At 46.0% G+C, this 57671-nt stretch carries 42 protein-coding genes and 1 pseudogene (2 of these 43 cut by a window edge); 17 read left to right on the top strand and 26 right to left on the bottom strand.

Annotation, left to right across the window (positions count from 1 at the left end; genetic code table 11):
• Positions 1–701: the 5' portion of an RES family NAD+ phosphorylase gene (locus tag IYN85_RS21390; protein WP_230390896.1), read on the bottom strand. It extends 7 nt beyond the left edge of the window; the window shows 701 of its 708 coding nt (coding positions 1–701); its start codon is at positions 699–701; the stop codon falls past the left edge of the window.
• Entirely contained in the window at positions 698–1057 is a 360-nt protein-coding gene (locus tag IYN85_RS21385; RefSeq protein WP_196160995.1) for an XRE family transcriptional regulator, read from the bottom strand. The genes IYN85_RS21390 and IYN85_RS21385 overlap by 4 nt, the downstream gene beginning before the upstream one ends.
• Positions 1058–1956: 899 nt before the next feature.
• On the opposite strand from IYN85_RS21385, the gene IYN85_RS21380 reads away from it, so the two are divergent.
• The 6 genes from IYN85_RS21380 (at position 1957) to IYN85_RS21355 (ending at position 9865) form a co-directional block, all read left to right on the top strand.
• Entirely contained in the window at positions 1957–3741 is a 1785-nt protein-coding gene (locus IYN85_RS21380) for a P-loop NTPase fold protein (RefSeq protein WP_196160994.1), read from the top strand.
• A gap of 230 nt (positions 3742–3971) precedes the next feature.
• Complete coding sequence (locus IYN85_RS21375; RefSeq protein WP_230390895.1) at positions 3972–4493, top strand: hypothetical protein; 522 nt, start codon at positions 3972–3974, stop codon at positions 4491–4493.
• Positions 4490–5794, top strand: a complete 1305-nt coding sequence (gene qatC / locus IYN85_RS21370) for a Qat anti-phage system QueC-like protein QatC (RefSeq protein WP_196160992.1) — start codon at positions 4490–4492, stop codon at positions 5792–5794. The genes IYN85_RS21375 and qatC overlap by 4 nt, the downstream gene beginning before the upstream one ends.
• Before the next feature lie 8 nt (positions 5795–5802).
• On the top strand, positions 5803–6531 hold the full coding sequence (gene qatD, locus IYN85_RS21365) for a Qat anti-phage system TatD family nuclease QatD (protein WP_196161010.1): 729 nt from the start codon (positions 5803–5805) through the stop codon (positions 6529–6531).
• An 865-nt stretch (positions 6532–7396) separates the two neighbouring features.
• Positions 7397–8524, top strand: coding sequence for a UDP-N-acetylglucosamine O-acyltransferase (locus tag IYN85_RS21360; protein ID WP_196160991.1), 1128 nt, complete (start codon positions 7397–7399; stop codon positions 8522–8524).
• A 657-nt stretch (positions 8525–9181) separates the two neighbouring features.
• Complete coding sequence (locus IYN85_RS21355; protein ID WP_196160990.1) at positions 9182–9865, top strand: restriction endonuclease; 684 nt, start codon at positions 9182–9184, stop codon at positions 9863–9865.
• A gap of 110 nt (positions 9866–9975) precedes the next feature.
• Here IYN85_RS21355 and IYN85_RS21350 read toward each other — a convergent pair whose 3' ends face one another.
• On the bottom strand, positions 9976–10554 hold the full coding sequence (locus IYN85_RS21350; RefSeq protein ID WP_196160989.1) for a hypothetical protein: 579 nt from the start codon (positions 10552–10554) through the stop codon (positions 9976–9978).
• 185 nt (positions 10555–10739) lie between these two features.
• Here IYN85_RS21350 and IYN85_RS21345 point away from each other — a divergent pair, with 185 nt between their 5' ends.
• The gene (locus IYN85_RS21345; RefSeq protein ID WP_196160988.1) at positions 10740–12302 is read left to right on the top strand and encodes an aldehyde dehydrogenase family protein; all 1563 of its coding nucleotides are present in this window, start codon (positions 10740–10742) and stop codon (positions 12300–12302) included.
• Between the two features lie 64 nt (positions 12303–12366).
• Here the strand turns inward: IYN85_RS21345 and IYN85_RS21340 are convergent, their stop codons facing one another.
• The 3 genes from IYN85_RS21340 to IYN85_RS21330 form a co-directional block, all read right to left on the bottom strand.
• On the bottom strand, positions 12367–16398 hold the full coding sequence (locus IYN85_RS21340) for an NACHT domain-containing NTPase (RefSeq protein ID WP_196160987.1): 4032 nt from the start codon (positions 16396–16398) through the stop codon (positions 12367–12369).
• Positions 16399–16556: 158 nt separating this feature from the next.
• Positions 16557–17660, bottom strand: coding sequence for a hypothetical protein (locus IYN85_RS21335; protein WP_196160986.1), 1104 nt, complete (start codon positions 17658–17660; stop codon positions 16557–16559).
• Between the two features lie 36 nt (positions 17661–17696).
• A complete protein-coding gene (locus IYN85_RS21330; RefSeq protein WP_196160985.1) occupies positions 17697–19724 on the bottom strand; it encodes a hypothetical protein in 2028 nt (675 codons plus the stop codon).
• Between the two features lie 291 nt (positions 19725–20015).
• Here IYN85_RS21330 and IYN85_RS21325 point away from each other — a divergent pair, with 291 nt between their 5' ends.
• The gene (locus IYN85_RS21325; protein WP_196160984.1) at positions 20016–21299 is read left to right on the top strand and encodes a tyrosine-type recombinase/integrase; all 1284 of its coding nucleotides are present in this window, start codon (positions 20016–20018) and stop codon (positions 21297–21299) included.
• A 336-nt stretch (positions 21300–21635) separates the two neighbouring features.
• On the opposite strand, the gene IYN85_RS21320 is transcribed toward IYN85_RS21325, so the two are convergent.
• Complete coding sequence (locus IYN85_RS21320; protein ID WP_196160983.1) at positions 21636–22565, bottom strand: hypothetical protein; 930 nt, start codon at positions 22563–22565, stop codon at positions 21636–21638.
• Between the two features lie 135 nt (positions 22566–22700).
• Between IYN85_RS21320 and IYN85_RS21315 the strand changes: the two genes are divergently transcribed.
• A complete protein-coding gene (locus IYN85_RS21315; RefSeq protein ID WP_196160982.1) occupies positions 22701–23957 on the top strand; it encodes a hypothetical protein in 1257 nt (418 codons plus the stop codon).
• Between the two features lie 191 nt (positions 23958–24148).
• On the opposite strand, the pseudogene IYN85_RS21310 reads toward IYN85_RS21315, so the two are convergent.
• Positions 24149–25215: pseudogene (locus tag IYN85_RS21310) on the bottom strand (IS3 family transposase); the annotation flags it as partial.
• Between the two features lie 224 nt (positions 25216–25439).
• Between IYN85_RS21310 and IYN85_RS21305 the strand changes: the two are divergent.
• A complete protein-coding gene (locus IYN85_RS21305) occupies positions 25440–26045 on the top strand; it encodes a hypothetical protein (RefSeq protein ID WP_196160981.1) in 606 nt (201 codons plus the stop codon).
• 374 nt (positions 26046–26419) lie between these two features.
• On the opposite strand, the gene IYN85_RS21300 is transcribed toward IYN85_RS21305, so the two are convergent.
• On the bottom strand, positions 26420–27571 hold the full coding sequence (locus IYN85_RS21300; protein ID WP_196160980.1) for a hypothetical protein: 1152 nt from the start codon (positions 27569–27571) through the stop codon (positions 26420–26422).
• A 1061-nt stretch (positions 27572–28632) separates the two neighbouring features.
• Here IYN85_RS21300 and IYN85_RS21295 point away from each other — a divergent pair.
• A complete protein-coding gene (locus IYN85_RS21295) occupies positions 28633–29061 on the top strand; it encodes a fibronectin type III domain-containing protein (RefSeq protein WP_196160979.1) in 429 nt (142 codons plus the stop codon).
• Between the two features lie 504 nt (positions 29062–29565).
• Here the strand turns inward: IYN85_RS21295 and IYN85_RS21290 are convergent.
• The 7 genes from IYN85_RS21290 to IYN85_RS21260 all read right to left on the bottom strand — a co-directional run bounded on the left by IYN85_RS21290 (position 29566) and on the right by IYN85_RS21260 (position 37532).
• Positions 29566–30402 (bottom strand): hypothetical protein, encoded by an 837-nt coding sequence (locus tag IYN85_RS21290; RefSeq protein WP_196160978.1) that lies wholly within the window; start codon positions 30400–30402, stop codon positions 29566–29568.
• 170 nt (positions 30403–30572) lie between these two features.
• Positions 30573–31901: a cytochrome P450 gene (locus IYN85_RS21285; protein WP_196160977.1), complete on the bottom strand. Its 1329-nt coding sequence runs from the start codon at positions 31899–31901 to the stop codon at positions 30573–30575.
• Between the two features lie 89 nt (positions 31902–31990).
• The gene (locus IYN85_RS21280) at positions 31991–32800 is read right to left on the bottom strand and encodes a hypothetical protein (RefSeq protein ID WP_196160976.1); all 810 of its coding nucleotides are present in this window, start codon (positions 32798–32800) and stop codon (positions 31991–31993) included.
• A gap of 50 nt (positions 32801–32850) precedes the next feature.
• Positions 32851–33738 (bottom strand): recombination-associated protein RdgC, encoded by an 888-nt coding sequence (locus IYN85_RS21275; protein ID WP_196160975.1) that lies wholly within the window; start codon positions 33736–33738, stop codon positions 32851–32853.
• A 452-nt stretch (positions 33739–34190) separates the two neighbouring features.
• On the bottom strand, positions 34191–35312 hold the full coding sequence (locus IYN85_RS21270; RefSeq protein WP_196160974.1) for a hypothetical protein: 1122 nt from the start codon (positions 35310–35312) through the stop codon (positions 34191–34193).
• A gap of 244 nt (positions 35313–35556) precedes the next feature.
• Positions 35557–36480, bottom strand: a complete 924-nt coding sequence (locus tag IYN85_RS21265; RefSeq protein WP_196160973.1) for a DegV family protein — start codon at positions 36478–36480, stop codon at positions 35557–35559.
• A gap of 413 nt (positions 36481–36893) precedes the next feature.
• Positions 36894–37532 carry a hypothetical protein gene (locus tag IYN85_RS21260; RefSeq protein ID WP_196160972.1) on the bottom strand — a complete coding sequence of 213 codons (639 nt, stop codon included), beginning with the start codon at positions 37530–37532 and terminating at the stop codon, positions 36894–36896.
• A gap of 133 nt (positions 37533–37665) precedes the next feature.
• Between IYN85_RS21260 and IYN85_RS21255 the strand changes: the two genes are divergently transcribed.
• Both IYN85_RS21255 and IYN85_RS21250 read left to right on the top strand, forming a co-directional pair.
• Positions 37666–38658 (top strand): hypothetical protein, encoded by a 993-nt coding sequence (locus IYN85_RS21255; RefSeq protein ID WP_196160971.1) that lies wholly within the window; start codon positions 37666–37668, stop codon positions 38656–38658.
• A gap of 284 nt (positions 38659–38942) precedes the next feature.
• Positions 38943–39329, top strand: a complete 387-nt coding sequence (locus IYN85_RS21250) for a hypothetical protein (RefSeq protein ID WP_196160970.1) — start codon at positions 38943–38945, stop codon at positions 39327–39329.
• 332 nt (positions 39330–39661) lie between these two features.
• Here the strand turns inward: IYN85_RS21250 and IYN85_RS21245 are convergent, their stop codons facing one another.
• The 6 genes from IYN85_RS21245 to IYN85_RS21220 are packed head-to-tail and all read right to left on the bottom strand — an operon-like array spanning position 39662 to position 43596.
• On the bottom strand, positions 39662–40123 hold the full coding sequence (locus tag IYN85_RS21245) for a hypothetical protein (RefSeq protein WP_196160969.1): 462 nt from the start codon (positions 40121–40123) through the stop codon (positions 39662–39664).
• A complete protein-coding gene (locus IYN85_RS21240) occupies positions 40120–40644 on the bottom strand; it encodes a hypothetical protein (protein ID WP_196160968.1) in 525 nt (174 codons plus the stop codon). Before IYN85_RS21240 ends, IYN85_RS21245 begins: the two co-directional genes overlap by 4 nt.
• Positions 40641–41594: a hypothetical protein gene (locus IYN85_RS21235; protein ID WP_196160967.1), complete on the bottom strand. Its 954-nt coding sequence runs from the start codon at positions 41592–41594 to the stop codon at positions 40641–40643. The genes IYN85_RS21240 and IYN85_RS21235 overlap by 4 nt, the downstream gene beginning before the upstream one ends.
• Positions 41595–41615: 21 nt before the next feature.
• Positions 41616–42497 (bottom strand): hypothetical protein, encoded by an 882-nt coding sequence (locus tag IYN85_RS21230; protein ID WP_196160966.1) that lies wholly within the window; start codon positions 42495–42497, stop codon positions 41616–41618.
• Complete coding sequence (locus tag IYN85_RS21225) at positions 42494–43258, bottom strand: hypothetical protein (RefSeq protein ID WP_196160965.1); 765 nt, start codon at positions 43256–43258, stop codon at positions 42494–42496. Before IYN85_RS21225 ends, IYN85_RS21230 begins: the two co-directional genes overlap by 4 nt.
• Complete coding sequence (locus IYN85_RS21220) at positions 43258–43596, bottom strand: hypothetical protein (RefSeq protein WP_196160964.1); 339 nt, start codon at positions 43594–43596, stop codon at positions 43258–43260. The genes IYN85_RS21225 and IYN85_RS21220 overlap by 1 nt, the downstream gene beginning before the upstream one ends.
• Before the next feature lie 1363 nt (positions 43597–44959).
• On the opposite strand from IYN85_RS21220, the gene IYN85_RS21215 reads away from it, so the two are divergent.
• Genes IYN85_RS21215 through IYN85_RS21200 form a run of 4 tightly spaced genes read left to right on the top strand, consistent with a single transcriptional unit; the run spans position 44960 to position 47251 of the window.
• Complete coding sequence (locus IYN85_RS21215) at positions 44960–45670, top strand: hypothetical protein (protein WP_196160963.1); 711 nt, start codon at positions 44960–44962, stop codon at positions 45668–45670.
• A 20-nt stretch (positions 45671–45690) separates the two neighbouring features.
• Positions 45691–46164, top strand: a complete 474-nt coding sequence (locus IYN85_RS21210) for a hypothetical protein (RefSeq protein ID WP_196160962.1) — start codon at positions 45691–45693, stop codon at positions 46162–46164.
• On the top strand, positions 46161–46730 hold the full coding sequence (locus IYN85_RS21205) for a hypothetical protein (protein WP_196160961.1): 570 nt from the start codon (positions 46161–46163) through the stop codon (positions 46728–46730). The genes IYN85_RS21210 and IYN85_RS21205 overlap by 4 nt, the downstream gene beginning before the upstream one ends.
• Positions 46727–47251: a hypothetical protein gene (locus IYN85_RS21200; RefSeq protein ID WP_196160960.1), complete on the top strand. Its 525-nt coding sequence runs from the start codon at positions 46727–46729 to the stop codon at positions 47249–47251. Before IYN85_RS21205 ends, IYN85_RS21200 begins: the two co-directional genes overlap by 4 nt.
• Before the next feature lie 497 nt (positions 47252–47748).
• Here the strand turns inward: IYN85_RS21200 and IYN85_RS21195 are convergent, their stop codons facing one another.
• The 4 genes from IYN85_RS21195 to IYN85_RS21180 form a co-directional block, all read right to left on the bottom strand.
• Positions 47749–48252 (bottom strand): JAB domain-containing protein, encoded by a 504-nt coding sequence (locus tag IYN85_RS21195; protein WP_196160959.1) that lies wholly within the window; start codon positions 48250–48252, stop codon positions 47749–47751.
• Positions 48253–48359: 107 nt separating this feature from the next.
• The gene (locus tag IYN85_RS21190) at positions 48360–48908 is read right to left on the bottom strand and encodes a hypothetical protein (protein ID WP_196160958.1); all 549 of its coding nucleotides are present in this window, start codon (positions 48906–48908) and stop codon (positions 48360–48362) included.
• The gene (locus tag IYN85_RS21185; protein WP_196160957.1) at positions 48898–49704 is read right to left on the bottom strand and encodes a hypothetical protein; all 807 of its coding nucleotides are present in this window, start codon (positions 49702–49704) and stop codon (positions 48898–48900) included. Before IYN85_RS21185 ends, IYN85_RS21190 begins: the two co-directional genes overlap by 11 nt.
• Positions 49705–49709: 5 nt before the next feature.
• Positions 49710–57671 carry the 3' portion of a strawberry notch C-terminal domain-containing protein gene (locus tag IYN85_RS21180; RefSeq protein WP_196160956.1) on the bottom strand. Its footprint extends 1278 nt past the window's final position, so 7962 of the gene's 9240 nt are visible here — the last part of the coding sequence; its start codon lies beyond the right edge, outside the window; it ends in the stop codon at positions 49710–49712.

The raw sequence follows: 57671 nt of genomic DNA, 5'->3' as shown, positions 1-57671 counted from the left end.
TGAAAAGAAGACTGGTCTTTCGGTAGACGTCCATGAGTATCTTCTACACGGACGGTGTCTCCACCCCAGACCCATAAAACCAAGTTTTTATGATCGTCAGTCGCGCCCGAGGCAAAAGAAGGAACGATTATCCCGTGGGCGCCGCTATTAATAAGTTTGTCCGCTATCGCCCAGGTAGGAGGGACATTTGGTAAGGCGACGGTTTTCTTTCCAGGCCTCGTCTTATGATGAAGAACGGGACTTGGAGGACGAATAATGAATGACTCCTCTGCTTTATTTGGGGGCGCGCTGGTATCTCCCAACACCAATATAGGTGGACCTATTCCTTTCTTCGAAATTCGACCTTTCTTAAAGATTGGCTCGGAGGCCTTAGAACGCTGGTATTCAGCTAGGGCGTAGGCCCATGGTTTTCCCAAGTCAGCTGGATCGATATTAAAGTCTGACAGTGCCCGACTGTCCGTCAAATCGACGATATTCGTTAGGTTTACTTCATAGCAGCAGATGGTTAGCGGCTGAATCTTGTGCCCCATCCCTTGTGATGCTTCGCAAATTGCCGACTCAAGCGACATTCCCAGATAAAGCGCGCCAACACCGATTCGGTTAAATCGCCCCCCATTTATTTTGGCTCCCTCTCCCGAGATTGGCTCAAACACCCACCTCGGGTCATGAGCCCTGTAGCAAATTCCTTGATATCCAATCAAGCAAAGCCACCGACTGCGATTCCATTCAGAAAAGCTTTAAGTGCTTTCGTATGTCCGCTTCGTACTAAAGACTCCGCGGTAACATTGCCAAACGCAGGTAAAGGCTCTGATCGATACCATGCCCATGCAGCTTGGCTGTTACCTGTCCATGGTTCAACTTGATTAATAATCTCGAGAACTTCCCGCATCCTGGTTTGATTACTCACTGAATAAATGCGCGCGCGTTTTGATGCAGCACTTTCAGGAACGCCAGTAATCTCTAGCACTTCTGCAAGTTCAGTGTGGAAGTATTTTGCAATATTCTTTGGAGTGAGTCGGCCATTCTCATCTAAAACAGCGGTAATGAGGGTTTCCATAATTAAATGCCTCTATATTTGCCCACTAATAATGGCATTTTTAAGGTCATAATGCAAGAAAGGCACTTTAGTATCAGAAACTCTGAATTATTGTGAGTTATTAAAGTGGAACCGCCGCCCTGAGTTCATTCGCCAAGATGACCGGTAATAGGCTACGCTAAAACGATGCTAGAACATTTGGATGCATCGTTAGGATTGCGTGCTTTTCAGTTAGTATCACCTTTTCTCGGGGAAATAGATTATATGCCCCACCCTTTAACAAAATTATTCTTCAGAATGATTTTGCTGTTGAAAGTTTTTCACTTCGCACTATTTGAAACATTGAACCGATGATTGAACGACAATCGGTTTAAAAAAATCCCAATAATTTAGTGAGTTAACGAAAATGATATTCAATGAAGTACATTATCGCCCCTTGAGTGAAGGTGAATCTAGCAGTTTCGCAAACAGCTTTGGGCTAGCGATAGGAATAAGCGACGATCACAAGGTTCTCATTATTAATCCCGACAGTGACGTTTGTCATATTATGAGCGTTGATGAGATTCGGACCGAACGCAGGATAATGTTAGGGGCGGCGAAATCCGGTTTCCTAGTCTCGGGTGTTCCGGTAGAGGGTACTAATGAGCCTGAAACTGATTTTTTCTACGTATTCGCAGGGAAACACCGGGGTCGGTACGTAAAAGAGTCGAACAGTGGGGATTTTGTGATAACAACCGAGGCAGATATTTTATGATTGGTGTGGGGGTATAGAAGTATGCGCCCACCACTTAATCGGTAAATTTCACACTGATGAAGTGCGTTGATGGTCATTTGTTGAAGCGTAAGAAATTTGACTTCATGGATAAGTTGTCAATGTGGTAGGTTTGTAGATATTAACCTCCATCACACGTGGGTCAACAATGTGGTCAGATACAGAATCCAATAAGGACTACCTTAATTTCGGAGAAGTTTCACAGCTCGCGGTCGACATTCTAACCACAGATAACATGTTGCCTGTCTCCGTTGGCGTTTTCGGCAACTGGGGTGCCGGCAAATCCTCGCTGTTGAAGCTTATCGAACAGAAGCTGGAACAGGATGATAAAGAGTGGATCGTCATCAAGTTCGATGCCTGGCTATATCAGGGATATGACGATGCTCGGGCCGCGCTTCTTGAGATAATTGCTATCGCGTTGACTGAGGCAGCGGACGGTAACGCGAGTTTGGTCACGAAAACCAAGAAACTTCTGGCTAGGGTTGATGGGTTCAGGGCTATGGGGCTATTGGCCGAGGGGGCAGCCCTGCTGGCAGGGGTCCCAACAGGTGGATTGATAGCCAGAAGTGTTGGCGCCCTGGGAGGTGCCGCTGACGGCATTCAAGATCAGGAGGAATATGAGACCCTGGGAAAAACCGCTAAAGAAGCCAAGGAGCAGGCTGGTGGGTTACTGAGACCCGAGACAAAGAAAAGTCCACCCCAACAGATCGATGCATTCCGGAAGGAATACGGGGATATCCTGGAAGAGCTCGGTAAACCGCTGGTGGTCGTTATTGATAACCTCGATCGCTGCCTGCCAACTAACGCTATCCATACCCTTGAGGCGATCCGGCTATTCCTGTTCCTGACCAATACAGCCTTCATTATCGCGGCCGACGAAGAAATGATCCGCTCATCGGTGGCAGATTACTTCAAGGGGGCGTCAGACCGTCACCAGATCGACTATCTGGATAAGCTGATTCAAGTCCCCATACGTGTCCCCAAGGCTGGTGTTCGGGAGATCCGCTCTTATCTCTTTATGCTCTACGCTATTGATCACCACCTGCCTGCGGAAAAGCTCGAAACGCTCCGCGAAGGTTTGGAGAAAGCGTTGCAGCAATCCTGGAAGGATGACCCAATTAGTCGCCAAGATGCCCTGGATCTGACTGGAGAGTCAGAAGATGGGGACTTAGCGCTGGCGTTTGCCAGGGCCGACCGTATTGCTCCGGTACTCGCCAACTCCCCTATCATTCACGGAAATCCACGGATCGTGAAACGGTTGCTAAATGTCGTTAAGATGCGCTCACAGATTGCCCGGCGCCGATCAATGCCGTTGGATGAAGCCATTATCACCAAGCTGGTGATCTTCGAGCGATGCGTTGGCGTGAAAGCAACGGCTGATTTCTATCGCTTGATTGATGCTGAACAGGGAGTGCCCGCACTGCTCAAGCGGCTGGAGGAAGGGGGTGGCCAGATACCCGATGAAGCCCCAAAGACATGGACGGACAATCCGACCACCAAATCCTTCATTAGTGATTGGGTCCAGCTGGAACCCCGTCTGAGCGAGGTAGACCTGAGGGCCGCCATTTACTTGTCCCGGGAAACCATGCCGATCGGCGCTTATGTGGTAGGGTTGTCTCCAGCGGGTCGAGAAATACTGGATGTGCTGGTAGACACGAAGAATACCAGCTCGCCGACAGCGGAAAAGTTATTGGATACCCTCCCCTTGGAGGAGCAAATTCCGGTGATGGAGGGGGTTATCAGCCATCTAAGGCAGATTTCCGATTGGTCTCGGAAGCCCAAAGGATTTGCAGGCGCTTGCCTACTGGCCCGACACTCGTTGGATGCGGCCAAGGTCCTTGTACGGTATCTGCAGGAATTGGATTTGGGGGGGAAACGCCCCCCATGGTTGGCAGCAGCGCTCAAAGAAGAGCAATGGCATAAGGACGTTTAATGGGGACTTCACAATCAAGTACCGGCCCGGGGGGCGGTTCACCACTGGTACCGCCATGGGCGGATGACCAACCACAACAACCTCAAGCAACACCCCAGCCGGCAAGGTTTATGGCCTTCCGGCAGTCGCTGGGAAGATTTGTATCTGGAGGCGATCGCAACGATCTCAAGAGTGCTATTGGCCACTATGCGCGCAAATCCAGCGGGGGTGGGGGCAGTGCTGCCAGGCGCATGGGGAGCGTCACCCAGGCTGGCGCCGGGCTCTTCGGAGCGCTGGCCGGTGTGCCCGCTGCTCCGGGTGAGTCTAGTGTCGATCTCGGCAGTTTAGCAGGCCTACCCTGCGAGCTGGCGATTTCCGCAATTACACAGGCTCTGACCACTGAAGACGGGGATTCAGATAAGATCCGCGCTGCGATGAATCACGCCTTGGTTGAAGCGTTGGACGGCGTAGAGACCTTCGACCCTCAGTGCATCACTGATGATGTCATCGTTGACACCATGATTGGCTACCTGGCTGAGAGCATCTTCCTGCAGATGGTGATGGACTCTGATAAAGCTTGGAACAAGGCCGATACCCCTGCCCAGGCGATGCGGGCAGAAACCGAGTTACGGGAGCTCATTAAAGTTGTTGTGGACAAGCATATGGCCCCCAAACTAGCCGGGAACGTGAGGAGCGTTAGCCGTCAGCAAATGGCACAGATTGAGCGCCAGGCCATCATTGATGCATGGAAAGAATGGGAGGCCTATCAATGACACAGTTAGTATTTCACCACAATCACCAGCTTTTGCCCCCGGCCAAAGAAGGTTTGTTGCCGGTTCAATTGTACGGTTTAAGCGGCCAAGGTCGAGGCGATATCTCTTTCATTGGGAATCCGGTCATCGATAAGGTGAGACGTTTGGGGGTGCGCATCCCCAGCCAGGTTATGGACTTCCTGACGATCGCGCTCGCAGTAACAGCAGCTGATACCTTTGTTCGACGTTCCGATAGTGAGGATGGCTGGACCCGTCAGTTCGCCATGCAGCTACCACTACATGAACCTTATCGATGGGTGCCTTTGAAAAAGGAGCTGGAAAGAGTATTGCACTTTCTCAGCGGCGACATGTGGGACTTCGAATTCCTGGATGGTGGTCACCCTCCCCCGGTACCTTATCGCAGGAGTGATCGTTTTCAATTGGTACGGCTCAGAGGCCTTGATTCAGTCTGCTTGTTCTCGGGTGGTTTAGACTCTGCTATTGGTACGATCGATTTATTGTCGCGGGGCCGCGCTCCATTATTGGTGAGTCATGCCTACAAGGGGGATAAGACTCATCAAGACCAGATTGCACAAGCGCTTACAGGGCTATACTCCCGTTTCAAGGTCAATGCTGATCCGCATTTGCACACTGGAGAGACCGACATCACAATGCGGACGCGTAGTCTTAACTTCCTTGCATTTGCTGCGGTCGGTGCATGTGCCGTCCAGGCTGTATCTCAGCAAGAGGAAGTTGACCTGTTCGTACCTGAAAACGGCTTTATTTCATTAAACGCACCGTTGACGCCCAGACGTGTTGGGACCTTGAGTACACGAACTACTCATCCGTACTTCATCGAGAGCATCCAAAGGATTTTTGAATCGGCTCAAATTCCCTGTCGAATTATCAATCCCTATCAGTTTATGACCAAAGGACAGATGGTGGTGGGCTGTCATGACAGGCAGTTGCTTGAGGGTGTTGTGGACAGTACGGTTTCATGCAGCCACTGGAAGCGGTCAAATCAGCAATGCGGAATATGTGTGCCATGCATTATTCGTCGTGCGGCACTGCATGCAGGTGGCATCAGCGAAGATGTTGGATACGCCTTTGACACAGTGACTGATGTCCTGAATGAGACAGATCGTCGAGATGATCTCCTAGCCCTTCGAATAGCGGTTGTACAGAAAGCAACTCGGAAAACGGGACCGTGGATTGCGGACAGCGGGCCTCTACCAGCAGCAGACTTCCAGAATTTTCAAAAGGTCTTTATCGATGGGTTGGATGAAGTCAAAGCCTTTCTGATATTTGAGGGTGCGCTGTGAGTATTGACATGCATTGTCACCTAGATTTGTACCCAGAGCCGTTTAAAGTCGCCGAGGAGTGCAAAAGACGAGGGACTTACGTGTTGTCTGTGACAACGACGCCGAAGGCTTGGGAGGGTACGTGTAGGCTGTCCGAAGATAGTCAGCGGATACGAACGGCGCTAGGGCTACATCCACAGATTGCACACCAAAGATACCAAGAGTTGGAATTATTCGATGCCCTGCTCCCGGAAGCTAAATATGTGGGTGAGATTGGTCTCGATGGAGGCAGTGGGTTCAAGAACCATTGGGATGTCCAGTTGACAGTATTTCGACACATACTTAAAACCGTAAATCATGCTGGTGGGAGAATCATGTCAATACACAGTCGCGCGAGTGCTGCAGCTGTACTTGATGAGCTCAAAGGAATTGACGGTACTCCCGTGCTTCATTGGTTTACGGGAACCAAGAGTCAACTGAAGAGAGCGATTGATATGGGTTGCTGGTTCTCAGTAGGTCCAGCGATGCTTAGCACTAAAAAAGGGGTGGAGCTGATTTCTATGATGCCCAAGGAGCGTGTTCTGACCGAGACGGATGCCCCTTTTGCAAAATACCGGGGACAAGCTTTGATGCCCTGGGAAAGCGAGATCGCTCAAAGTCAGCTATCCGGAATTTGGAAACAAAGCATCAGCGAAGTGAAACAAATACTTGCTAATAATTTTAAAATGCTTCTGATACTAAATAAATCCAAACCATGAAAATGGAACCTCACGTCACACGGCAAAATAATCGAATAGTTAAGATGCTTTCTGGTGTTTGATAAGACTTTAACACCCCAACAAACACTCCTCGAAATGAGTACTATATTGCGAAATAGGAAATTGGGGATTTACTCTCTACAAAAGGCACGAGGCTATGAAAGCATTGAGCTGTAAGGGCTTTAAAATAGTATTACATTAGGTCAAAATTGAGTATCACTTAATGTAATACTATCTTGTAATCCATTAGTTTCGGAATCTTTGGTAGCCTATGGTATAAACAGGCTAAAAATCCTTAGAGCCCCCGAATAGCCCGGTCTTTCCATAAAATCAGTGTGTTTGTAACGATTTTACTCTTTAGAGCCAGATTTCATCAAATAGATGATAAACCTCAAATAGTATTGTGACACAGGTCTAAATAAAAGTTTTGGGCATTGCTTTCATCCGTGTATCATAAGTAATTCAGATTGCTATCGATTTGTTCATCCAGGGATAGATGATGCTTTCCTCTTTGTGATGCAAGGAACACTCATGCCAAATAACCGCATAATTATTAATTCATATGCTCAGGTACAGTTTAGCTTGAGAGGCAGGCCGGGTCTAAACAAAGGTCTGCGAAAGTTGATCAGTGCGGGTTGTTTATGTGTCGAGATTTCGGACCAAGACCTTCCCATCATTATGATTGACAAGCGAACTGCTGGGAAGGAAGTTTCTGCGTACGATCCAGACTATACGTACATCGAAGGTTTACCTGCTTATGAGCAGCAGTACTTGTTGGTAGAAATGATAAAGGTTTGCGCTCTGAGTTATGTTCGGATAGATAAGGTCTCCCCGAGGAACAACATTGGCGCCAATAGAGTTGTGAATGTGCTTGAAGCTCCCTTACCAATTGAGAAAGCGTTTGCTCGCTCAATTCTCTCTGAGCATGAAAAACATGTTATTCGAAGGTGGATTTCGCAACGTTCTGCCGCAACACCTCTCGAATCAATCGCAAGTTAACCCGTATTCCCGTATTGCAATGGAAGGAAAAATGATGTCAATACAACCTGTATCAAAAGCAAATAACATACATCCCTCTGCGGTAGTTCACCCCAAAGCAGTTATCTCACCGACGGCCACAATTGGTCCATATTGCGTTGTGTCTGAGAATGTAGTTATTGGTGACTATGCTGAGCTTGAGGCGCACGTTTGCATTAAAACTTCAGGGAAACAAGATCAAGTGGTGATTGGCGCAGGGACAATAGTACATCCACATGTCTCAATTAGGGGTAATGTTGAATTCGGGGAAAAATGCTTATTGAAGAGCTTTGGATATTTTGCTGGTCAGTTAGTTGTTGGGCGAAGCAATGAATTTGGAGCTCATGTATCCATCGGTGATGTAAATCAGGATAAAAAACATGTCGGACCAGCATTAAAAACTGTAATTGGTGATAACAATCGGTTTTTCGACGGCGTTGTTGTTCACAGTGGATCCAGTGGCGACCGGCAAATAACGAGCATTGGAAGCCGGTGTCATTTAATGGACGGTTCACATGTTGCGCACGATTGCAATGTGTTGGATGACGTGACCATTGGAAATGACGTTAATCTAGGTGGTCATGTTACCGTCGAACAATTCGCGTGGGTTGGGGCTGGTACTGGTGTACATCAATTTTGTCACATTGGGCAGCATGCATTTGTTGCTGGGTATACAAGGGTAGTACATGATGTCCCGCCTTTCGTGGTCTTCCTTGACAGCTTAGGAAGCATTAACACTATCGGATTGAAGCGGAAAGACTTTTTGCAAGCAGACATAGTCGCATTAAACAAAGCATTTAAGCACCTTTTTCAGCCAAATGAAGATCAGGAAAGACTATTCGCGCAACGCTTGATAAACGTTAGAGATGGAGCGAGTAATAAATCAGTAATTGAAATGGTCGACTTCATCCAGAAATCTCTAGAAGATAAAAACCGTCGAGGCTGTTACACTACCGCAGCAAAACGCGCCAGATAATTACAACGTTCTGAACGGGATAGCAGAACTAAATCTCGTAATACAAAATTAATGTAATCTACGGACAGCCCCCATGTTGGTGTCAACCTAATATTCAGTGGACACCCTCATGGATCACTTAAGCGCCAACTTCCCTGCTTATTCCACTATTCTCCAGAGCCATATAGATTCACCCTAATGTTGCGATAAGATCCTTTCGCGGTCGCGACATCCTGGTTTCATAAATGGCAGACGCAACTCTGCAACGTTACCTGCGACTACGAAGCTTCCTATTTGTGCGCGCTGGGTATTGGCAAAGACTGATCTAGCGATCCCTTGCTGGCTTTTGTGGTATCGGTCTGTGGCTGGTCCTTTAGGGTGAACTGGTCGAATTTCGACGAATCAATTAATCTTGATTGCAATGAGCAAGGATGATTATAATAATGTCTTTGCAAGTCAGTGCCGCAGTCAATAATGGTAGGTATTTGCGGGGTAACCATGAGTGAATACTGGGAACATGACATCATTGGCCACGACAAGGGAAACTATACGGAAGCGTTAACCTCCGGTCGTTTGCCAGATTCCATTGACACCTCCACTCCGTAAAAAGCCTACCTTCCCTACACCAATACTCATAATGCCTTAAATGAACTCAATCTATTAGAACGGTGAACGAAGTTGCGTAACCTATTTGACATCCCAACAATTGAAATCCTCATAACGAAAATTGCTAAATCGATGCCTCTTGAACTTAGTTTGGCGGCATGTATGTTGGTCACTGTCACCACACTATGGGTTATCGCATCCAAGAAAGCACGAAAGCCGCCGTTCAAAATAAGACAGCATAAAAAGAAAATCAACTACTCCTATTTGGCTCTCAACAGGCTGAAAGAAATCGGTGCCATGTATGGTCCAGGTGCACAGTTCACGTATTTGCGCTCCAAAAAAATAGATTGCTACACATTCGAAGAAATGATTCTTAGCGCCCTATCATTGCGTGGTATTCGCGTCAAAAGGAATACTTCATATTCAGGTGATGGTGGGCTTGATGGGCAATTTTGGGTTGGCAATCTACATTTTCTCATACAAGCAAAGTGCTATAGCGGCTATGTGAAAGCAAGAGACATACGAGAGTTTTCTCATGTTTGCAGGCAGAAGCAATGTTATGGGCTGTTTGTCCATACCGGTAAAACCGGGTTGTTGAGCCGGAATGTAGTCGACGCTGCAGTTGAAATTGTCAGTGGCGGAAAAATGCTATCCCTATTAACCGGCGGCAATCTCACCATTTTGATAGATAACACTATGGTAGCATTACCAGGGGATGGTGCGGTTCAAATACGAACGTATCAACAGAATTTATAGAGGCGTAATCGTCGGCCAACTTGATGCATTTGACGTCATTAAATTTTAGCCCTTAACTATTCGCACTTGCCCGGCTTTAGAGAAGGCTAAAGCCGGAAATTTTAGGTTAGTCACGCTGTTTCAAGCAATGGCGCTAAGACATTTCGTAATGGTTCCCACTCTTCAGCAAATTCTTTTGCTGGCGCAACATAATCGATCACACTTGCAAGTAGCGTTCTCGCGTGGTGCTCACCATGTAATTGGGTCAGAACATCAAATAGACTTTCTGTCAGATTGTGAGCTTGGTCCACATCAAGGGTTGACCGTTCGCCACAATTGGGACAACGAACTATCGTTTCGACGAAATCATCATTGTTTCGGACACCGACAATAACCACATTGCCTCGCGAATTGCAGCTTTTGCAGCTTACAGATTCAGGGTTCTTTACATCATAGCAGCATAAACTTCGTTGATTGATATGACTCCCTTTCCGACGAGCTCTAATGCGGGCTTCAACATCGTCAAGGTTTTCGGGAATGGCGCTTTCGAGTGAAAGTGGGAAGCAAAACAGCGCCCCACCAAAGATCGCACTTTCAAGTTGATTCGACTGCATATGCTGATTTTCAACTAAGTAAAGCGCCTCCGAAAGCGTGAGATATGGACAGTGCTCTGTTGTACCGACACTTACATTGTTCTTCGTTAAGATCATACGACCTCCTTTCGGGCGGAATATTAATTCCACTCTAAATTTCGATTTATACTCGCTGCAATGTGACTATCTCATTATAATAATGCTAGGATATGAAAATAATGATAAAAAACAATAGAAATGATGTGATTATTCAATAATATGATAAAACTGCTCACTTCCGAGCATGCTTAATGGAGAAACAGATGACAAACGTATTATCAGAATTTCAGGTGAAGCTTGACCAAGGCAAGTCCCACTTCATTCAAAAACAAGGGTTGTTTATCGGTGGAGAATGGGTTCAACCAAAAGAAGGTAATTTCCTTGTCAACACGTCACCTCTTGATGGTTCCAAAATCAATGAATTTGCAGTGGCATCAGCGTCAGACGTCGCTGCCGCTGTAGCCGCTGCTCGCGAAGCACAGCCCGGATGGGCATCAAAGTCCGCTGCTGAGCGTGCAATGATCTTTCTTAAAATCGCCGATAAAATCGAAAAAAACCAAGAGCTACTTGCCCTGGTAGAAACCATCGAAAACGGAAAGCCGATTCGTGAAACCACTGCAGCCGATCTACCCTTGGTAATCGAGCATTTTCGGTTAGCCGCACTGGATATTCGCGGCGCGGTAGACGGTGATCACGGTAAGTTAGAGAACGGTATGGGGTTTGAGCACCACAAAGAGCCCTATGGCGTTGTGGGGGCGTGCTCGCCATTTAACTTCCCGTTGTTGATGCCCACCTGGATGCTGGTACCCGCCCTTCTAACCGGCAATACCATGGTCATAAAGATTGCAGAACAGACACCTGCCAGTTTTATGGTCATGGTCAATATCATTAAAGATCTGTTGCCGGCAGGCGTTCTCAATGTGCTTACTGGTGAAGCCGAGACTGGCCAAGCGCTTATCGACCACCCGGATATCGACAAGCTAATTTTCACCGGTTCTACCGAAGTTGGCAAAATCTTCATGCATGCCGCTGCTGAGAAAATCATTCCTGTCACAGTTGAGCTTGGCGGAAAGAGCCCTGTAATCATCTGCGAAGATGCATGGTTGAACGGTGATGATGCGCGAAAAGCACAGTTGGTCGAAGGTGCACTACTGGCCTTTTTCAATCAGGGCGAAGTCTGTACCTGCGGTTCGCGACTCCTGGTGCAAAACTCAATTAAAGAAGAATTTTTGGCAGCGGTACTCGACACATACGCCAACGGCGCCGTTGTTCGGGGCAATCCTTTTGATCCATCCACTACTGTGGGTGCTCAGGTTGACATCAATCAATACAAACGGGTGCAGTCGTATTTGGAACTGGCTAAAAAAGAAGGTGGTAAAATTTTGGCTGGTGGTCGTGTACATCAGTTTGAAGGCGAGTTTTCTGAACTGAACTCAGGTTTTTACATTGAGCCTACGTTGATTGACTGGGAAGACAACTCATCACGCTGTATGCAGGAAGAAATCTTCGGTCCTGTGGTCGGTGTTGTCGGTTTTGACGATATGGATGAGGCATTGGCGATTGCAAATGATTCTGCGTACGGCTTGGGTGCTTCGATATGGACTGATGATATGGTTGCTTTGAATCGCGCGAAACGCGAAATTCAGGCAGGCCGAATCTGGGTGAACACTCACCACAACTATAACTACGGTGCTAAGTTTGGTGGTTATAAGCAGTCTGGTGTGGGTGGCGATACTTACAAAGGCGCTTTTGATGAGTTCCTTCAAGTCAAAGCAATTGTAAGTAATGATTCGCGCGAGCCTTTGGGCTTCTTTGTTAAGAGCTAACCAAAGGTAGTTTGGTATGCTAGGGAGCATCAAGCTCCCTTTTTAGTTCGACAAATACTAAACTTTACCGGATTTTATCTGATCCATTCGGGATGGTTAGCACCACAACGGAAATCAATTTCCTATGGGAATCGGGTATTCGAGCCTCTACTTCTTCTTTCAATTCTTTTGCTGTCAGAAATGAATGATTTTTCCTATTTGCAACATCCTGCGATTTTCCGAACCAGTACACCAAAAAAATACCCTGAGAATCGGAGTTGGGGTGAATAAGGTATTGGGCATCAAGCTGACCTTGCGCCGCGGAAAATAGGTCTGGATGCATCTGCCGTTTGGCCTCCATGGGTAGGAGAAAACTTGTTTGGCCGCGTTGTCGCTCTACGCTGATATCAGCACGTTTTTCATTCGCGTAATACTTTTCTGTCACTGCCGTACAGCCCAAGTGACGGAGTCTTTGTCGCAGTCGCTCTGCGACCACCTGGTTGCATTCATTTTCTATTCTTGGTTTGTATGTGGTTACATGGCCTTCTTTAATCGAATTGTAGAACTGATGCCAAAGATCCAAATCACCTCCTTCCAGATCACCTTGCAGTGCTGCGAGTTCTTCTAAAACGATTTCCCGCAGTGCGGACACGGAAGGAATCGATTGATTTCGAAAATAATCGGATACTTCTACCGCGGTTAATTCAGCAGAGTCAACTGAACAGAGCGAACGTCGGGCGTTGTATAGAATTGAACGTAGGTCAGCAGAATAATCGTGCATTAATGGGCTTTGCAGTAGCTCTTCGCAGGCTCGTATTCGATCCATAGGTTCGTGCTCGTTGAGTTTCCATGTTAAATCTCTTAGAAAACGATAGGCTGTTTGTTCTTTCGGGCTATCGGTACCCCAATGGCTTGGCAGATGTACTTTCGGCCATAAAGGTGCAAAACCTAACAGCAACTCTTTTACTGAGTTTGCCGACAGCTTGGGCCATCCGCTAATGTCTAATCGGTGTAATCGATTATATATGGAATGGTAAAAGAACAAATTTTCAGGTTGAGATGTAACCAACTGCCATATTGTTTGAGATGGATGTTCCGTTAGTAAACTTGCTCGGAGTAACCAGAACTGATTCTGCGGGTTCTGGGTGCATACCGCCTCTGTTAACTCCCGCAACCGGTCCCGGTTGGCATACTTCAGGGCAGCTTCGAATAGTTGCGATACGGGTTCAATGGCACCTAAAGCATGGTTTTCAAGCCAAGTTAGCAGTTGGTGAGACATGATGGGCTGAAGCAATTGTTGCTGACAAAGCCAGTCCAGATCAGGCAGCCAAGTATTATTGTCCTTGCTATTCGAAAGTTGGGGCTGGATTACATCAACGACGAGCTGAACAAGATCACACCCTTTTTTATTTAATACTGCTAGGCATTTGGTTGTTAAAACAGTTTGATCTTCCGGGTCGACATCGTCCATGTAGGTCCTACTGGTCCGCCACAAGACTTTTAGGGTATTCTCACTTAACGAAGATGGATCCGGCAAAAACTCTGGGTACCTAAGAGCACAAAGCTGCAATAAATAAACCGAGACTAACCGGTTAGAATTGCGCAGACCCTTTAGGTAGCTGCTCCAGTCAGGTAGTCGGCTGATAATCTCATCGATACCGTACTGCAGAGTAGTGTTTACCAGGTCCGATGAAATGTCGAAATGCTCCTGCTTGGATTCACGCCAAAGCTCATACCTGGCAATCAAGACCAGTATGTCCCAATGTTCACCACGCGGATTTTCCCGGATCTTGTCTTCAAAGCGCTGTTTTAGCTTCGCATTGTTTTCCAATAATTTTGTTTCGAGCTTCTTATGGTGCCGCCGGTACCTACGTTCCCTTTTCTGGAAGGGGTCGGTTTTTCTCCAACGTTTCCATTGGCGCTGATGTGTCACCCATGCCGCCATGAACGCTTCTTTTTGAAGAGCGTGGCTGCGCTGGCTTCGCCGGAGAAAAGTTTCGTTGTTATTTAGTTCGCGCCCTGGTGAGTATAAAAAGAGCTTCCAGATATCGGTGCGATTATCCTCAAAAGATAGCTGACAGAGCGCCAGTTGATCAAGTGATGTTAGTGTCAAACCCTTGTGAATGTGCCCTTGGTGTAGTCGTCGTTTGTTCTTCCATAAGTGTTCTTCATCTTTGGCATCGACTAATATTTGGTACTGTATGGACTGCCTTTGCTGGTTGTTCTCTCTAAAATACTCAACTGTTCGATTGTGTAGACCGCTGTCCTGGTACCCAAACTCCGTAAATTGCAGCCAACGCGTCAGTTCGGCCTGGTCCGGCTTCTCGTGCTCGAATAACTGGTCAACGTATAGGCTCACTATTCGACTCGTCGCATTGACGTTTGAATCAGTCGCTGGAATGCCTTGTAGAACAGACTGTTCCAGTGTCTCGGACAATCGATCCAGTTCTCGTTTCATGGCGTCCACTGGGATCAGTTCCACACATTTTGTTAGCCAGTATTTGGACACAAACTCTACTTTCATCTTCTCGTGCTGTAGAGGAATTATTTCAAACACTAATTGTTGGAGTTCTGGAACCTGCAGAAGATCGGAATTGTCACTTAACCAAACATAGGTAAGGAAAAATGTTGGGTCTACATTTTCCTTAAAAAGTTTCTTTGTTAGGTCAATTCGCGCATCGAGCGGATTTCTATGGAGTAATTCTAAAGCCAATTCACGCGTTTGACGGGCGGATTGAGAGTCCAGTGCTAAAGCGGAAAGTACCTTGCACGTCTGATCGTCAACTATGCTAGAGGTCAACCCTTCAAGCATAAACTGTTTCAACCCGTCATTTACTTCAGTAGATTGCAACAACGGTGTCACGTGCGGTAAATTTTGAGCGTCTAACCATGGGTAAATCAGCACATCGCGAAAGTCCTGTCCATACCGAAAATACGGATCGGCCACAGTCAGGGTTTGAAGTGCGTTCAACAAAGCTGCTTTTTGAGTCTGGGCAAGCCCGCTGGCATCAGCGTTAGAGAGAATGGCTACCGGGTCCAACTGGATCAACACATTTTGATCTTCCGGTGACGCAAGGGCAGTCATCCAGCCTGCCAGTCCTCGTAAATCAGTTCGGAGGATGTCGTTAGGGGCAATTAGCGCCATGATTCGTTTTAGGCTAATCGGCGACGCTGCATCATTTATTACGTTGACTAAGTACTTTGCGGCTAAATACTCGGCAAAGGTCCGATGGCTGAATACGACCTTACTTTGGTAAGGTCGGTGGTCAAACAACGCCACAGAAAAAACCCTGTCCCAAGTCAGCTCGGCGTTGGCCAAGGGAAACGTCTGAATGTAAGGGTAATCGGTTGTCGAGTGTCGTTCTTCTAGGACCACGCCGCTGGCACCGGCAATCAACAAACAGGCAGCGAGTTGTCCCATAGCCAGCTGAAACTGTTCTGCAGGTGCCTGATAGCGGCTGGTACCGTCATCTCCGCGTCCAAGGCTTCGTTTATTAATAGCAGTCTGAAAAATTTCCAGTTTGCTGTTAAAAGATTCTGGCTTTTCTTGAAAAGCCTCGCAAATCAAATCCAAGTATAATGGATTGCCCAGCATGGGGCCTATTCCGGATAGTTTCGCCAATTCAAAGAACTGCGCCGTATCAATATTAGGGTGACTGGTCCTAACCCAATGATGCTGTTCCTCATCAGACAAAGGTTGTAAAGAAAATTGATTGACTTCGGTATTGAACATTTGTTCTGTGTGTTTAGACAAACCTTGATGCCAAACGTTGGCGCGGCAGGTAAATATGATAGTTTTAGCGCCTATCTCTGATGCCTTTGCGATTAAATTTTTCAGTTCAGTACTGTTTTCTTGACCTAACTCGTCGAGACCGTCTATCACAACCCAGTCTCCATGGGTAGGAGTAGGCTTATAATACAATTGTGTTGCAGTAAAATATGAGGCGCCCTGTGATTTCCACTGAAGGGCCAAGGCTGACTTGCCGGCGCCGGGTTCAGACAATATCAGGCAAGGACCCAAAAAATGCCTTACTTCAGACTCAGGAATCTCTGAATTATCCTGTTTCCGAAGAGTTCGAGGAAGATATAGAGTGTCAGCAATTGGCTGTATATTCATTAGTTTGTCGCAACTTCAACACATAGTTCGAATTAGTAGGTATGCACTCGTAGTCGCCAGTAACCATTTTTTAACCCATATGTAATTTTGTAAGTTCATTCGACTCTTTATTCACTACCATAAAACGTTGTCAATTGGAAACTTGTCTTGCAATGGTCTTATTTTTTTGAGCGGTTTTGTTCAGCCAGTTGATCTAAGCGCTGTTGCAAGACGGCATTTGTTCGTTCTAATTCGCTATTTCGGCGCTGTATGCGGTCCAACTGTTTTTGAACCTGACTACCCTGCTCTTTCATTTGAGCCTCTATTACAGTGGCCTGAATTTTAGCCGTATCGGCCACTTTCTCCAGCTCATTGTACGAGGCTTGCATTCTGGCTACTTCCGCGTTCTGATCTTTTAGCTCGGCTTCGAGGTGGCTGATTTTTTCTTTAGCATCTTCAAGTTGCTGCATCCTGCGGGTTAATTGACCTCCGCTTTCTTTCGTTTCGTTCATTAATTTCTCAATCGTCGACAGATGACCGGCCTCCCGTTCAGCGTAACTGTGTTCCTGGGTTTTCAGCCGGTCTGCCATCTTATTTTTTTCAGTCTCTAAGTGCTGAACCTGATCAGCTAACTCTTTTTGTGCCAGCTCACAGTCAGTGTAACGATCGTTCAACTCTCGCAGTGTTTTCTGTTCTGTTTGGAGTTTATTCGTTTGTGAACTCAATTCGGCTTGAGTCACCACGTGTTTAGCTTCGGATTGATTCGCCCGCTGAGTTTGCTCTTCCAATTGAGTCTCTAAAAGAGTGACCTTTTTGCCCTTTTCTTCCAATTCATCGGTCAGATCTTTGATTCTCTGCTCGCGGTTTGTCAGGCGCTCTGTCAGCGTTGATATCTCTTGTAGAAATGCGTCCCGCTCTTTGCTGACGGCCTTCTCGCGCTCTTCAAGTAACGCAGCCCTTCGGTCCAATGCTTTATTCTGATCGTGAAGCGTTGCCTTGGCAATCGACATAAAGTAGTCGCTCAACGCTCTTAAGCCTTCTGCGGGGAATTCTGGTGCACTCTCGCTGGCCGCTTCGAACAAGAACATCTGTTTCTCGACGAACGCTTCCTTAGCTGGCTTCATCAACTCCTGCACTTTTGCCCGGGTGGTGTTGCGCAGGTAATAGAGAATGTTGTCGTAGGTGAGGTTCTCCCCCGCCTTGGTCAATTCCCACATGGCCTCCTGCATTGTATCGATGGTGATGGGCAGGCGGTTGGCCGCGCGAGGCAAATCATTACTCATAAGACGTTCCTTAGGTTAATGGATAAGATTGTACCCTTAGTTACCATTAATTAGTTCCTTCAGTTTCTTGATCGTCAGTTTTTCTAAGCCCAGTTTGGTTCTCTGTTCATTCAGTCCTTTCATGGACATCGGGACGCAAATTTTAAAGCTGGTTCTGTCATATTTAGTCTTAATTGACTCGACAGGGTCCAAGCGGTCAAGAATATTATTTCCCGTATACCCAACCATGGCAATATGTCTTAAGCGCACTGGGAGATCATCAATAGATACACCCGTCAATGCAGCAATTAGAATTGGATTATTCACTGAAATCCGCGCAAAGACTCGTGCTTCTTCCCCGGTAAAGAAGCATGGAACGTCATCGTTCTGACTGTTGTGACGGGTTAATTTTTCAAAGTCAGGTATGTGGTAATGACCGTCGCGCTTGGTTTTGAAGTGCCAGTAAGGTGTCAGTTTCTCATCCGCTGACCCCCACATTTCTGCAAAACCCGCATTCGCACCTGCGTACTGCTCCAACCACTGGATGTCCTCGGCGCTATAACATGCCCATGCTTGGCCTGGGTCGACCAAGGCTTTGAGCATTTGAGGATTTGACTCTGATTTTAGAATTTGGCCGGCTCGGTCACGGATCCATGTTCGCATTTCGTCAATGTTTTCGAGATAGTCCAAATTTGCGATGTATTCTAATGTTTGGGCAAAGTTGTATCGAGCCAGCCAAGCCGCATCAGCCGCTACTTGCTTATGGGTCGCGAGTCGATCATTCGGAAGCGTAGCAAAGCGAAGGGTGCTTCTCTTCCGATCAAAAGGTGTGAACTCATCTGTTGACGGGTAAGGCGTGTCAAGCGTTAGGACGTCGTGGGTACTGCTGCGCAAATATTCGTTGCCGGTATAGGCATGAACGCGGTCTGATAGGAGATCTTCAAGCCACTGTCGGTAATTCGTGCCCCGCTTTATTTTTGGCTGGGTCTGGTTAAACGCGACTCTGCTTACGGATTTTGAGGCGTATGACGACAATTGCAGAGGCTGGTGGTGTGCCGGCGTTGGGCAGTTAGAATTCGACACCGTGCCAATCTGTACCAGATCAGTACTGGTGGCCAACGGGTAGTCATTCAAAATATGTCGCTCGGAATCGATTGACTCAAACATCAAATGCAAAAACAGAAGGCTTTCAGGGAGTATCTGCCCAACCAAGCCGATGACCGGTACATCAGTCAATGGCGAGGGCAAGTCACGGTCATTTGTCTGAATCTTCATTGACCGTTCGCCATCCCTTACTGTGATGTCAAGCAGCTCATAAGGAAATCCAGACTTTGATATGCGGTCGACTTGAGAACGATCGTTCCGTCGCATGGTGCGTTGCAAAGGGTGATCTTCTTTGGCGGCATCGGAAAACACACTGACGTGTTGCCCTGACTTCACGATCAATACAAAGTAACTGTAAGCTGACTCTTTAGGAATGATGGCGCCAAGACTGATACCCTCCGGCATATCCTTAGCGGCAGCAATGACGGTGCTTGTCGACGGAAACCGGTAGATCAGATTGTTGTACTTCAACGGATGGTCACTGACGGCGCCGGGTTGAATAACCAGTCTTTCCAGTTGCTTAACCTGGTTCAGGGCATCGAAACTGATTTGAGCCAGCTGATTGATCGCTTGTTGGCTTTCGACTTCTGGGCTGTAGTATGTCAAAGCGTCGGCTATAAATGCTTTGCGCGATTCCCATACCCCTATGAAGCCTGAGCCCTTTAAAACGTCATTCAGCGCCTCATACTCACGCCTAATAAGCTCAATTCTCTTTGATCCGGAGATTACCTCCATTACCGAAATTAGAGTGCGATCCAAAAGCTTTCCGCGATATTGGTCAATCAATGCCATCATCAGCATGCCTGATGGATCTATTTCCAGGCTGGCATTTAAGGCCCTGTTCATTCCCCACAGGCTCATACCGGGTTCAAGGTCAAACTTAATCTCGTTTGGGCGTTGTCCGCAAGCCTCTATCAAGGTTTGCCAGGATGCCAATGCTTTTGAGGCTGAATTGGGAGTGGCATGTGATGTTGCTGTCATGAATCGACCTTTCGTTTGGCGGGGTTGCCCCCGTTAGCGGTGTGACAACTTATGGTTTACAAGTCGCCGTGCGGCGCAGCCCGCGCCGTACGTGGATTCTGCTGGATTAGCCAGTCGTTGGCGGGGTGCTTTCTCAAATCTGAAAAGACTATAACAGATAGTATACTATCCTAAATAGTATTTTATGATCAATGAACTAGAGATAACTATAATTATCGCTAGTTCTAACAGTGACAGTTCTGATATGCTGGTATTCGGGTCTTGAGAAATGCGGGAGAGGGAAAAGCAGGCATGGGTGAAATTCGAACAGTGTCAGGCCCTTTTGCCGGGGCGGGTCCGGTGGTTACCGAACGGGATGTGCCCTGGTTGGCGCCGGTCGAGAGCTTCGCCCTCTTTCGTTTGCCCGTGGGCGACTATGCCCTATCGGATGCGGCCTGGATCTACAGGTACCTGTGTAACGGTTGCCGGACGCCGAAGACCCGTAAAGCGGTGCAGTCTGAAATGCTTCGACTGGCGTATTTTATGGCCAAAAGAAAGATAGCACGTTTTGCCGACATTACCAGCGATCACGCAGCGATGTATCATCAGTGGTTGCGGGGTATATCGGTCGATGCCGACGGCCAGCCGGAGGACCGGTCGGTGGACGTTAACACGAACCCTCGCACCTTAAGGTTTGTTGATGGGAGACTCAATCCCGCCTGGCGACCGTTCCGCTCTGAGGCCCCGCTCGCGCCTAACGCCATAAAAACCGCCCTCAATCTGATATCAGGCTGCCTATCATTTATTGCTGATGCACCGGAAAGCACTCTAACCGGTAATCCGTTCCGGCGTCTCACCCGGCTCAAAGCCGAAAAGGCCGCGATCGATGCCTTTAACTGGGATGCGCAACCGTATCGCCGCGCGTTGTCCGTGCCGGCGCTGAATACCATTCAGGCGTACATCGAGAGCGTGGATTTTGTGGGGCATGAACGCTCGCGGGCGGCGAATCGCTGGCTGGTCCAGCTGCTCTACTCGACCGCGGTACGCGTCGAATCCTTAGCGGCTCTGAAAGATTCCTGTCTGCGGCCTGCGCCGATGCGACCCGGCGAATGGGAGCTTGTATTTATGGCCAAAGCCGGTGTTCAGGTCCAGCAAGCGTGGTCAACATCGCAAATGGCGGGATTGGTTCGGTACCGGACTGCGATCGGGTTGCACTGGCCGCCAATGCCCGGCGAGTCACGACAATTTTGGTTAGGTATTGGTCGGGCGGATGTCGTTAAGTCCGGTCAGGTTACCGAAGGCTCGGTTTGGTTGATGGTCCGTAACCTGGGTAAAGTAGTGATTGCTTGGCTGACGGATCCAGGGTCAGAGGGTCCCGGGTACGCCAAATTGCTGACTTCTGAAGATTGGCACCACCTCGATCATTTGCATCCCCATACCTTTCGTCATTCCTGGATAACGCACTATGTGAACGGAGGCAGTGATGACTCAAGCCGGCTTCAGCGACTGGGCGTTGCACAAGACCATGCGGGACATGCGTCAATTACCATGACCGAACGCTATGTAGCCAAGTCGAGTTCTATGGTCAATGGATAATTTGGCTTGAGGACTTACTTAGCACTTAAGGTTTCCGAGCTGATTCCGTCCATGGGCCACCAACCTTTTGGGGTTCAGGGGGATTTTCGGTCCAAAAAGGTCAACATCATTGGGGTTCGAGAGATAAAGTCGTCAAATCATACATATCAGTTATAAGCTATTGACTTTTTAGTTCTTCAGGAAATGATTTTAGTAATAGAGGCAAATAATCATGTCAGTCTAGAGCCCTTTCTATTAGAGGCTTAAAGAGGTTTGTGTAATCCATGGAGGTAAAACCGGGGAACCCCATTATCTTACGTTTCCGATTACAAGAAATTACTACGACTCGAAGCAATGTTAAAGAAACATAAGAAATTCATTCATAGGGTCCAGACGAAATGTATGATCTGCGTTGTTGCAGCAGTTCAAAACAATTCGGCGTTCACCATTTACGCGTGCACGTCGTACCAACATGGTTTCAGTATAGGGTTTTGAGAGATGAGCACTGCAAATCGGGCAAGTTAGTTTCACTTCAAAAGCTTTAAACACTCTAGCTTTCTGCTCCCCGGCCAACCAATCTAACCGAAGCAACACTGGATTACGTCGAAATAGAGGTTCAATCAAAAGTGATTTTTTGGTTATCAATGTTAATACACGATAAGCGCCACGTGTTCCTATAACCCCAGCAACTGCCGAGATCACAACAAACCCCGGAGTGAATAAGCCCAAAACAAGACCGGTTATCAAGCCAATCCAAATGAAAAAGACAAATCCAATCAAACCAAAGGCTAAATATTGGCGCTTCTTGAAAATTGAAAGCCTTATCTGAATCAGGCGATAAAACCATGGCCATTGATCCTGGCCAAGCGGATGTAACGGGGCAGGAATAGGCTGGGTAATGTTGATTTCGGTAGAACCTTCGTTTTCTTCACACGAAGGACCTTTTTGCTCACTCAAGAAAACTTGATATCGAGATGATTTGCCTACCCCGGTGCAAGTGATCTCAGGTATTGCGCCATTGGTTGGATGGATGTCAGTATCCATTACCGCAAGGAAGTCATAGTAATTTGCCTTGAGTAGGCCATTGAATCGAGTGATTTGCTGATTAATTGACGCAGCACTTGGACTATGACTCTCGGTGGTAAGTGACTGCAGAAGCAATTCTCGATCTATCGACCCATGCTTATTCAGCAAATCTAAACATGTCTGAAGGTTCTGAATGGTTGAATCGGTCAGTCGATTTTTGCAGACACCGCCAGCGGTCACCTGATGCAGACAGGCCTTCATAAATCTAATGTTTGGCTCAACCACCCTAAACCTCGGCACTTCATGGATTTCACACGCTTCACGTGTGAAGCACGTGGAGCTTTTTTCACTGATTCAAGCTAATTATATCGATAAATCTCACGACCGATAAAGCCTATGAGCCACCATAAGATCCCTTTCGGAAAACGATACACGTCAGAAGGCTACTCTATTGTCCCAATTGAATTTGTAAACAAAGGATTAGCCTGCGATTGTGTCTGTCCTGGATGCGAAGCCCCTCTCGTTGCAGCAAAGGGAGACATCTATGAACACTATTTTCGTCATGCAAACGGATACGGTCACAGCAACGACCAGCAAAACCAACTTACATGCCCAGAAACAGCACTACACGCCATGGCAAAACAGATCGTTGCCAACCTTTCCGCAATACAGCTACCTGCGTTCAACCACGTTGAAACGGTTGTCTTACCGGAAAAAAACAGTCTAACAAAAGAAATAACTATCGATTTACCCTCTGCGCAGCTCGAAATCATGTCGTCAAGAGTAGAGAAGCATATTTCGACCGAAATTAGACCTGACGTGCAACTACTTGTTCCTAGTTCTATTCTTCCGTTATGCATTGAAATCGTTGTGTCTCATAAAACAACAGAGAAGAAACGTAAACTACTAAAAAAACAAGGGTTGTGGGCATTAGAAATCTATTTATCGGATTTAAATATTTCGGGTAAAGACCAAGAGGTACAAGTATTTAACGCCCTAAATGAAGCACACAGATACAGTTGGATTCATCATCCCGTTGCGGCAACTCAATTAGCACTTGCACGAAAGGAAGCGATCGATAGTCTCCGAAAGGAGGATAAGAAAAGAAACGCTACTATCATTTGGAAATCAATCAATAATGGACCATCAAAAGCGACCACGCGAATCCAACAGACGACCACACTACACACAGCAAAGGTCTGGGATTATGGAAGTCGGCCAGAAACAATCGCGGCGATCAAACACCTGAATGGTCAAAACGAGCATTTCACGGCCATGCGGCCTGGAGAACCTTCACCTGCAATCCACATGTACATTCGACATGAAATCAAAAATGGCGAATCAAGCTTTATTAACCGGTACTGTAAACCTGACTTCAAACCATTGTTTCGGTACTGGAATACAAAGCCCGCCGTTACCCTGGGTACTGCTTTGTGGGTGCTATACCATAAAAAACCGAAAGATTGGCAAACGTTTTCTGCAGAAATGTCGCGATTAATCCCGACGAATCCACGGTTAATCGGATTTGACTGGGACTGGTACATTCGTCAAACATCTACGGCTAAGGACAGAAAGACATGGGTTAACAACGGGCTACTGGTAAAGAATGCCCCAAAAACTCTATTCAAATGCCTATTAGATTCTGTCAAATAACAAATCCGGGATTTTTCCGATACCCAACCTTATTACAAAACTAACGAGACGTATTTTACAAGGGTGCGAAATAGACTTGAGGACCTCAAACCGTTATTTGGAAAAATTAAGCTCATTTCTGGAAATCTCTGGGTAATCCCCCCATTTTTAAACTGAGTTAAAAGTAGAAGGTTAGGCAGCACGCTCCAATTCATTTTTGGAGTTATGCCGCCGAGTGCCATATTAGGTCGCTCATTGTTGTACGTCCATAGCCATCGTGTGGCATGGTCTTGAACCTGCGCAATGCTCTCGAACAGATATTGCCCCAGCCAGTCATAACGCACGGTGCGATTGTAAAGCTCGATATAGGCATTTTGCTGTGATTTACCCGGCTGGATAAAGCTGAGCTGAACCCCATGCTTCTCTGCCCAGGTCGCCAAGGTGCCGCTGATGTACTCTGGACCATTGTCACAGCGCAATACCCGCGGTTTACCTCGCCATTCAATAACCTGATCCAGTGCTCGCGTAACGCGCTCTGCTGGTAAGGAGAGATCGACTTCAATAGTCAGACCCTCACGATTAAAATCATCCAGCACATTGAACTAGCGATAAGTTCGTCCGTCTTCCAGCTGATCGTGCATGAAGTCCATTGACCAGCATTGATTGATGGTCTCTGGTACCGCTAGGGCCTCTGGCTTCTGCCGAACGATGCGCTTCTTCGGTTTGATGCGCAGGTTCAGCTCAAGCTCCCGGTATATCCGGTATACGCGCTTGTGGTTCCAGCCATAGCCTTTCACATTGCGTAGGAACAGAAAGCACAAATCAAAGCCCCAATTCTTCTGGTTATGGGTCAGCCGAATGAGCCAGTCAGCGATCTCTGCGTTTTCAGTCGATAACTTGGCTTGATAACGGAAACAGGTTTCACTGATACCCAGAGCCCTGCACGCCTCTCGGATCGTCAAACCATGTTGCTGGATTGCTGCCCGCGCTATCTCTCGGCGATGAGATGGCTTTATAACTTTCCCTCAAGCGCTTCCTTGCGAATCTCAGACATAAGGCGTTCTTCGGCATACATCTTTTTCAAGCGACGGTTTTCGTCTTCAAGTTCTTTGAGGCGCGCCATCAGCGATGCGTCCATACCGCCATACTTGGCGCGCTACTTATAGAATGTGGCATTACTCATGCCGTGCTCCCGGCAAAGCTCTGGCACTGGCGTGCCCGCTTCAGCTTGTTTCAGAATGGCCACGATCTGGCTGTCGGTAAAACGTGATTTTTTCATAGCAGAATCTCCTGCGTATAGGTTACGAGAAAACTCTACTTTTGACCCCTGTTAATTTCCGGGGGGGATTACCCCAGCACCTTAATCGAAATAAGGTGCAAATTATTCCAGTTAGGGATTTCGTCAGGCAAAACTACGGTGTCGCAGTTTATTACTATTGCCAATTTGGTATCCTTGCTGTAGTTTCACTCATTCCTAAAATCACTCTTTCTATTGGACCGTTCATGAAACAAATACTTATTGCATTTTTTGGCTTCGCTCTTGTAAGTGGTTGCGTCACTAACATACCTGTCAGCTCGTCTCCAAATGAGTTTGTAATGCTGCAGACCAAAATGGTTAACGATGTTACGGTTTCTCATGAATACGTTTCAGAAGTACAAGATGGTGAAATCCGTATTGTTGACCCTAAAGATGGACGTGACGTATCTGGTTTAATGTTGAACTCAACTCAGGGCACCACTTTTGGAAGGATGATTAATGATCATTTTCAAAATAAGTTTATGAAACTACAGGAGAGTGGTGGGGAAGTTCAAATTCGAGTGTTCTTGAAAGATTTCTATGTTGAGCGTGCGCAGACGGATACTGCAGGAGAAGTTCTCTTAAAAGCTTTCGTTACAGGTGGCGCAGTTGATTATCAATATACTGCGATCAATCAAGTTTTAATTGAAGTTGAAAGAGATGGGGAAACGCTAAGTAAGATGATTAAGGCCAGTTCAGTGGCGGATGGTGCATATGGCGAAACAAAGCAAATGCTTGGATCTGCAATTGATAAGTCAAACTCCAAGACTCTTATGCTAATGAATGCTTATTTCGAAGAGATAGGGTTGTAACCCTTTTCCAAATAATTCCAACTATTGCACCGGCTTTCATAAAGTCGGTTTTTTTGGTCGAAAAACCTCGCGGATTTAACCAAATTTGTAGCTAAATCAAAAACTTAATATTGCCTAAGTTTACTTCATGGTGGTGCTCATTTGTGAATCCTTCATACACTGAGGCGCGATCCAAAAACATTGATTATTTAGAATGGACACCCGGGCGCTACTGGTAAGATATTAATCGAAAGAAGGCTATATCCACCGATTTTGATTGTTGCCTATATTTCGGTTTAAATGTTGAGGAATCAATAGGAAAAGGATGAAATCGAGACAGTCATTAATAGAAGTGTACAGCCCAGATGTATGCCTGGGCTGCAGATCTGTGTATCTTAAAAACGAAGCCCCATAGTGAAGCTCATAGCAGTTTTGTATTGTTGCACTGTCAGATCGGTTGAATCAGAGGGCTTTTCACCCAAATAGTCTCCGACTGCATATGCTGGCGACAGGGCGTCTTGACGGCTAATAGAAAAGCCTATGTTGAGTAACACATTTTCGCCAATTAAAAGGCTTGGGCCAAATAGTGCTGTGACTGATTCTTCATTTAGTCCAAGTCCAGCACTAAATCCTGGCGCAACTCCGTAGACCTCAAGACTTTCGAACGGCAAGGTCCATATCGCTGTAACAGAATGAAGCCATTCTTCTTGGCTTTGAGCTTTAGCTACTTTGTATTGTGCTGTTGCAATATCGTTGCCTTCCTTATCTTTGAAAGTCTGTTCAGAATAGTATCGAGTACCCATGTTCTGAATAAATGATAAGCCGTAGTGGGTTCGCCAGCGGGATTGATTGCCAATGAAAGATGCTGAATACAAAGTCACATTTTCTTTAGTCAGGACCACCTGATAGTCTGTGTTGGTTCTTGCAGTAATTTTCTCTGTGATTTCTGTGTCATCAAATGCCTGTTTTATCTGATCAAGAAGTTCGCTACGAATCTCCTTCACCTCTTCTACGTTAAGACGGAACGGCTGGCCATCACCGCCATCTTCACAACTATGTTTATTGACGTATGCCGTAGGCGATTCTGCAATAAGGGCTTCCTGGTGAGATTTTAGTACAGCGCGCACTACTTTAACCTGCGGTTCAGTTGTTGCGTTATAAAGCTGAATAAGAGAGGCTGCAACGTCCTGATAAGGCTGAATGATCTTGGCTGTACAACTGTCAGCATCATTCTTATTGAAATTAGCGATATTTGGATCAGACTTCGGACCCATATTGGAGATTTTCTTGATGATATCTGAAGTATCGGGAACGCTCAGCGCTGTTGGCATTTTAAAAATGGAATCAACATTTAATCTATAGAATTGCTTATCACTGGCAACCAGGTTAATAAACTTAAGATTGTAAGTCCCCTTTTTTAGCACGAAGGATTCATTAACGGCCCGATTTGGATTACCTAGATCAATCGTTATAGTCTGTGCTGCGAAAACCGAAGCACTCATCAGTGCGCTGACCAGCGCGAATAAACCTATTGCCAACTTATTCATGACATCTCTCCTTTAGTCAATTTTTCTTTTTTTTAAACGGGAGATTGCATTAAACGAGCTTTTTATCCATATCTCAACTCGATATTTTAGGGGCTCTGGAGATAAAGCCGCTAAATCTTGCGTTTCAGTTATAAGTGATTGATTTTTGGTGCATTAAAAATTTAGTGATGGCCTGAGGAGGTTTGTGCAATCGGTGGAGCGAAAATACCAGAACCCCATATAATTCATAACAATACCCAATGACCCGTAGCCCTGTGATCTGTAAGCCGTTATAAGGATGTAACAAATGCCATCAGAAAAAGCTAAAAGTACCCACTCAAGCCTGTTTATTTCTCGTATCTCTGATAAGCCAAGGGACCCAGAAAGAGCACGGCAGGAGCGGCAAGGAAATCCAGAGCTGCTTAATCAACGTCGGCAAGTAGAAAGTCATTACGAGCATCAAATTGCGAAAGACGACCTTCTATCTGGACTTGGGTGGGACTGAGAGACCAGCCAAAAGCCAACTCACCACTTTCTGAACCTGAAACTTGTTAAAAACGCGTCTCGAATTTCTAGGTCTGTTACGCTGCCATTCGCTATGTGTTCATCAATAGCGGATTGAACCTTTTGAGTAAATTCTTCAAGCATTTGACGAATGAGGTAGCCACCGTCAGTGAAACTGAGGCCGCTCTTTTAGGGTCAGCGAACAGCTCACAGCCGTCAGGAAGCTTTTCAAATGTATGAAATGAAAGATTCGAATAAGGGGTTCCAGGGAAAATGCACAAAGTATAAAGACTAGTTTCCTACGGTAATTCTCATGCTGGATCGTCTGAATCCGGCGGGTTCATTACCGACCTTAAATAGAACACCTTCCTCGCCCGACTAATTTCGCCAGAAATCACTGTTTTGGTATGCCTAAAAATAGATTGATTATCAATATAAAGATAGCTAATCTTTATTTTGATATACTTTGGGCGGTTTGCATATTGCCTTGCATGGATAACAAGGGCCGGATCTACCGGCAGGATCAATAGGAAAACGCTGGTTACTCACCTTCAAAACACTACGCGGAAGCCTAAGTCATGAAGAAAAAAAACTCCCTCGCACTAATACTGATCGCATTGGCCCTATTTTCTTGTGACATACAGTTATCTCCTTTTGATTCAGAGTTAGATCCTGGTCCTGCAGGTGGGAAGGACGTGCCTGGTGATTTGAACGAAGATATCGAGGACCAGGGGCCTACTTCCGTAACTTTGTATTGGTCAGCCCCAATAGAACGAATGAATGGAGATCCGATGCTCTTTTCAGAAATCAGTGGTTACGAGGTCAGATACAAAGGCCCAAATGACAGGGGCTACATTACGTTGTTGATTACTGATCCCGCAACAGAGCAGTTGACGATTACAGGAATGAAAGATGTGGCGACATACTCTTTTGAGGTGGCTGTACGTGATACCAACGGCGTATACAGTGACTTCGTGACAGCAATACTACCTGACGACCCAAACTAACCGCCTCTCCAACCTGACGCGGGCCTCTTCTAACTGGGGTTCCGGAGTCCTGAAGACTACCAAAACTTGGAGTTCAGCAAAATAGGTGGTGGCTGGCCTCGGTGTGGCAACTCTGCGACATTCAAAATTCCGAACTCTGATAGCATTGGAACTGTAGAAGACGATGGCGAAAATTGTCATGGCGTGTCTAAGACAAAAACACATGAGATAAATATGAGGCCAGCCGTGTCAAGGCTGAAACAGTAATCGCGGAGGCATATTGATTTTGGCAGTTAGGAAAATGCCACCAATGATTGAAAAAGAGAGGTGTTCAGAAAGTTGTATCACTTATCTCATTCGAGCACCTAAAACGCATAATGAAAAGCTGCGGGAACTTCGTACCGAAGAATAAGAAACCGATATTTTCGAGTGTTATGCGGCTGGTCTTTCCCTCCCCTCATTTCAACATCCGTTAGTCTGGACGCTAGAGGAGTTCCGGAGACCAAAACCTAGCCTTAAGGTGAACTACCCAGTATCGCGATCGCCATGGTACTGGAGACTGGCCGTAATGTCGGTTGGTCTGGTTATCTCCCCCGCGAAGAAGTCTTGTCCATAAGCATCGGTTCCGAAAACAAGTCCGTCATCATCTGGACCGAAAAGCGTTACTGAGCTGTACTCAACGTGATAGCCAGAGTTGAGCCATTCTATGAGTTGGTCAGAGGTTATGACTCCCATATCGCAGAGGCAAACTATAGTGTAGCGCAGTCCTGATCCGGAAAATGAAGACGCAACCCTTTTAATCCGATACCCATCCTTGCTTTCAAGAATGTCCGGGTTTTGTGAATAGTCTACGGGGCAAGTCTCTGCTTCGGGTGTCCCTGAGTATTTTGCTTTCCACTGAAAGTGGGATTGCCATTTGAATAACTGATCGTATTTAAAGCATGCGAGTAAAGAGGCCTCATCGCACAAAAAATAGGAATACCAGGCACCAGCCTCAATAACGCGTTTAACTCCGTAATACCTGCTCATGGTGTTGATAATTTGCTGCCGATAGGTATCCACGAGTGTGTAATAGCTATCCGCTAAAATTGGGTCCTGAGGGCTGGCAGCGCCGCTCCAGCGCATATAGCGCCACTGAACGAGACGTTCCGCATTGTCAACCAACGCTGCCAATAGACCTCGCAATGAGCGTGAGTAGTCTTTCCAACGGGTCACGATATCCAGTTTGCCAAGTTGAATGTAGTCGGGCGGAATTCCTGAATGCTCATACTCTTTAAAAGTAAGCGTGTAACCTTCATTCAAAAGGGACCACAGATGCTCGGGAGAAGAGAACGCAGATACAGAAATGGAAGGATCAATCATAATTACGCTTCTACCTTCTAGTTGAGTTCAGTTACAAAGAAACCAAGACTTTCATTGGTTTGACTTCTGATCCGACACCTGTCCATATCAATTTAATGTTAGTCTGCGCCTGGCATCCATGTCGTTCGAATCGTCAAAAATAGCAGGCGTAGGCTAAATCAATCGAAAGATCAGTATCGTGCCAACTGAATTTCAATCCTACTCTTTGGATGCCAAACTGGAGCTTTTGTCCACACGATCGTTTTCGAGGTGTCTCGGGAGAGGGCATAGCGTCGCAGCAAGTGAGAAACGATAACCTTGATTTCTAGCTCTGCAAAGTGCATACCTATGCACTGGGCCGCCCCGCCACTAAACGGTATGAATAGAAACTTATGCTGCTTGTCTTCAGCTCGCTCAGGGAGGAATCTTTCGGGATCGAAATCGTTAGGTCGAGTCCAATAGTCGGGGTCATAGTGGTTGTGGATTGGGGCGATCGAAACAATAGAACCTGCTGGAATATCGTAACCCTTGTACTGGAAGTTGCGTTTTGCCTTTCGAGGAATAATAGCACCAGGAGTAAAAAGCCTAATGCTTTCTTTAAAAACGCAACTCAGCAGCTTTTGATTGGTTGCAAAGACTTTGCCATCCATCTCTTGAAGGTTCTGAATTTCCTGATTCAACTTATATTGCCACTCGGGATATTCTGTAAGCCAATAAATTACACTAGTAAGTGCGCTACACGTTGTGTCATTCGCAGCCATCAGTAGAAAAATCATGTGATCGCATACTTGCTGATCGGTAAACTTGTTGCCATTTTCATCTACAGCTTTGCAGAGATTCGAGAACAGGTTTGATTCGTTGGAAAGTCGTTTTTCGGCTACTTTTGATTGGAAATAACTCTCAAGGTATTGGCGCCCCTTTAACCCCTTGTAGTACTTGGTACCTGGTATTGGCTTTCGCACAATTGCCATTGTAGCCTCGACAGTATCCCTGAAGGCTTTCTTTAGCTTGTCAGTTGTCGCCGGATCACTTTCCCCAAGAAAGACACTGGAACTCAGTTCCACGACAAGATTCATTGAGAGCTCATGGGCATCAATTGTTTCGGTAGATTGTAAGTATTTATTGAGCAGTGCTTCAATTTCAACATTTAGTAGTTGCTCATATTGTTTAAGCGCGCTGGAATTAAAGGCACTTTGCATTATCTTGCGATCATGGCGGTGATCGGCACCATCTTTTAACATCAACCCCCGTGGAAAAAACTTCTCAACAAATGAAGCCCAGCCATCACGTTTACTGAATACATCATTAGGATCCTGAAGTAGAAATTGGGCCATTTCAGGGCCTGAAAACCTAATCCAGTTCTCGCCTAAAAACCGCGTTTTGAAGATTGGTCCATGCTTGGCGGTCTTTTTTTCATAGAGCGCTTTGATGTCTCGAATTGCTTCTAGGGTATGTCCGATTAGTGGTAGTCCGTTGTCACCCGGAACTGGACGTCCCAATATTGAATTGTTCGTGCTCATTATGTTTCCTTTTTCCTGTGATAATACGATTTCGTTTATCCATTTTGATGTTTTCGCTAGTACACCTTGAGTTTGAAAGACAACAGTTTCTATTTCGGCGCAAATATCGGTCTACTGCTATCAATGCGTTTCGCCAGATCAAGTTTGACGAGGAACTTAGCGATTTGAGCTGAGGCAACTTTGTCAGAAGTGTAATGATGGCCACCCATACGATCGTTCAATTCTTCAACGATGTAAGAAATGTGTAGTTCGCCCTTGCTGTTGATGATTTCTACAACTTTGTTCATCGTCCGTCGAAATGGTGTCATGTGGCCACCCTTCCTACCCGAGGCCCCCGCCGAGCCGCAGCGCATGTCAGGATTAAGATGTTCAATAATACGGTGGGCCGTTTGGCGACTCCCATGCTGAATTCTTGCCGGTAGTAGTTCATTAAACCGCCATCTGCAACCTTCAAAGTAGGAATATCCAAAAGTGTCTATCCTGCTATCTCGCTGGTGGTATTCCATCGCCCATTCGGGGGTGGCTTCAGCAGTAATTTCCAAAACACCAATCCGGTGCTGTTTTAAAATTTCATGCTTGAGATCGGACAGGCGACCCGCTTTTCCTACTACGGCATATAGAAGGTGAGGAATCGCTTTGTTAGTTTCATCTTGAAACGCAGATGTCGTCGCCTTTTGCATTTCATGACGCCACCGAGTCAGCTGCTCGATAACTGGATAGGTCAACGAAACTTTGACTTCGGCCACCATGACCAATTGCTGTTTGATGCAAACCAGGTCTGGGCGACCGTTAAAGATCGGAGTTACAACTTCGGGGTAAGTGCTCCATGCCTTAGACTGAAAATATCGATCAGCCGCAGAAGCCAGCTCTTCTTCCGTTTTCTTAAGTAACTGCTTCATTCTCACCCCTTGGTTGACAATTCACATGGCAACACCGGACCGCTGATCAATCAAGCCGCGTCCAGCATCTGTCCATTACTTGCTTGAAACGCAGCCAATAAATCTGTAATTGTTTCAGCCATCAATAAGGCGTCTGTTCGGGGGTCTTCCGAATCCTGGGCTTGCTCAATCAGTTTGTCGCGGTATTTGATTCGTTTGAATTGCCATTTGCTGTTCAGTGAAAAGTTGATCAAGCTATCAAATTCCATACTTGCCTGAACCAAGCGCATACCATCGTCAATGCAACCTTGAATGGTAATGCCTTCCAGGGCTAGGTTGTTGAACCGTGCCTTAACAGTAGAGTCCTGTGGCATTTGAAAGGACAATTCACCAAGCCATTCTGTATTGGTCGGCTTCTGGCTCGGGTCAATCCAATATCCATGCAGGGCATCGGTTATTTGTTGCCAGAGTGGTACTACCTTCAACGTTCCAAGACTTTCACGGAGGTGCGCGGTAAAGCTGTCTGCGTCCGTTGCTGATCCCGTATTAATGACCAATCGCTGATTCTGAGTGTCAATGAAAGCGAGTATTTTTCGGCTTACTGGGAAGGCTTGCGGCATCATATCTGCTCTTATTTCTTCTTTAATGCGCTCTCTTTCTTTACGCCCAATGGAGCGCCCTTCCTTTTCCTTTATCGCATCCAGCTTTCTGTAGAGGCGTTCATTTATAGCCGCTGGTTTGATGTCTTTGGTTTGATGTTGAGCGGCAATGAAAAGGAAGTGGTTTACTTTTTCACACAACAGCTGCCCTGATTTGAAAGGAGGAATCCAACCGAAAGTTTCTTCCTGAAGCGCGGTGCAATCAGTAGCAGGTTTTGCAGCAAGCAATTGATTCCATTCGTCTACACTAATATTAAGGGGTTCCGAGAATGAATAAATAATTAGATTTTTAAACCACATAGATTCGCCTCTCGATCGATTTTTGATGATTATAATGATTTATGATGATTATAATTAAATGCTGCGGAAACGAAAGAGCTATTTACTGCTCCTAATTGGTTAATATGTGATCAGCCATTGTCGGATGGGCTAGTACGCCACTCGTATGTCTTTTTTGATATATTAGGCACAGACTTATGCACTATTTCTGTGGATAAGTCCCAGGTAGTTTTCGTAATAAAGTCCAACTAAAAGTCAGGTCCCATAGTTAGTTCGATTTGCTGTTGACCAGTAATATGAATGTATCGAGTAAGCTTATGCCGGACCTGGAAGAGTTTAATGCCGGTTCATTTGTCGAATGCTAATGTATATGTATTTTAGAATCGGTTTGTAGTCGGGTGCATTGCTGTTCTTAGCAATGCACCGACATTTTGAGGACCTTTTAAAAGACTGCAACTGCCGGAATATACGGGTCAGTCAACATACCCCCAAACTTCTGCTGTGTAAGTGATTTTGCCACCAGTTGGCCAAGAGCGAATTGGGTCAAATGCGCCGTCCCATGCAGTACTGCCGCATCGTTTATCGTCGTCGTATGCACCTTTCCCCATTGGACTCGTCATTAGATAGGCGCAATTGCCGCTGCCAGAGTACATTCGATTCTCAGATGTTGAAGCGTAAATGATGGGTCTAAAAGCCATGTTTAAGTTAGATGGTCGGACACTTCCAAATGTTCCATTGGCTAAGGTGGCGAGATCAACTGTCACCCAACAAACGGCTTCAAGAGTCCTTACACCGTCTCTGTCGACACCGTAATAGCTACCTGAAGAAAATAGGTCGACTCCTGCCTTGTCGTTGTAATTAAAGGAACAGTTTGGCGTAGTGGAGAAGATAGTTGGATTATTTGGATTCCAGCGAGATGACCAATTATGTGTAGTGCGACTTAGCGCAGGCAGATCATCAAGAATTCGCCGATCACCATACACTAAGCTGGCGTTAGATATGTCAAACTGATTACGGAAAAAGACGTTTGAGTTTACATTTTCATAATCACAGAACACGCAGCCTTTGCGTCTGCGAAGCACTGTTGCTTTGATATCTAGCGGATACTGCATTTTCAGCAATACTCCAACTTTATAGCCCGCACCGCTGTCTCGTACTGCGGTCCCGATGAAACTACCATTTAAAGCACTCATGACGTGCCAAAATGGTCTTTCACCATTACTAACGGAACCGGAAGTTTCAAAAATTTTATCAGACTTCGGGATGTCTAGCTTAACTTCCGGATCTGGTACAGAAGTTGCCAAGCCATCACTAGCTCCAGAAATCCTGTCACCTGGCAACGAGCCTGCGGATGAACTTGGGCGATCATTAACGTCTAAAACAATCACGCTTCCTCCAGATGAAAGTTGATCCTTCTGGATCACAGCTTTACCTGTAGAGTCGACAGATAGATATGTACATGTTTGGGTATTGCCGGCGGTATAACAATTAGTGGCCGCACTGTATGCCGCGTCTGAGTCAGCGGCCTGCACTAAAGGCAGTTGGAAGAGGGATATCGTGATCCCTGTAACACCAGTAATAAATGCTCTTTTCATTTCACTCTCCTGAATGATGCCTATTAAGTTGGGCCATGGGCGCCGATAATTGTCAAAGGCTAAGCCATAGAAACTCATGGTAGATGTTATTTGCTAAAACCCCATAATACAACATCATCTTGCACTTACGACAATGCTTATTATTTTTCTGGTCAATTAGCATGGATGAGCGGCATGGCTCGAGTTAGAAATGAGATTGAGTTCACGAAAAATCTAGAAAAATCAATTGAGTTGTTTGTTCGAATTAAGTCTTAGAGGTGAGATAGCTTATAGATAGTGCGCCTTGACCCAGATTAATTGCACCGGCATTGCTCATTCGCGAAACTTGCAGGTCAATCAAGTTCTCTGAACATAGTTCCCGCAGTCGGCGAAATTCTCGATAATAGTCAATTTCTACCACGTCGCTAATAGCATAGGACACGACAACTACAGGTATTTCTAAACGCCCCTGCTCAATTAACTCGCAGGTGTCGCTCAGCACGCGGGCGACAGCTGATTCATAGTTTGCCGCCTCTAAGTGTTTAAAAAAACCTACATGGGACTTGAAAATCGGGTAACGTTTGGAAATTTTCACTGCAAGATTTGCGAATTTCTTGAGTGCAGGTAGTTTCAGTTTTTGGGCGCCGCGGTTGATCATGATAGACAGGTCTTTGACGATAATGAGTGTGGTCTGACTATCCGCGATTGGACGTAAAAGATCTGCCAACTGAGGTCCAGTTATTCCGGGGTGTTTTTTAATTAAATCAATGGCCGCCCATACGATCAAACCTTGCCCTGACAGCGCGGTTTTCGAGTCAAATACTATACAAATACCGCCAGTTTCCTTTGACCATTTCCTACTTGACCTCGTCCAGTTGGCCAAGCCGTTAGTAATACTGCCATCCAAAGTAATGGTAAAACACTCTGAGTTTGGATCGCAGTGCTCGTGTGCCCAAGAGATTAAGTACTCTTCTCCTGGTGCATCTGTACTGATATCCGTGCCTCTCAGTAGATAACCATTATCATGTAGCCAACGACTAAACGTATCATCGCGTGAATCATAGTATGTCTGTATGTTATGGCGATAACCTCTATGCCGGATAACGCCAGGCAAGCATGGAATACCATGGCGATTCAGCCATGTCTGAGGTAGGTCGCAGCCCGTGTCGGCGATAACTTGAATTGGCATTGTCACTAGCTTAATTAAGATGATTTTGGGTTATATAGTAATGCATAACCCGGGCATTGTATAACCAAAAAAGGACCAGCGATCGTGCATCAGGTACAGTATTGGATTACCAATACGCCTGGTGGATTACATTCAATGTAAGTCATCTGAATGCAAAATCTGAGCAAGGACGCCTTTTTCGGGATCGAAAAAAAACTGCTTCGCCCTCCATTGTTTTAAGAGCACTGCAGTCAAATTTCGTGCGTGCACTTTCCGGACTAAATCCCAGAAAATGAGAACAATTAGTTGGATCGTCACGGAACAGGTAAGCTTGGTACTCACTAGGCGGTCAATACACAAGCTTTGGAGGAAAGATATCCAGGAGTCCCTGTGGCAAACTCAAAGCGGAACCTGCGTTGGTAACCTTGATTACTTTAGGCATGAATTGCGTGTTCAGGAGTAATGTCGTTGAACTGTTCCAGTAACTCAACCTTTACGCTGTCGTACCTCATCTTATCAATGCGACCATCTTTCCAGTCTTGATAAAGATCGCTCATGGCACTCACGATTCGGAATTTTGGACTAAGAATTATGCGCTGCGGTTCAATTGGATCACACTGAACCAAACCCAAATTATCGAGCCGGGCTTGGAATGAGAAGACATCGCAATGAAATTCTTTTTTGTGGTACCCGGTGTGTGTCACCTTTGCAGTCATCCATCCATCAGATCGAGGCTGGCTCATCCAGTAGTGACCACTACTATCTTGGTAGAAAACTGGACTTGATAAGAACAAATCTTGATTACTTGGCGACGCTATTGTTTCAATTGGATAATCGCTAAACGCAAGAATTTCAGAACGCAAGGCATCGCACATCAACTTTGCTTTGCTGGTGGATTCGAATTTTGCCTGCAATAGCGCTTCCAGGCGCCGACCAAATCTAACACGCAAGCCTTGAATTGAATTAATTTTCTCTGCGACACCAGCGATGTCCCGGCAAAAAGAGCAGATACATTCTTCAGTTTGTTCGCAGTGTCCCATTCTAAACCCCTGGATTTTCTCAGCAATTTGCATACCAATAGTAGCTTTATGAATTTAAAGGTCAATACAATTCCGTAAATCTGCTCCAATATTCTTTCGCATTGCAATTACAAGAAATAAATCTCATAATATTACATGATCTTGCACTTTTAGGCATGGTGTTAACATGCAAACCGACTTTATCTTCTTAAGAAATAAAACTGTTGTTTGGGGGAGAGAAAATTTCGATCGCCTTGGTAGGACTCTGAATATCGATTCTGGTGAATATGAAGTGTTCCTTTCCAACGAATCCGGCGGCAAGTTAAAACTTGATATGCGCTATATTAGTCCAGTTTTGCAAACAGATCTCGAAAAGTCGTTTTCAGAAGCAGCAAACACTTATCAAAGTAAGGTTACAAGTTATTGGGGGCTCTACCTCCCCGTTCGCGCAAAAAGCATTGATGCTGCCCTGTCGCACATTCCCCTAGCCGCCCGAAAAGCAAAAGGACCATATGCGCCGAAGCAGTCCATGTTAGAGAGATTCTATATCAACCATGAAGATGGTGGAGTAGTCATAAGCGGTTTGGGACGCAAAGTTAGAACCCAGAGTGCTGCGGAATACTTTGCATCTGTTGATCGTTTGACTATTCCATTTCAACAGGTTATGGCCGCATTCGAAAAACAGATTGTACCTACTTTAGAAAGAAATCCTCTCATTGCGCTTGAAAGAAACGAAACACTGAGCGTCGCTGAATTGGACATGCTGCAACAAGCAATTGATAGCACCCCTGAACCTATCCAGGCGGCAAGACTCGCACTGGAAAGATTAGCTGAGATGCCTGATGGCTTAGCAGCCACCCTGTTCCTAAGCTATCCAGACAAAGATATCCTTCGGTTGATTTCATCGAATCCGCAACTTCGGATGACAAAGCCGCTTATAGAGCAAATTATGCATACAAGTCGTCGACCACTACTTGAGTTTCAAGTGCCATCTTCGTGGGTGTCCGTAGCCACGGTAGTGCAAATCGCAAACAGCATTATGACGCATAGAGACTTAAAGCTTGCTGAAAAGTACTCAAGATGGAAACCAGTTGTGAACTCTCCAAATCGGCATATTGCTCTATGCAGGGACAATATCATCGATTTAATCGCAAATCTTAGCCAACGAAACTCTGCTTAAGTGCGAGCCAACATGGGGTTCAAAGGAAAAGCAATATCGCGTATTCCGGTTTTAATGTGTAGATTTTAGGCTCGTTAGGAACGGATTTAAGACATGCTATCAAATCTTAACGCCAGTATTCGATATCCTTGGTTTGTATAGGTCTATGCAGCTTTCGGAGGCTTTCCTTTGAACCTCAAAATTGAAACTTGACAAATCTGATCTATACTTAGTGTTACAATTCTCGCCGCTTAACAAAATTAGCGAAGCATCATTTTAAAAAAACCTGCAATGTGATCCGCGCCATGAGCAATGACTCTAAAAATGACTTTCCAAGAAAAACGAACCGAAGGGATGAATCTGACATCGATACTAGCGACATCCCTGAGCTTGGCGATGATTTCTTTGAGAATGCTTTATTGTATGTTCCAAGAAAAACCGCCAATGTCCTATTGGATGAAGACATAGCAAACTGGATTGAAAATCTAGATGTCAAAGATCTCACCCTAATCAATAACATCTTAAGAGCTATCATGAAGCGACAGTTCATCGATCGTGACCGCCTATTGAAAACCCTAAAAGCTGTAGAGGACATTGAGAACGGGCGAGTTATCAGAGTGGTGGATGTGCTGGAGTGGATAGAAAGCTGGGGCGTCGATGGCGAAAAAGAGCCTCCCAAGCTGGATGAATAACCGCAAATCGCCCAACTCTAAGGTGCCAATAATGGCAAAGAGTGTTTAGGCGACGTTTTATCACGTATGGAGATGTGTCTAACGATTCTTCGAAAATGTCTTCCCTCGATGCCGCTACAGGAGAACAAAAATTTAGCCGTTGAAGCGTATACCAAAAAGAGCGATAGCATCGCCTTCTTCCAGCTTCTAGGCCGTAACTAGATTAATGCACCTGGTTTTAAATGGGTTTGTTAATGGCGCGAACTGTAACTGGCGTTCGAAGAACTACAATTAAAGTTTGTCTGGATTGCAATGCGTCACTAAGCTCTGGATACATGATGTCAAGAGTACTTTCATTCTCCGCCAAAATACTCTTCCGTGATGCAGTGAATAAAATATGCCCACTTATTGTTGAGGTCATCAAGTGTCAAAGTTGTCCGCGTTTTCGGTTCTATCTGATGGATAACCCGCTTGTCCCAGTACGCATTTATAATACCTTCAGCCGCAGCTAGCGCTTGAGTTCGGCTGAGGTCTGGCGAATAGTGGTAATGCAGAGCCGAATCTAGACATATTCCCTGCCATGCTTTTCCGTCCCACCGATTTTCTGCAACGGTATTGGCAACAATAACGATTCGAGAGGTACCCGATACGCTTGAATTCTCACGCCAAAGGGCAAATGGAAATTCCCCATCCGCGAATACAGTCGTCAACCAAGGTGTTGAACCTTTAAATCGCCACAATGCCAAGTGGTCTGAAACTTCACTGTCCGTGAGGAAACGAAGATCCGTATCATAGTAGAGGCCATCTTTGCTCAAGACTGCCTCCATTGCTGTATTAAATGACGAACCGATTCATCGGTTACGCCGAGATTATCTGCAAGACAAGACAACACAATGCCGGCCAAGGTGATGCACTCAGTTTTCTTAAGGTTGAGAATGAACGGCCCCTGGTTACCGGCCATGGCGAGAAAAACCAATGCTCCGTTCTTATCAGTTCTATTGTGCGCTTCACTATTTGACTGGCCTTGTGGTAAATCCAATATGACCTGCTTATTTTCGCGAAGAATCTTAAGACCATTTCCTGACTTATTTAAGACTCGTGAGTGACTGACAATCGAGTACAATCCAATTTGCTCATCAACTGTTAACGCAATATCAAAGAGGCTCTGATGACTGCTTTTAGAGTTAACCTTAATTCTGATAGCTCGGTACCTACAATTTATGGAACGTGTTTTTTCAAACTCCCATGTGTGCTGTTTATTGGATACTGACCAATGGAACGGGAGACAAAACACACCCAGGGAAGAGTTATCTTTCTCTAACACTTGGTTGGTCATAGTGAGCTCTCCAACTGCTCGTTTTTGCGCAAATATAAATGGTATCCCTTGTCAACCAATTCGTAGCGCCCCATGTCCTTCCGGACCTTCCGAATACGCGCAGACTCGTCGTCTTCATTTTTTGATGTAATTCCACCGTATCGGGAGTTGTCAAACGCTACTAACCGAGTGAGACATTCTGGCACTGGTTCACTCGTTATGATCGGGAGCGAAATTCGTTTTCGCTGCCACAGGGTTTGGCCAACTACTTTGTATTGGGCAAAAACAGAAGGGGCTTGATAAAAACGATGATACAGGTGGCCCACCTGGCTGCATTGTTTCATGAGTTTTTCATAAACATCATCAGAAACCGAGTTATCTGAAAGGAACTGAGCCAATCCTTTCCCATCAAGCTTCGAATGTACGTAGCCAAGACCTTCCCATTGGAAGGCGATTTTTTCCAGAGGCTGGTTGAGAATAACAATCTTTCGTCGCAAGTAATTCAAATTCAAATGCGAAGCGTATTGCTCTAGCAACTGCCTCTTAGGGCGCCCATTTTTGATACCCTTAAGGATCTCCAACAGCCCCTCTCGACTTTGCTCTAAGCGGGTCAGTGCGTCGATGACGGCCGGCGTGGTTCGAATAATCCCTGGCCAGCGAACGACATATCGATTGGCGCCGTCTTTTATCTTTTGCATGTTGCACACGGCCTTTAGGAATTCGCCTTTGAGTTCCGGCGCAATGATATCTGTCACCGGAATGAATGAACGGGCAACCAAACCAGTCTTATCATCGGTGGCTGACTCGTGTGGAATTTCAACTCGTGTTAGATAGCCGCTGATCGGATCTGATTCTTGAAACTGCACCGCATCGCTGACGCAATTGATTGCGTCTTTAAGCGCATCGAAACCAAGCTGCAATTCGGTATGCAAGTCCATAGGTGACTTTATTATAGATCGGTTCGTCTTCATTACACCACCGGGTTTAAATAATTAAGCAATGGCGACATCATCCATGATCGCAAATTGCATGACATTTCCATCTTCATCATTGTAGATAAATTTTGGATAGATTTTAAAAGCAACACCTACTGAAACCAGCGCCATTGGTGACATGACAAAAAGGTTCTCCAAATAAGCAAACCAGGCCAGGATTGTGGTGTCCAGCAAGCCCTTTGGCAGAGCCGCATTCAGACTTGCATTATCGCCTAGCTGAGTGATCTCACCGCAGGCTTTCAACAGCTGCAAAACATCCGACAAACCAAATTGAGACTTATCCCATCCGCAATCCCGCATTACCTGTGTTGCTTGACCGGTAATCACAATTGCGGCCTCAGTGTGACTCAGTTTGCTCTTGCTGATAAATTCATTGGCCAACTCCGAGATTTCATCAATAGTCCGAATGCGACGATGCCGCGCGAGTTTAAACATCGGTTTAAGCTCCGGTGACTTCTTTAACCCTTCGCCCATTTCAAGTAATCGCTTAAACAAGTGAAATGCTTCTCTAAGCGATGATTGAGCAAGAGAATCGTTATGAACCCACTTAATAAGTTCATCGGCAATGGTTGTGGCAGACACATGGGAGCCATCAAAACGGTGAACATAGTCATATATTTCACTGGCAACCGCGTCGGCCGACATGAGCATCATGTGACGACGGTCTCGACCGATGCGATCATCAGGAAGAGCGGTTTCAAACGGATGTTCAACAGGGGTATGCTCTGACTTACCTTTCAGTCTCAACCAACCCACATAAATGGCAATAGCGAACCACGCAGTGTTCGCTAATGCCCGCGGATGCAGTGCGTTACGCATGTCTTCTAATTGCGCATTACTTAGTTCAACGAGCGGCTGAGGGGTTTGTCGACTATTCATCTTGGCAGTACCTCTTCTCGATACTCGTTCATAATACCCAGTAAATGAGCTTTATTCCTTGCCTGGTCAACGTTCTCATTATTAACCACATAGAGGTTGTATTCCCGATGTTGCGACTGACGAAACATCTCCCGCTTCGATTCCGCCAAGGTCACGGGGTCTTTGCGGCCTAGCTCAATCAAGTCACGTTCAATCTCAGCTGGCAAAACAATACTGTATCGATCAAACAAGAATAAAGCCGCTCTCGCAAAATCACCTCGGACACCGGGTAACAGCTCTAAAACGCCATCGGAAGATACTGCCATGGGGCATTGACCAAAAATTTCATCTGGGATGCCTGGGGTTCGCACTGTCGATGTCCAGTTCCATCGCCCGTTGTATAAATACTGACTCACACGTGGCGCGGCCACTACCCAGTTAACGGGATGGTTGTAGAGCAATTCAATACGCGGGTCGAAATGCGCGCAGGCCTGCAGCTGTTCACTGGCTGTTAAGTCAGGTTGCGCACACCTTAAGTCCATCCATTCCGCGATTTGTCGAACTGATAACCAAGGCGCGACATGTGCACGATTGTATTCTACATGCGGCATTCCACATGCAGAATTATCAACGCGAACCCCTTCAATAGGACACCGGCAAAATTGAGTTTCGTTGACGGAGTGTATTTGAGGCACATCAGAAATTTGGCGAGTCGAGTCCGCCATAGTGAATGAACTGAGAGAGACGGTCAGTGCGACACCCCATTGAAGAAAATCACGCATTAAAACTGATCCTTTTTTTTGGGTTTGTTAATTTTGAACGCCCGGTGACGAGGATGTGTCCATCGGTCCATGCCGATCGCAAAGGCTCCGGAGCCAACAAAACCGAAGTGCAGCCAGTCGACCACAGGCATCCATAACCGGCGCATACCGAAATGTGGATTGCTCATTTCAGTTAGTGAGGCGTCCTCAAGCCCGATCAATGGCCACAGCCACGCGGGAGGTGGGACATCACCAAACAGAAAAAGATAACAAACCAGTAAACCTGCCCCCGCAAGCCCGGTAGTGAGCCAAGCAAACCGGCGAACTGGCTGCCAATGATTAAATTGTCGAATACGCATGACTAGCAACTCCACTCCAAAGGGCTTTGATCGCGTCAAAAACCTTAAACAAGGGCACCTATCTCCGTTTTACTGCCGCTGAACCTTTGCAAACGGTCAAAAGACACCAAAAACCGGATGGCGCGACCATATTTAGGGTGTCGAAAGCCTAAAACCGGCACAATGTCAGAACATGCAAACTTCCTAATCCGCATCATACTGACCGCGCCGACCGACTCAAGCATTATTAACAGCCCTACCCTTTATTTTCACGTCGCCCACACAATATCGTATTTATCACAAAGTTACCAGAAATATTACCATTATAATGAGCCCTTCTACTCCCCCTCTGGTTAAACTACCTTCGAACTCGACCGCGCCACTTTAATCAACTCACTGACGCTGCACGCAACCGCCTCGCTAGGAATCTATAGGAAGGGGAAGGAATCGCTCGGAATCGCCATCACAAGCCACTCTCAGGAATAAATAGACGGAAAGTTAACCAGAGATAAGGCTGCTGGTTGCTACTGGTAACTTTGTGATAAATAATTTATCTAACAGTACCTGACGGATAAAGGAAGCTGCGATAGGGTTAACAATTTGGCCGATAACCATCGCTTTGTCATTATAATGATCATAAGGAATGCTATTGTCGAAGGCGGCTCGTATGGTCCTCGGCACTCGTTGCCTATCAGCTCCGACCCGCCACCACGATGCCAACCCTGCAGGGTTCTCTGACCCGGGATACGATCAACAGGTCGCCTTTGAAAATGACGATGTCTTGCATCGATAAACTGGTTGCCTGGGCCAAATAAGTTGCGGAGAGTAATTTGACCAGTAATGCGATTGCTTGAACGTTAGTTATGGTGATGAACCGGGATTGTTATTAGATGCGGCTAATGCCTTATTTAAACATGCTGCTACACCGTATAAGCGTCGAGGTGGTAATAAACACGAACAAAAAAAGCAAATTAGGAGTAAAAAGAATGTATTCAAAAAACTCTATCAACTGTCTAGCATTTGCCTATGGCATATGTCGGTGGCAATACGTGATTACAGTAGTGATTCAAGAATTGTTGATAGGCGCCTTGACTCCCCCTCATGGCACTTAACAATGCGTTGAATGTGTAGCGCCATTACTACACATTCAATTCTGACACCAATTGGCCATAACTAGTTAACCATTTTCTAATAATAATCACGCTGATGCTCACCTGTTTATAATACTGATCAAAATTTAATATGAAATTTTCTCAAATAAATGTTGAATTGGCATATATGGTGCTTATAGTATGTCCATAGTATCACATGATCTTGCATTATAGGGCTTGCAGCCCTAATATGAGCTCTAGCTAAATTCGAACATCACGAGGAAAACTGACACGTGACCGTGCAGAAGCTAAACAATGATGATCTCTTTCTGATAAGCAATCAGATGGATATAGAGTTGCATCGACAAGCACCATACACACGGTTGAACCCGTTGCCATATTCCATCGTCGCGCCTCATGTCTTAACCGATCGGCTCGGTCTCGTTTTCTGGCCTGACCGCCCTGCGTTCTGGGATACATACAAAATTCCAAGTGGCGCGCTCCCAACTCGATTGGATGATGATGGCTGGTCGATTGAGGGGTTATATCGACGCTGGATAGAACCAATAGTATTTGATTCAAAATCCCCCGCCACCATACGAAACTGCCACATCCTTGCTACAACCCTGGTGTTTGCCGAGCTTGTTATCGATGCCGTTGAAAAATTTTTGAGTACTGAAGGCTATTTGGTTCGTTGGCGTCCAATAGAACAGCATTTCGAAATCCCGGTGTATTCACGTAAGGTATCACACCAACGTGTCTTCACTATAGATCCATTTTATTCAGAATTAGCTCATGAAGAGCGCATTGACTGGTTAGAGTCTGTTCGAAATGCCCAATGCTTGGATATACAGATGAAATTGAAGAAAGGGATGATTGCAACTGTACCCCAAAACCAGAAATTTATTGAACCAGATCTTGAAACGGGATTGAGCGCTTTCCCGTTAAATTCTACTGAAGGGTTGATCATTGGTTCAGTCTACTCAGCCACCCCACGATTTTAACGATGAAGATTCGGTCGCTAGTGAAAGTTTTAATAGCCCTCTATAAAATGCCAAAGGGCTTTAAGCCTAGATCGCCATATAAATCACCTTATCGAACGGTCATGATTATTGGGATGATCTTTATGACGCCCAGTTTTACTTACGCGGTATATCCACTCTCTCAAAGTCCAGGTCAAGCATTGGGTCTGTCTGTTGCATTGAGCTGTTCAGCCATCGTTCTGCTTCTTAAATACGAGATGCAGTCAATTTGTGCATTACGCATAATTGGTGGGCACCTCACTCAATTGAGCAACGAGGAGCGCCATGTCATATTGCGAATGATAATGCGCAAAGACCGACTGGCAATCTCACTTCTATCTGATGAAACTATTGTAGACATCGAGGACATGGACCTAGCGGATACAATTAGCGACTCGGGAAGACCAAAGCAAACACCAAAGGAGCAAGTCAAAGATCACGACAAAAAGGATAGCATACAAGGTGCGACAAAATGAGTAAGCTTCTGAAAATACATAGCCTGTGGTGGTACGCCTTCTTGATTCTGCCATACGTCTTAACTCAGGTATGCTTCTATTGGCTTAATACGATTGATGGATCTGTCATTGGCTCATGGGCACATGCTTTAGCCGTAGCTTTAAGCGGATCAGTCCAAACAGTCGCACTATCTTTATTTCTCGGCGCCATCGCTATTGAACTTTACAAGTGCATCCCTTTGAGCGAGAACATTAAATTCTGGCCAGTCGGGATTATTATAGTAACGTTTGTGGCGTTAAACATTTATCAGCAAATATCTATACCTCTGGCGATGAAGACACATGAAGTATTTTGGTACGACTTGGGAATCATATCTTCTCTTGTTGCCATCCCCTTGTATTTTTCGATGATGTACAAAGTAGCGCGCCTCATTTGTTGTTGTGAAGCCCGATCTCTTAAGCCTCCAATAAGGACACTCTTCCTGACATGGATCGGCTGTATATTTTGGGTGGCATTTCTGCCCTTACTAAAACGAAGAGCAAATCAGCAAGTATTTGAATTGACCAACGGAGAACCAATCTCATGAAAAAAGTCACCCTATCGATCTTTGCCTCATCAGTCCTCTTTCTTGTAGGATGCGAAGGCGAAGCGCCTCCAAAAGTAGAAGACAATGGTGGCAAAGACGTTCCCAAGCCAGAAACAAGACTTCTGACCGATGCTGAACGCGCCGAAATCATGTCAACCTTAAGTGGAACATGGTACACAGCCTGCGAAGAGTTCGAGGGAGAATATCGATCGGAATCCTTTACCTTTGATGCAGCCGGAGAATTCAATAATTCTACTGATTATTTTGAAGACTCGAATTGCATCATTAGCTCCACTACAGAAAGTATTGGCTTTGGCGGCGACTACCAAATAGCAGATCAAAAGTTACTAGAATCTGGCATATACGGCACAGAAGTAGATTTTTACCTTGATCAATTAAGTGAATGGCGATATGGCTCATTTGTGACTGCAAACGGTCAACTCTACCTTTCAGATTTCAATTCTGTTGCCGCTAACCGGGACTACAATGTCGACTTCGACAATCCACATGTAAAGCGGTAACTGAGAAATCTTGCAATAAGAACCGCCTTCTTGGCGGTTTTTTTTATTTCCTCAAAATACTCTAACGATTGTCAAATTGATCAAAAAACATACAAAACAATTAATTCACAAAATATTTTGAAAATAATCCTAATCTTAAGTATGCTAATTATCATTATAAAGATTTAGCTTCATAATAAAAAATGAAGATTCTAAATAAAGACACTTTAGCTATATAGAGACCAAACACACAATGGATACTATTGATCTTGCTGTGCTCCAATACATCAAACCGTACGTCCGGGTAGCAATCGAAGGCAGCCAAGCCACTATTCACGCACCTGTTAGTTTTTCAGAATTCCTTGGAAATCTCTATGGAGAGCCGCATATCCTGCCCAACGGGGATCTACTTTATGTAAGTGAAGACGGATCTAAAGCTTGTATATTAACTTCCAAAACATTGCGTTCTGGAGTAAACAGCGCCACATTCAAAATTCATACTGAAAAGTCTCCTGTGTTCAAACAAACTCATATGATGCGGCAACAGCCTCTGTTGGCGGAATTCGACTTTCCGGAACTCCACCAGGCCAGTTAACACTGCTTCGTAAGCTGTTAATTGTGGTGGTTACCAGATAGTGGTCTACCACCTCCACATCAAAAAGCGCGAGACGCTCACTGATCGCACGCGTCAACACTAAATCTTCTTTAGAAAACTGCTTGCTCAACGATGGATGATTGTGCCAGAGAATTACTTTATGCGCGCGCGAGGTCAGGACATAACCACACAGTTTTCTTAAATCGACGGCCACGTCCTTCACTCCACCGTAAAACAGCGTCGTGACTTCCAGTACGCGGCTATTGAAGTCCAGCAACACGACACCAAACTGCTCAGTTGTGCATAAGCCAACATTAAGACGTAATAAATCGCGAACCGTCATGTCGGCATTCAACGGTGTCGTTTCAAGTTCACGATTTAAGATACGCTTGGCCTCTTCGACCAAGTTCTTCTCTTCTGGCGTCACTCACACACTCCCTTCATTCAAGCAATTAAAGTGCCATTTAGGTTTAGTGTATTGACTCTTGTTAACCAGTCAACAAAAAATGAGAGAATTTCCGTAGTAGAGCGCGATCATGCGTCAGTAGTGATCCAACGCATTTGCGACACAGTAAGCAACGGACGAATCACCGAAGCATCCTTCTCGCTCATTGCAGCAAGTTGCTCACGATGTTGGTTTTCTTTCGTGGTTATATTGATCAGTGCGAGGGGAAAATGATAATTCTTACTCTTTACAACTTTTACCAGAAACACTGCTTGCCGAGGGGAGAAACGCCCATAGTGCTTAAAGCTCTTTATGAGTCTTCGAAACGATAGATCACCCGAAGATTCCAGAGATGCATTCAATCTGATTAACTCTCGCAAAGTCGCCCTTCTAGTAGCATCAGTCTGAAGACTGGATTTTTTTTCTGAAAGGGTTTGATAGTCATATTCCCCCAGTCGAAACCCATGCTTCAGTAAACAATCAAAACCTAGATATGCATAGTGAGGTTTTTGACCAGTTGAAACCTGGTACCCAAAGCGAAGATGACGATCGCCACAATAGGCGCAGAAATGAGCATCACCGGCGAAGTCGACAACTTTACCGGTAAACTTCCATGCTACCGGCGTATCAATCACCAATAACCTTCCATTGAATTACATTCGCAAGTCCGGACTCATCAACCCAGTTCTGAAGCATGACTGGACGTTGGCCGCCGAGGTATCGTACTTCTTCTTTTGTTTCAGGATGACGATAAAGACCAACCGTTAAGCCTTGCCGGTTTGATGACCCGCTAACCTGGTGTCGAGTACGGGATAAAGGCGTATAAAGAGCATGAACCAAAACTGGCGGGGATTCTTCTTCAATCCATTCAATAATTCGATAATCCCATCTCGCAAGCAAATGGCCAAATCGACGATCCTTGTGCTCAGGCTCTTTTGGCGAAGTTAAGAACCACTCAACCATTGTGTTGGAGAATTCTTTGATACCTGCGTAACGTTGCACGTAGGTATCGGTATGTGCCAACACCAATCTACGAAACTCATTTTGCTTGTGATCGGGCATTGGTGGGAATATGGGCTCTAAATGCTCTTCAAGATGCTCAATACCAAACCGCGTAATCCACTTCTGAAATTCTTTAGTTGGATTGAAGATGTCGGTCACAATCTCCTGCTTACCGTTTTCAGGGTGAGTGTAGCGTCCGGTCATTCGTACCGGCGCACTCAATACCGGCTCCCATGAATTGTGCATTTTCAGTACAGCCTCATACACCTTGGTATTACGGCTAGACAGTATCCAGTTCGCAATAAGGTTCGAGGTCGCATAGTAGAATTCACGCGGCTGAATCTTGTGCGCGCTCATCGACTTCTCAACGGCCAACAACACCTTGTCTGGAAGGATGTATCGACGGGGCGACATACTTTGCATCTGTGTCATTAAAGCTACCTTATTTTACCTACTGCCTGCTGGTTTAATTCTTCATCATAATCGGCAAACAGGTCATATTCTTCAACATTATCAGCCATGACCTCTTCAACCGATGGCATAGCCCTCTTCGAATTAGACTCCGTCTTTCCAGCGTGAAGGACCTTTTCTTTCGCATTGTCAGTCATGACGGAGTCTGCGGCAAGCAGCATCGTAGTCGCTGCCACCAAGTCTTTCGAAGCAAGGTCCGCCGGAATCCCTAAGCGAGACTCAAAACTAGAGCTACGATATGCCTCTTCAACCAAGATTTTACTATTTTCATTGAGGATTGCCACATCCGCCCTGAACTCTATAGGTGCATAAAAACTCTTACGATGGTGGCCCATTAATCGTTTAACTAACGCTGGTAGGTCATCATACCGGAAAGTGGTTAACATGTAGTCATCTAACCCAGCAAAGTCCCGCTGGGCCAGTTCCCGAAGTTCTTTATCCCGATAGATCTCAGAATCACTATCCATCACACTCTTTGGAACGTGCAAGGCAACCTTGCCATCGTTAATCTTTATGGTGGTTTGAGGCAGATAAGCACCATGCTTATCTTGATTCGGCAATGGCGCCGTGTGAACCTTTAGCGGTTTTGAACCGCCTTTCCTCATTTGATCTTCCACAAAATCAAGAACCGCCTTCATCCCAGACAACTTCGGTCTTGTATTCGCTGGCAGATTCTTAGCATCCAAGTTGTACGGGAGAAGCATCATTGCTTGCTCATGGCCTCCAATCGAACCACGCGCCGTGCTCGCATGACGTGCAAGGTTTGTGTAGTTGATCATCCCCGTAATTTGATTCCCAAGAAGCGCATTTCGCTCACGACTTCGGCTCACAGAGGTCTGATCGCGAAGTGCTTCATATAGCCCATTCACTTTCCAGTACTCCGGCCTAAACTCTGCATTTAATTCATGGAGGTGTGAGAGTGGATGATTAATGTGACCTTCATTTGGAATAGCTATTTTAATCCGCCATGCCGATAGGGTCGCAATCGTCGACAATGTATCTGGCGGTAATATATCCCGAATAACACCTCTCACCCTTTCCTCAGAATATTCAGATGGCAGTTCTACGGTGTAACCAACCCCCATATTCCGCAAGGTTGAAGACAAGTAATCCAACCGCTGATTGACGTCTTTGACCCGCGAATTATCACGTGCCATTGCAACCTGAACCGCATTAAATTTGTTCTCAGCATCGGTTTCAGCCCGGCCGAACTCTTTGATTGCCTGGTCGACGTCCTCTTTTGATACGAATCGGGCTAACAAAGCCTGTTTTCGAGTCAGCAGCGCATCGGCAACCTTGTGCAGTGTTTCTCCTTTCTTGACATCTAGGTGCTCCATGAGTTCGCTTCGACGGCAGAAATAGCCACCCGAGGCCACCTCAATCTCGACTTCTTCAATGGGGTCAGAACGAACGGGTTCTTCAATTCGAATAACCGCCTGGTGCACGTCACCACTGAAAGGATCGTCACGACCATCTGGTAGTACCGAGATCGCGGCATGAACTTTTTCACTCCGGACAATTTCTGCATTTCCATCAATTTTTTTGGTTACCAGTGGATTGAGGCCGATACGCGCCAGCTCATCAAACAACGCGGTATAACGTGACTCGAGTTCATTGGCAACTCGAACCCCTTGGTCCTGAGTCATAATGGACGTGTATGCGACAAGCTTCTTGGCGAGATCATCCATGGAATCAAATCTCGGATCACCTCTCACTTCTGTGCCAGCCAATCGAGTTTGTATGTCCTGAGCTGCTCTCATGCCCCCTTCGGCGAACAGTTGCAATATGTCAGGGTTGTCGACTAATAAATCGTAAGCCGCCTTGTCGCCAATGACGTTGAAATAGTCCGGAGATTCTGGTAGTTTCCGACTCCCGTCACGATTCCCCATGGTCGCCGCACCACTTTGCTGCAACTTACGAACCATGGAAGCAATTGCCTTCTTGGGAAATAGCAGGCCACTACCAATCAATACAACCTTTGGATCGGTAATCTGTCCAGCACGATCAACGCGCCCACCGAACTGCAAGAATGTATTCACATCATCCGGTAGCTGAGCAAAAATCATGGAGCGCTGGGCATGGTATTTGTTGGTGATAGAGTCATGCACAGACAAACCAGACGCGCCTGTCCGAGTCAGAATCAAACAATCAACCCTGTCTTTGTCTTGCGGCGACTTATGGTTAAACCGCGCTTTTAGACGGTTTTTGTCCAACCTAGGCAATTTGGAAATCACTGTCTGGCCATTGCCTACTTTTATTCCCAACTGCCGACCGGACATTTCACCGACATTCATACCGGCCTCACTCAACCGATCACGCAAATAGTCAATGGGAGAAATTGGCAGTGCCGGACCGATCTCATGAATTGCGTCACGGATAGAATCGATGAACCGATTGAGCTTGTCGTGAGCCATCTTAATGGCTTCTGAAATCGCCATTTCCTTCTCTGTAGGCTCCATCAATTTGAAAGAACGACTGTTTTCAACTTCGCTCTTTGCTTGCTCTGCCGCAATCTCGAAAACGTTGCGCACCTCAGACGGCATACCTGATCGGCGCTCAGTCACCCACTGCATTCGGTCGAGCGTTCTGGTTAACGCGTCCCTGGCATCCATTTCGTAGGGCAGTATTAAACTCGACCCTTCGATTTTGACGCCATCGAGAACATTCAGCGCTTGCTGATAGCTCATGTCCAGCTTTTCTAAGGTTTTTTGATCCGATCCCTTTTCGTGCATCTCTTTAACCTGGGCAGCTGTTTGAATCTCAGCCATGTAAGTTTTGACAATCGTTTCGGCAGTCGAGTCTAGTGCGATAACACTTCGCTTACCATCCCGATAGTCGGCAATTGCCTTATCAACCGTCGCATCCAAGTTAATGAGCAGAGTGAACAGTTTACAGAGTTGGTGATTCAAGCTTCCGAAATTTGTTCCCGACACTGAAGTTGGCTGACCTTCAGGAATACTGGTGTACCTGAAAGCTTCATTTGCATCGCGATAGCGCTCTGTAACAGCAGACAAAGTACCACTCACTTCACCACTAAATCGACCCAACGCTTGCAAAGCCATGGCGAATTTATCACCAATTTCTAGGTCCCGGGCTTCGTATTTCGGATCTTGTTCATACTCAAATTCAGATTTACTGAGGTCACGGTTTACTGAAAAGAATGTACCAAGCTCAGATGCACCACGAAACAGAGTTTCTAACAGATATTCACTGTCATCCATCGAGACTTGACCTAGCGCTTCGAAGTCAACGCTTGGACCAAAGATACCTTTGTAGGCAGGCGCTTGAGTTAATCGTTTCGCTGATGTGGCGGAACTGCTCATGACAAACATCGCATTCGTTTTTAGCTGATCAACGAAACGCCCAATGTTGGAGTCTTCACCCGCAGCATTATGGCTCTCATCCAGCAATACCAAGCTGTTTTTAGCCAAAGACAGAAGCATGTCGTTTTTCTCGATCTGTCCTTTGTTGGTTTTACCGTTTAGTTGATAGCCTGTGTTCTGGTGCTGAGAGTAAGTCGTCATGATCAGCGGTATTTTTCCTTCAGGAACTAAACCACCGAAGCTTTTCGATTCTTTCAGTTTTCCCAGTAATGTTGGATCATGCGCGGCGAGTAACTCACCTCGCTTGCCATCTTCCATTTCATATACTTTGGCTTTGGTGTCATTGTTGATAATGATTGGGAAGAAAGCTTCTCTTAAATCCTCACCAACCATGCCGATATCACGTTCAAAGAAGTCCTGAAACATGTCCGACTTCTCACACATAAAGACAACAGGTGAACGGCGCGCACCACCACCGAGGGTTGAGATATCCATCTCTCCGGATTCAAATCTTTGGTTGAGCGTCCTAAACATTTGCAACGCAGCCGCTTGAACAATGCCCTTCCCTGTGCCAGTCCCCATACCATTCACAAATTCGCTACCAAGATCCATTGAGGTTAGCGCCAGCGCGATAGCGTCACACTGGTAATCCGCAAAGGTCTTATTTATCCGCTCACTCGAAAGCCCTAATGAATGAACAAGTAGATTGGAAATAGACCCATAACGCGCTTCGACAAAATCCAACGCTTTCTCAATGCCTGGTCGCATAGTTTCTGAAACAACAACTGAACCAACATCGGTTCTGCCTAAAGTTGATCGAGGCACATACTGCTGAACAGGCTTATCCTCTCCAGACTGAGCTTTTTCTTTAGAAATAGATTTACGGTCATCCAGTGACACCAAGTTGTCATCTGAAGACTCAGTCGCATCCTTAGCGGCTTCTACATCAGAGTCTTCAGTGAATGACTTTTTTAATGGGCTTGGTGCCTCCGGTTCGGGTAAGTCAGGCAATGCCGGCTCAACACTGTCAGTCTCGCTTAGAACGCCAGCAGACGCCGCTTTGCGACGTTCGAGATCTCGATCACGGGACCCTCTAGTCATTTGCGATGTTGTGCGCGACAGTTTGTCTTTCTTCTTATTGCGCTCATCTAGAGCAGCAACCGCTTCGATTTTTGCTTCGAGCATTTCTTCGGGCGATAGTTGCTGTGTTTTGATCTGTTCTACCCAAGCATCAAGCTTCCCATCAGATAACAATTGAGGCAGCGGTTGTGACACATCGATACGCTCTACCGTGGGGAACCGACCCTGAACGGTAAATACAGTCAATGGAAAAGCGGCATTTCTCTGTTTGTAAGCATCCAGTTCAACATGCGCAATGCCTAACACATTGTAATTGTCCTGCAGATGATTAAAGAACGCTCGTGAAGCACCGTTAAGTTTACCGCGCTCTGACTCGATATAGCTGTCTGCACCAATTATAAAGGTGCCCGCCCCGGTTTCCTTTAAAGCTTGCAAGGACCTAAGAACGATAGCGTGGTCAATACGTTTTGTCTTCCAACCATCGATTTCAACTGCTTCCTCCATTGTACCAAAGGGCGGATTCGCAATGACGCCATCAAACCCAGCGGAAAGCACTCTGAAGTCACGATGTGCAGCATCATGTCCCAATATTTCGACATTCGTATCTTTCGCGTTCGTTTTCATTGCATAGTTCAGCAATGCCCGACGGGATTCACTCAGTTCGTTTAATACTACCTTGGATTGTTCTGGGAGATTAATCGCAAGACTCCCAGTGCCGGCGGTCGGCTCAAAATACTCACCATGCACAATGCCGTGTAACTCAGCATGGTTCTGTATCAGCTCGCCCAGGGAGAATGCCGCGGAAATCGGTGTAGAAAACTGCTGCATATCGCGCTGCTCACCAGTTCGAACTCTCCGGTTGGGCATAGCATTTCTTAGATATAGGACCGCATCGAATGTTTGGGTGGACTTGACAACCAATTCACCAGTAACAATTTGCCGAGCAACTTTGGCTTCAGCCGCCTCCAAGCACTCTTCTACCATGGCCACATTGATGGCACCCTCATCGCCGTCGAATAGGTGCCTAACAGCGCCGGGGCTTGGGAATTCTTCATCCTCTGATACAGACATGGCTGCAGCCATATTTACGATTTCATCGTGGCTATAGCCCTCAAATGAATCAGTAAATACATCAGGGTGAGAAAGCATGTTGGCAAACTGGAACATCATAAACGCTTTGTGCTCTTCGCTACCAAACTCCATATCAGACGGCATGAGCAAGGCATCTGCGGGATTTGAGTAAGACTTCCCGTCGACAACCCTAAAGCCTGTAGAGGTGCCATCTCCCATGGACTGCACAAGATAGCCAACCTGCTTACCCTTTAAATTACGGCCAATGACCGTTTTCTCGGTAATAGCAGGCACCGGATCTTCTGTTACTTCCTCGTCGAGTTCTTCAGGTTCAATGTCATCAAAACTCTGCTCAAATAGCTGATCGTCTTCTTCGACGTCATCAAGTGAGAGTACCGAATCGGGGTCAAAGTCATCGATATGATCTACATCAAGATCAGCAACGGCTGAAATTTGAGGGACAGCACCAGGACTAACAGAAACCTCAGAAAGTGACTCGTAATCATTAGCGATCCGATCCCACAATACAGTCAACTGAGGCCGTTCAATACGTACGGTTTCACCATTATCACCAACAACAGCAACCGCAGAAACTAGCTCGCCTTTTTCGAAGTCAAAAACGACCTCAGGTGTGAAGATTCCATCTCGGCCTAAACCGATGAATGGGTTCATTACACTAACCTGGAAATCGCCATTATTCGGGCTATCGCTTTCAATTAGAAGCGGGAGGACATCACCACGCTTTTGGTAGTTCGTGTTCAGATGATATTGGCTAAGCTCAATTCCAGCTATTTCTGCTTTGGCTACTAGAGTCGCCAAAAATGCATCAGAGACACTGACGCGCTCAGATGGAGGGGATTGAATAGACTCGAGCATTTCACCAAGCTTCTCGGCGAAAGGTGCCGATGCATGATCATCAGGAATTTTATCGATAAGCTTCAACATGTGCGGGATCTTCGTTGACTGCTTATTGACGTGCCTAGACGCCAGCTCCACAAATGATGAATAGTCCTCGGCAGCAATTAACGCATCAGCAAGCGCAACATGTAACTCACCTGCTTGAAGAGGCAGCTTTTCAACCAAGAACTCAATCTCGCTCGGCTGAAAATGAGTGCGTGCAATGTATTTCGCAACGTCACCTTCCAGGGCTGAGATATGGGAATAGTCAGTTTGTGGCTCCAAATACCCCATCAAAGCTGTGAGTGAGCGAAGCTTCCCACTAAAAATACTTTGGTAACTGTTCTGGGATAAAGCAGAAAAAGATTGTTGAGATATATCGGATAGGGCGAGCTCGAAATTCATCTCCATCGTTTCAATCGTGGCCTCATCCTCATGCGTTTCCTTAGGAAGTAAGCACGCAAAGTAATGATCACCACGACGTAAGAGCGGAGCAGCTTGATCGAGCACGGTCATGCCCCGAGCCTTTTCAAGCACCTGGCGATACAGCTGAATGGCTTCAACATCTTCAATTGTTGGAACTACGCGTCCGGATAAAACCGAATCTTCAAACGGTTCAGTTGGGCGAGACTCAACAACTTTTCCTACTGTTGAGCCGGTTTGTCTTTCTTCTTCGTTGGGCTCACCAGTGACTCCGGGGTCAGCCGCCAAATCTGCCTGAGTTACTTCATGTTGAGCTTGGTATGTTGGAGCAACTGATTCTTCCCCATCAGACACAACCTCTTCAACAACTTCATCATTGCTAGATGTTGATTCAACCGCGTTGCCAAAGAAGTCGAATTCCGAGACGGGCACTTGATTGGGATTGTTCCTCTTCTTGACGTCATCTAATACTTCAGCCGACTTTTGTCGAGCCAATAACTGAAAAGTGCTTTTAACAAAAGCCGACATTTCTGGTTCAGTATCTGTGGTTTCTGTTTGGATGGCCGCGGGCGCTTCCTCCTCCACTGAGATCAAATCGGCTAGGTCATCTTCGCGGGTATCTTCAATGGCATCTAAATTGAGCACAAGCGGTTCATTTTCAGCGGCAACGGTGTCCGCTAAAGCATCCAATTTATCAACTACAGTGAGTTCTTCAACTTCTTCATATCCTGCTATTGGCTCACTAGGTTCCGTATTATGGAAATTGGCAGCAATATCATCCATGGGCATTTCTAGTGAATCAGCATGTGATAGCGCTTGATCCATTGTAAAAGCGGACTCGTAGTCGTCAGGCATAACGTCATCAAATGTCAGATTTGCCAGGTCCAACAACTCAACTTCGTTACTAAGAGTCTCAGACAGCTTCGCTTGAACTGCGATATGAGCACTTGTAAGTGAAAATGTGTCCTTCCTTCCCGGCGCCTTGTTTTGAAGGTGATTCATCGCAAGCGCCACCAAAGCTTCTTCAGTATTTGCGGCTTTCTGTTGCGCAATCTGTTCTTCACGCGCCTTTGAAAGCATGAGCAGTAGTGCGCTGTTCGGTTCAAAAATCGACTTATCAACTACGTCATTAGG

The organism is Reinekea sp. G2M2-21 (assembly GCF_015687175.1).
In the GTDB taxonomy this organism is placed as follows: Bacteria; Pseudomonadota; Gammaproteobacteria; order Pseudomonadales; family Natronospirillaceae; genus Reinekea.
The sequence above is the reverse complement of the archived record's forward strand: the minus strand, read 5'-3'. Positions and strand labels throughout refer to the sequence as shown.

Bases quoted from the DNA above. Each gene is read 5' to 3' on its own strand.
- IYN85_RS21385 (WP_196160995.1), bottom strand. From the start codon at position 1,057: ATGGAAACCCTCATTACCGCTGTTTTAGATGAGAATGGCCGACTCACT.
- IYN85_RS21380 (WP_196160994.1), top strand. From the start codon at position 1,957: ATGTGGTCAGATACAGAATCCAATAAGGACTACCTTAATTTCGGAGAA.
- IYN85_RS21375 (WP_230390895.1), top strand. From the start codon at position 3,972: ATGGGGAGCGTCACCCAGGCTGGCGCCGGGCTCTTCGGAGCGCTGGCC.
- qatC (WP_196160992.1), top strand. From the start codon at position 4,490: ATGACACAGTTAGTATTTCACCACAATCACCAGCTTTTGCCCCCGGCC.
- qatD (WP_196161010.1), top strand. From the start codon at position 5,803: ATGCATTGTCACCTAGATTTGTACCCAGAGCCGTTTAAAGTCGCCGAG.
- IYN85_RS21360 (WP_196160991.1), top strand. From the start codon at position 7,397: ATGTGCTTGAAGCTCCCTTACCAATTGAGAAAGCGTTTGCTCGCTCAA.
- IYN85_RS21350 (WP_196160989.1), bottom strand. From the start codon at position 10,554: ATGATCTTAACGAAGAACAATGTAAGTGTCGGTACAACAGAGCACTGT.
- IYN85_RS21345 (WP_196160988.1), top strand. From the start codon at position 10,740: ATGACAAACGTATTATCAGAATTTCAGGTGAAGCTTGACCAAGGCAAG.
- IYN85_RS21340 (WP_196160987.1), bottom strand. From the start codon at position 16,398: ATGAATATACAGCCAATTGCTGACACTCTATATCTTCCTCGAACTCTT.
- IYN85_RS21335 (WP_196160986.1), bottom strand. From the start codon at position 17,660: ATGAGTAATGATTTGCCTCGCGCGGCCAACCGCCTGCCCATCACCATC.
- IYN85_RS21330 (WP_196160985.1), bottom strand. From the start codon at position 19,724: ATGACAGCAACATCACATGCCACTCCCAATTCAGCCTCAAAAGCATTG.
- IYN85_RS21325 (WP_196160984.1), top strand. From the start codon at position 20,016: ATGGGTGAAATTCGAACAGTGTCAGGCCCTTTTGCCGGGGCGGGTCCG.
- IYN85_RS21320 (WP_196160983.1), bottom strand. From the start codon at position 22,565: ATGAAGGCCTGTCTGCATCAGGTGACCGCTGGCGGTGTCTGCAAAAAT.
- IYN85_RS21315 (WP_196160982.1), top strand. From the start codon at position 22,701: ATGAGCCACCATAAGATCCCTTTCGGAAAACGATACACGTCAGAAGGC.
- IYN85_RS21305 (WP_196160981.1), top strand. From the start codon at position 25,440: ATGAAACAAATACTTATTGCATTTTTTGGCTTCGCTCTTGTAAGTGGT.
- IYN85_RS21300 (WP_196160980.1), bottom strand. From the start codon at position 27,571: ATGAATAAGTTGGCAATAGGTTTATTCGCGCTGGTCAGCGCACTGATG.
- IYN85_RS21295 (WP_196160979.1), top strand. From the start codon at position 28,633: ATGAAGAAAAAAAACTCCCTCGCACTAATACTGATCGCATTGGCCCTA.
- IYN85_RS21290 (WP_196160978.1), bottom strand. From the start codon at position 30,402: ATGATTGATCCTTCCATTTCTGTATCTGCGTTCTCTTCTCCCGAGCAT.
- IYN85_RS21285 (WP_196160977.1), bottom strand. From the start codon at position 31,901: ATGAGCACGAACAATTCAATATTGGGACGTCCAGTTCCGGGTGACAAC.
- IYN85_RS21280 (WP_196160976.1), bottom strand. From the start codon at position 32,800: ATGAAGCAGTTACTTAAGAAAACGGAAGAAGAGCTGGCTTCTGCGGCT.
- IYN85_RS21275 (WP_196160975.1), bottom strand. From the start codon at position 33,738: ATGTGGTTTAAAAATCTAATTATTTATTCATTCTCGGAACCCCTTAAT.
- IYN85_RS21270 (WP_196160974.1), bottom strand. From the start codon at position 35,312: ATGAAAAGAGCATTTATTACTGGTGTTACAGGGATCACGATATCCCTC.
- IYN85_RS21265 (WP_196160973.1), bottom strand. From the start codon at position 36,480: ATGCCAATTCAAGTTATCGCCGACACGGGCTGCGACCTACCTCAGACA.
- IYN85_RS21260 (WP_196160972.1), bottom strand. From the start codon at position 37,532: ATGCAAATTGCTGAGAAAATCCAGGGGTTTAGAATGGGACACTGCGAA.
- IYN85_RS21255 (WP_196160971.1), top strand. From the start codon at position 37,666: ATGCAAACCGACTTTATCTTCTTAAGAAATAAAACTGTTGTTTGGGGG.
- IYN85_RS21250 (WP_196160970.1), top strand. From the start codon at position 38,943: ATGAGCAATGACTCTAAAAATGACTTTCCAAGAAAAACGAACCGAAGG.
- IYN85_RS21240 (WP_196160968.1), bottom strand. From the start codon at position 40,644: ATGACCAACCAAGTGTTAGAGAAAGATAACTCTTCCCTGGGTGTGTTT.
- IYN85_RS21235 (WP_196160967.1), bottom strand. From the start codon at position 41,594: ATGAAGACGAACCGATCTATAATAAAGTCACCTATGGACTTGCATACC.
- IYN85_RS21230 (WP_196160966.1), bottom strand. From the start codon at position 42,497: ATGAATAGTCGACAAACCCCTCAGCCGCTCGTTGAACTAAGTAATGCG.
- IYN85_RS21225 (WP_196160965.1), bottom strand. From the start codon at position 43,258: ATGCGTGATTTTCTTCAATGGGGTGTCGCACTGACCGTCTCTCTCAGT.
- IYN85_RS21220 (WP_196160964.1), bottom strand. From the start codon at position 43,596: ATGCGTATTCGACAATTTAATCATTGGCAGCCAGTTCGCCGGTTTGCT.
- IYN85_RS21205 (WP_196160961.1), top strand. From the start codon at position 46,161: ATGAGTAAGCTTCTGAAAATACATAGCCTGTGGTGGTACGCCTTCTTG.
- IYN85_RS21200 (WP_196160960.1), top strand. From the start codon at position 46,727: ATGAAAAAAGTCACCCTATCGATCTTTGCCTCATCAGTCCTCTTTCTT.
- IYN85_RS21185 (WP_196160957.1), bottom strand. From the start codon at position 49,704: ATGACACAGATGCAAAGTATGTCGCCCCGTCGATACATCCTTCCAGAC.